Origin of the sequence: Isoptericola sp. NPDC058082 (genome assembly GCF_042885055.1) — a bacterium.
Taxonomy (GTDB): domain Bacteria; phylum Actinomycetota; class Actinomycetes; order Actinomycetales; family Cellulomonadaceae; genus Isoptericola.
Genome location: NZ_JBHVSQ010000005.1, coordinates 150,649 through 207,409, shown reverse-complemented (window position 1 = coordinate 207,409; position 56,761 = coordinate 150,649). Strand labels below are relative to the sequence as shown.

The following is a 56,761-nucleotide window of genomic DNA, read 5'->3' as shown; positions in this document are numbered from 1 at the left end:
CCCCGCCCGTCGCCCCGCCGACGGCCCCGACCCCCGAGGCCCCGGACGCGGGCGGCGAGACGGTCTCGGCGCGGGTCGTGATCCGCAACCCGCTGGGCCTGCACGCCCGCCCGGCGGCGGTGGTGGCACGCGCCGCGGCGGCGTTCGGCGGGCCGGTCACCCTGCAGGGCGTGGACGCGACGAGCGTGCTGCAGCTCATGGCGCTGGGCACGGCCGCCGGCACCGAGGTCGAGGTGGCCGCGCACGGGGCGGACGCGCGCGACGCGGTGGCCACCGTCGTCGGGCTGATCGAGGGCGGCTTCGGCGAGGTGTGACCACGCTCACAGGAAATTGCACTTGGTGCAATATTGCAGTGGGTGCATGATTGTCCGGTGACTCCTCCCGCCGGCGACCTCGGACTGCGTGAGCGCAAGAAGCGCGCGCGCACGGACGCGATCGTCGACGCCGCCCAGCGCCTCGTGCTCGAGCGCGGCCTGGACGCCGTGACCGTGGAGGAGATCGCCGAGGCGGCCCAGATCTCTCCCCGCACGTTCTTCAACTACTTCGAGTCGAAGGACGACGCGGTGCTCGGCCAGGGCTCGTTCGAGCTGAGCGCCGAGATCCGCGAGGCGTTCGCGGCCGGCGGGCCCCACGGACGCCTCGTGGCCGACCTCGAGGTGCTCGTCCGGTCCCTGCTCGAGGCCTTCGCGGGCCCGGGGCAGCACCACGGCGAGCAGGTGATGGAGATCCTGCAGCTGGAGCCACGGCTGCTCGGCCGGCACTTCGCCTGGTTCGAGCGGCACAAGACCCAGGTCGTCGCCCTGTTCGAGCGGCGGCACGAGGCGGCCCCGTTGCCCGCCGACCCCGAGATGTGCGCCATGGTCGTCTTCGTCGTCACGCGAGCCGCGATGGACGACTGGGCCCGCGCCGGTCACGAGGGCGACGTCGGCGACCACGTGCCGCACGTCGTCGGCCAGCTCGCCGCCATCCTCACGTCGTGACCCCCGGGTGCCCGCCGGCACCCGCGCACGTCGTCACCCGAAGCATCCCCGCCCCCGTCACTACCCCGGCGCCCCGTGCGCCGCCGATCCGAGGTGTTCCATGAGCCATGCCGCTCCCGCCGCGCCGGACAAGCCGCTCGTCGTCCTGACGCAGCGCACCGTCTGGCTGATCTTCGGCGCCCTGATGGCGTCGATGTTCCTGTCCTCCCTCGACCAGACGATCGTCGGCACCGCGATGCCCACGATCGTCGGCGAGCTGAACGGCGTCGAGCACCAGGGGTGGGTCATCACGGCCTACATCCTGGCCGTCGCCATCGGCATGCCCCTGTACGGCAAGTTCGGCGACCTCATGGGCCGGCGCTGGCCGTTCCTCGTCGCGATCGGGCTGTTCACCCTCGCCTCCGTGGGCGCCGCGCTCTCGCAGAACATGATCGAGCTCGTCCTGTGGCGCGGGGTCCAGGGCCTCGGCGGCGGCGGCCTGATGATCCTGTCGCAGTCGATCATCGCCGACATCGTGCCGGCGTCCGAGCGCGGCAAGTACATGGGCCCGCTCGGTGCGCTGTTCGGCATCTCCGCCGTCCTCGGGCCGCTCCTCGGCGGGTGGCTCACCGAGGGCCCGGGCTGGCGCTGGACGTTCTGGATCAACCTCCCCGTCGGCGTCGCCGCGTTCGTCATCGCGTGGTTCGCGCTCAAGCTGCCCTCCCACCGCTCCTCCCGTCCGATCGACTGGGCCGGGATCGTCACGATGGCGGTGGCCACCACCGGCATCGTGCTCGTCACGAGCTGGGAGTCGCTCTCCTCGAGCGGCTACGACTGGACCGACTGGCGCCTGTCCGGGCTGGTCGTGCTGACGCTGGCCGCCGTGGCCGGGTTCATCGTGGCCGAGACGCGCGTCGCCGAGCCGCTGATCCCGCTGCGCCTGTTCAAGAACCGGACCTTCACGATCACCACGCTCATCGGCCTGGTGCTCGGCATGGGCATGTTCTCGGCGATGGCGATGATCCCGACGTTCCTGCAGATGTCGACCGGCGCCGGCGTGACCGAGTCCGGCTGGCTGATGCTCCCGATGATGGCCGGCATGATGCTGACCTCGATCGTGTCGGGCATCGCGATCTCCAAGACGGGGAAGTACAAGGCGTACCCCGTGGTCGGGCTGATCGTCGTCGCGCTGGCGATGGTGTGGCTGACGACCCTGTCGGGCGACATGTCCATGTGGACGTTCGGCGCGATGATCTTCACGCTCGGCGCCGGCATGGGCCTCGTGATGCAGACCGTCGTGCTCGCGGTGCAGAACGCCGTCGACCCGCACGAGCTGGGCACCGCCACGAGCTCCAACAACTTCTTCCGCGAGATCGGCGCCGCCACGGGCACGGCCCTGTTCACGACGATCTTCACCACGCGGCTCACCGACAACCTGCAGGGCGTGTTCGCCGGCGTGCCGGGCGGCGCGGCCGGTGCGGGGGAGTCCAGCCTCACCCCCGCCCTCGTGCAGCAGCTGCCCGAGCCGCTGAAGACCGGCGTCATCGACGCCTACGCCGACGCCCTGGCGCCGTCGTTCTGGTACCTGCTGCCTCTGATCGTGCTGGGCCTGGTGCTCGCCCTCTTCCTGCCCGTGATCAAGCTCTCCGACGTCGCCGGCATGGTGGCGCGCGGCGAGGCGGTCGCCGACCCGGCCAGGGCGGGGGCGCTCGACGAGCTGCCGGTCGCCGACGGCGCGTCCGAGGCCACCTCCGACGAGGACGGTCCCGGCACCCGCGAGCGCGCGGATATCGTGGGGTCGTGAGCAAGAAGGACGACCGTCCCCGCCCGGGGGACCGCATCAAGCCCCGCAAGCCCGCCAAGGTGCAGTTCACGTCGATGATGCTGCAGCTGGAGGCGTTCGTGGTGCTGTTCGCCGGCGTCGCCCTCTACGGGCTGCGGAACACCGGCTACGAGCGCGGCCCCCTGGTGATCGAGTCGCCGCTCGCCCTGTGGCTCGTGATCGGCGTGCTGTTCGTGGTGCTGCTGGTGATGTCCCGCATGGTCGGGACGCCGCTGGGGTACTACGCGGGGACGGTCGTGCAGGTGCCCGTGCTGGCGATGGGCCTGTTGCTGCCGATGATGTTCGTGGTCGGTGTGGTGTTCGTCGCGATGTGGGTCGTCTCGATGCGCCTGGGCGGACGCATCGACCGCGAGCGCGCGGAGTACGACGCGCAGCACCCGGAGACGGCGCCGAACCTCTGACCGGCCGCGCCGGGGTCGTCGGGCGGTCGGGCGTACGGGGCACGGCACGGGCGCCGATAGGCTCTCCGCCATGACCGACGTCGCAGACACCACCCTGCCCGCCGAGCCCGCCATCGAGCGCACCCTGGTGCTCGTCAAGCCCGACGGCGTGCGCCGCGGCCTGTCCGGCGAGGTGCTGCGGCGCATCGAGGCGAAGGGCTACTCGCTCGTCGCCGTCGAGCTGAAGCAGGCCACGACCGAGCTCCTCGCCGCGCACTACGCCGAGCACGAGGGCAAGCCGTTCTACCAGCCGCTCGTGGACTTCATGCTCTCGGGCCCGACGCTCGCCGTCGTCGCCGAGGGCCAGGGCGTCATCCCGGGCTTCCGTTCGCTGGCGGGGGCGACCAACCCCACCGAGGCGGCCCCCGGCACCATCCGCGGCGACCTCGGTCGTGACTGGGGCCTCAAGGTGCAGCAGAACCTGGTGCACGGCTCCGACTCGCCCCAGTCCGCGGCCCGCGAGATCGGACTCTGGTTCCCGAACCTCTGAGCGCTCGCACGTCTCGCACGACTCACGCACGACGTCGCACGGCCGGGCCCGCACGGGCCCGGCCGTCGGCGTGTCCGGACGTCTCCGGGCGGGACCGGCGTAGTTCCGCGGATCGGCGGGATCCGGCGGTTAGGCTCGCCGGGTGCACCTCAAGACGCTCACGCTCCGCGGCTTCAAGTCGTTCGCCTCGGCGACGACGCTGAGCCTCGAGCCGGGCATCACGTGCGTCGTCGGGCCGAACGGCTCGGGCAAGTCGAACGTGGTCGACGCGCTCTCCTGGGTGATGGGGGAGCAGGGCGCCAAGTCGCTGCGCGGCGGCAAGATGGAGGACGTCATCTTCGCCGGCACCGCCGGCCGTCCGCCGCTCGGCCGGGCCGAGGTGTCCCTCACGATCGACAACACCGACGGCGCCCTGCCGATCGACTACACCGAGGTGACGATCACCCGCACGCTGTTCCGCAGCGGCGGGTCGGAGTACGCGATCAACGGCAGCTCCTGCCGGCTGCTCGACATCCAGGAGCTGCTGAGCGACTCCGGCATCGGCCGCGAGATGCACGTCGTGGTGGGTCAGGGGCAGCTCGACGCCGTGCTGCGCGCCACCCCCGACGACCGGCGCGGCTTCGTCGAGGAGGCGGCCGGCGTCCTCAAGCACCGCAAGCGCAAGGAGAAGGCGCTGCGCAAGCTCGAGGCGATGCAGGGCAACCTCGCCCGCCTCACGGACCTCACCGCGGAGCTGCGCCGTCAGCTCGGGCCGCTCGGACGGCAGGCGGAGGCGGCGCGCAGGGCCCGCACCGTCCAGGCCGACCTGCGCGACGCGAAGGCTCGCCTGCTCGCGGACGACCTGGCCCAGCTCACCGCCCAGATGGCCCAGGAGCGGGCCGACGAGGCGGCGCTGCGCGAGCGGCAGCAGGAGACGGAGCAGGGCCTGGAGCGGGCGCGGGAGCACCTGGCGCGGCTCGAGGTCGCGGCGTCCGCCGCGGTCGCGGACGCCGGTCGCGCGGCCGACGCGTTCCACGCGCTGAGCGCGCTGCGCGAGCGGCTGCGGGGCCTCGCCACGCTCGCCGACGAGCGGGTGCGGCTGCTGGGTGCCGCCGAGCCGGAGCACCGGGGGCAGGACCCGGCCGACCTGGAGGCCCAGGCCGAGCGCGCGCGGGCCACGGAGGCGGAGCTGACCCGCGAGGTCGAGCTCGCGCGCGCCGCGCTCGAGTCCGCCGTCGCCGCCCGCACCGACGCCGAGAAGGCCGCGGACGCCGCGGAGCGCGAGCTCGCGACCCTGCACCGCGGCGCGGCCGACCGCCGCGAGGGCCTCGCCCGGCTCTCGGGGCAGGTGGCCGCGCGCCGCAGCCGCGTCGAGGCCGGCGACGCCGAGCTGGAGCGCGTGCGCGAGGTCGTGGCCGAGGCGGAGCGCCGGGCCGAGGCGGCGGCGCGCGAGTTCGGCGCGCTCGAGGTGCAGGTCGTGGGTGCCGAGGAGGGCGAGGAGGACCTCGACGCCCGGCACGAGGAGGCGACGACGGCGCTGGCCGAGGCGCAGGAGGCGGTGGGAGACCTCGAGGCCCGCGCGGCCGAGGCCGAGCGCGACCGCGCCACCTGGAGCGCGCGCGTCGAGGCCCTCGAGCTCAGCCTGGACCGCAAGGACGGCGCGGGGGCCCTGCTCGCGGACGCCGCGCCCGGCGTGCTCGGCTCGGTCGCCGCGCTGCTCGGCGTCGAGCCCGGCTACGAGGACGCGGTGACGGCCGCGCTCGGCCCGGTCGCGGACGCCGTGGCCGTGCGCGACCTCGGCGCGGCGGTCGACGCGCTGCGCCGCCTGCGCGACGACGACGCCGGCCGCGCCGGGCTCGTCGTGGGCGGCGCGGACGACGGCCCGTCGGGGCCGACCGCCGTCCCCGCCGACCTGCCCGACGGCGCACGCCGCGCGGCCGACGTCGTCACCGTGGCGGGGCCCGCGGCCGCGCCGTTGCGCACGCTGTTGCGCGACGTGGTCGTCGTGGACGACCTGGCCCAGGCGCGCGCCCTGGTCCAGGCGGCGCCCGCCGTCGTCGCCGTGACGCGGGCGGGCGACCTGCTGGGCGCCACGCGGGCCTGGGGCGGCTCCGCGGCCGCGCCGAGCGTGCTGCACCTGACGTCCGCGCTGGACGAGGCCAAGGAGGGGCTCGACGACGCGGCGGCCCGTGCCGAGCGGTGCCGCTTCGAGCTGGTCGGGACGCGCGAACGGCTCGAGGCGGCGCAGGCCGCCCACGACGACACCTTGGCGCGGCTGCACGAGTCGGACGCGGCGCTCGCCGCCGTCGCGGAGCAGCTCGGCACGCTGGGCTCGGCGCACCGGTCCGCGCTCGCGGAGGCGGAGCGGCACCGCGCGACGCTGGCACAGGCGGTGGAGCGCCGGGAGGCCGACGAGGCGGAGCTGGCCGAGCTGGCCCGTCGCCTGGAGGTCGCGGAGGCCGAGCCGGCGCAGACCCAGGAGCAGGTCGCCGAGGCGCAGGCGGCCCGCGAGACGACGCAGGCGGCCGCCACCGAGGCGCGCGCCGCCGAGACGGAGGCGCGCCTCGAGCTGCGCACCGGCGAGGAGCGGGCGCGCGCCGTCGCCGGCCGTGCGCAGGGCCTCGCGCGTGCCGCGGCGCAGGAGCGGGCCGCCCGCGAGAAGGCGGAGCGACGCGCGGTGCAGCGCGCGGCCGAGGCGCGGACGGCGGCCGGCGTGCGCGACGACGCGGGCACGGCCCTCGCCGTGCTCGCCCGTTCGATCGAGCGCGCCCAGGCCGAGCGCGCCGCCGCCGACGAGGAGCGCGCCGCACGGCAGCAGGAGCTCGAGGCGGTCCGCGTCGACGCCGACCGGCTCGCGGGCGAGCTGCGCGACCTCACCGACGTCGCGCACCGCGACGAGGTGGCGCGCGCCCAGCAGGTGGCGCGGCTCGAGCAGCTGCGGGCCCGGGCGGTGGACGAGCTCGGCAGCGACCCCGACGTCCTGGTCGAGGAGCTCGGCCCCCACCACGACGTGCCCGTGGCGCGCCCCGCCGACGCCGCCGAGGAGGACCCGGACCCGGAGCCCGTGCCCTACGTGCGGGCGGAGCAGGAGAAGCGGCTCGCGACGGCGGAGCGTGCGCTCGCCCGCATCGGCGCGGTCAACCCGCTGGCCCTGGAGGAGTTCGCGGCGCTGGAGGAGCGGCACCAGTTCCTCACGGAGCAGCTCGCGGACCTCAAGAAGTCGCGCCAGGACCTGCTGCACATCGTCGAGGAGATCGACGAGCGGGTGCAGCAGGTCTTCGCGGAGGCGTTCCGCGACACCGCGGAGCAGTTCGAGCGGGTCTTCGGCCGGCTCTTCCCGGGCGGCGAGGGGCGCCTGGTGCTCACCGACCCGGGCGACCTGCTCACCACGGGCATCGAGGTCGAGGCGCGCCCGGCGGGCAAGAAGGTCAAGCGGCTGTCGCTGCTGTCCGGAGGGGAGCGGTCGCTGACAGCGGTCGCGTTCCTCGTGTCGATCTTCAAGGCGCGCCCCAGCCCGTTCTACGTGATGGACGAGGTCGAGGCGGCGCTCGACGACGTGAACCTGGGCCGCCTGCTGGAGATCTTCCGCGAGCTGCAGGAGGACTCCCAGCTCATCGTCATCACCCACCAGAAGCGCACGATGGAGGTCGCGGACGCGCTGTACGGCGTGACGATGCGCGGCGACGGTGTGACGACCGTCATCTCCCAGCGGATGCGCGAGACCGTCGATGCGCGGGGAGAATAGCGCCATGCTCACGTTCGTCCTCTGGGTCCTCGGGTCCCTCGTTCTCGCCGCGGTGGTGTTCCTCGTGGCCAACGTCATGGAGCGTCGTGGGGGTCAGGACGACGAGGCACCCGGCCTCGGTCGCTTCCTGCGCGACTTCCGGTCCGGGCTGCGGCGCAAGCGCGTCGCGCCCCCTGCCCCGGTCGAGACCGGGATGGACGAGTTCTTCGCCGCGACGATCGAGGACGCACCGGGCTACGTCGACCCGGAGGAGCTCACCGACGCGCTGCACCGGGCACGCCTGCAGGCCCGCAGCTCGTGGCACGTGGGGACGGTCCGCAAGCCGGAGTGACCCCCCGCCCGTGGGTCCGGCGGTGAACCCGGCGGCGACCCGGGTCGCGCGGCGCGGTCGTGCGCTTCTGGGAGACTGTGCGCGTGACTGATCTGCTCTGGCTCTGGATCCTTCTTGGCGTCGTCGTCGTGGTCGGCGGCGGCACCGCCCTGCTCGTCCCGCGGTCGCGCCGCCGTCGCCTCGACGAGCAGGTCGACCGGCGCGACGAGGGCATGACGACGGTCGCGCCCGCGCCGGGACGGCCCGCCGCCGAGCCCGCCCCCGAGGCGGCCGCCGCGGAGCCCGAGGTGGCGGAGCCGGCGGCCCCCGCGCTCGAGACGCCGGAGCCGGTGGCCGGCCGCCTGGTGCGCCTGCGCGACCGGCTCGCCCGGTCCGGGTCGCCGCTCGGTGCGCGGCTGCTCAGCGTCCTGTCGCGCGACCACCTCACCGAGGACGACTGGGACGAGCTCGAGGAGACGCTGCTGCTGGCCGACATCGGCGCCGGCCCGGCGGAGGAGCTCCTCGAGGCCCTGCGCACCCGCGTGCGCGTGCTCGGCGTGCGCGACCCGAAGACCGTGCGCGACCTGCTGCGCGAGGAGCTGCTCAAGGTCGTCGACCCGGCGCTGGACCGCGAGGTCGCCACCACCGGCCCGGTCGGCGAGGACGGCACGCGGCTGCCCGCCGTCGTGCTCGTCGTGGGCGTCAACGGCACCGGCAAGACGACGACCGTCGGCAAGCTCGCCCGCGTGCTCGTCGCGGAGGACCGGTCGGTGGTGCTCGGCGCGGCCGACACGTTCCGCGCGGCGGCCGCCGACCAGCTGCAGACGTGGGGCGCCCGCGTGGGCGTGGAGACCGTCCGTTCGGACCGGGACGGCGCCGACCCCGCCGCCGTCGCGTTCGACGCGGTGCGGCGCGGCAAGACCGAGGGCACGGACGTCGTCCTCGTCGACACCGCCGGCCGCCTGCAGAACAAGGCGGGCCTCATGGACGAGCTCGGCAAGATCACCCGCGTCATCACGCGGGAGGCGCCGCTCGCCGAGGTGCTGCTCGTGCTCGACGCCACCACCGGGCAGAACGGCCTCAACCAGGCGCGCGTGTTCGGCGAGGTCGCGGGCGTGACCGGCATCGTGCTCACCAAGCTCGACGGCACCGCCCGCGGCGGCATCGTCGTGGCCGTGCAGCGCGAGCTCGGCGTGCCGGTCAAGCTCGTGGGCCTGGGGGAGGGGCCGGACGACCTGGCGCCGTTCGACCCCGAGCAGTTCGTCGACGGCCTGCTCGGCTGACTGGGATCGGCTGACCGGGATCGGCTGACCGGGATCGGCCGACCGGGGCGACGGCTCCGCCCGCCGACGCGGCTCACGGGGCCCCGTTAACGCAAAGTTGACGCGTGGCGAGGCCTTGTCACACCCGCGAAACACCAGGAGAGTCCAGGCGAAACCCCGCCCGACCACGGTAGTGCCCGACCCGGCCGCCCGGCTGGTGAGGGAGGAACAACTCATGGAGCTGGACACCGGAGCAACCGCGTGGATGCTGATGTCGGCATCTCTCGTGCTCCTGATGACCCCTGGACTCGCGCTCTTCTACGGTGGGATGGTGCGCGGCAAGTCCGTGCTGAACATGATGATGATGTCGTTCGGCGCGATCGCCGTCGTCGGCGTCGTCTACGTGCTGTGGGGCTGGTCGATGTCCTACGGCGCCGACCTCGGCGGGATCGTCGGCAACCCGTTCGACCAGTTCGGGCTGTCGGGCGCGATCTACGACGCCGCCGGTGAGTTCGTGATCGACGACTTCGGCGTCCCGGGCATCGTGGGCGTCGGCTTCCAGGCCACGTTCGCCATCATCACCGTCGCGCTGATCTCCGGCGCGATCGCGGACCGCGCCAAGTTCGGCACCTGGATGGTCTTCGTGGCCGTGTGGGTGACCCTCTGCTACTTCCCGATGGCGCACATGGTCTGGGGCGGCGGCCTGCTGTCCGGCGACGGGCCGTTCGCGTCCATCGCGACGCCGATCGACTTCGCCGGCGGCACCGTGGTGCACATCAACGCCGGTGTGGCCGCGCTGGTCCTCGCCCTGGTGGTGGGCAAGCGCAAGGGCTTCGGCTCCGAGCCGATGCGCCCGCACAGCCTCCCGCTCGTCATGCTGGGCGCCGCCCTCCTGTGGTTCGGCTGGTTCGGCTTCAACGGCGGTTCCGCCTTCACGGCCGACGGCTTCGCGGGTCTCGCGTGGGTCAACACGACGGTCGCGACCGCGGCCGCGGTGCTCGGCTGGCTCCTGGTGGAGCGGCTGCGCGACGGCTCGGCGACGTCGCTCGGCGCGGCGTCGGGCGTCGTGGCGGGCCTCGTCGCGATCACCCCGGCCGCCGGATCCGTCAGCCCCGTGGGCTCGATCGCGGTCGGTGCGATCGCGGGCGTGCTCTCCGCCTTCGCGGTGGGCCTCAAGTACAAGCTGGGCTACGACGACTCGCTCGACGTCGTGGGCGTGCACCTCGTCTCCGGCCTCTGGGGCACGGTCTCGATCGGCTTCCTCGCCACCGAGACGGGGCTGTTCTACGGTGGCGGCCTGAACCAGCTCGCCGTCCAGGCGATCATCGCCGTCGTCGCGATCGTCTTCTCCGGCATCATCACGTACCTCATCGCGATCGCGCTCAAGGCGGTCATGGGCTGGCGGGTCTCCGAGGAGGCCGAGGTCGGGGGCATCGACCTCGCGGTGCACAGCGAGTCCGCCTACGAGACCGTCCCGCAGGGTTCCGCCAGCGGCCAGATCAAGAGGGAGATCCGCGCATGAAGCTCGTCACCGGAGTCGTCCAGCCCCACCGCCTGGACGACGTGAAGTCCGCCCTCGAGGCCGCGGGCATCCGCGGCATGACGGTCAGCGAGGCCAGCGGCTACGGCCGCCAGAAGGGGCACACCGAGGTGTACCGGGGCGCCGAGTACACGGTCGACCTGGTGCCGAAGGTCCGCGTGGAGGTCCTCGTCGCGGACGAGGACGCGCCCACCGTCGTGGACGTCGTCGTCAAGGCCGCCCAGACCGGCCGGATCGGGGACGGCAAGGTGTGGACCACGACGCTCGACGACGTGGTGCGCGTGCGCACCGGCGAGCACGGCGACGCGGCCCTCTGACCGTGCTCCCGGACGACCAGCCGGGCGCGACCGAGCCCCGCACCCCGGACGCCGGGGTGCGGGGCTCGCGCGTCGACGACGGCGCCGGCGCCGCGGTGGGCCCGCTGCGCGCGGACCTGCTCGCCACCGCCGACGGCCTGACCGGCCCCGGCCGGTCGGGCGTGGCGCGCCGCACGGCCCTGCAGCAGCTCGTCACCGACCGGCTCACCCCCCTGTTCGAGGCGGCCACGGCCGACGTCGACCCGTCGGGCCTCGCGCTCGCCGCCGTCGGCAGCCTGGGCCGCGGCGAGCTCGGTCCGTTGTCGGACCTCGACCTCGTGCTCGTGCACGACGGGCGCACGCACAAGCCCGACGAGCTCGCCCGCGTCGCCGACGCGCTGTGGTACCCGCTGTGGGACTCCGGCGTGGACGTCGACCACGCCGTGCGCTCGCTGAGCCAGACCCGCCGCCTCGCCTCCACCGACCTGCCGGCCGCCGTCGGCTGGCTCGACGTGCGGCCCGTGGCGGGGGACGCCGTCGTCGTGCACCGCGCGGCGTCCGCCATCCTCACGGACTGGCGCTCGGCGTCGCGCCGCCGCCTGCCCGAGCTGCTGCACAGCGCCCGCGACCGGGCCGAGCGCGCGGGGGAGCTGGCGTACCTCATCGAGCCGGACCTCAAGGAGTCGCGCGGGGGCATCCGTGACGCCGTCCTGCTGTCGGCGCTCGCGGCCACGTGGCTCACCGACCGCCCGCACGGCAGGGTCGACCGGGCGTACGCGCACCTGCTGGACGTGCGGGACGCGGTGCACGTCGTGACGCGCCGCCGGTCCACGAAGCTCCTGCTCGCCGACCTGGACGAGGTGGCCGCCCGCTGCGGGCACGACGACCCGGACGAGCTGCTGGCCAGCCTCGCCGAGGCGGGGCGCGAGATCTCCTACGCGCTGGACTCCACGGTGCGCCGCGCACGCCAGGCGCTGCAGCGGCCCGCGGTCCGCCGGCCGGTCATGGTCCGGGGTCGCCGGTCCGCGCCGCGGCTGCGATCGGTGGGCGACGGCCTCGTGGAGCACGACGGCGAGCTGGTGCTGGCCGTGGGCGCGCAGCCGGCCGACGACCCGCTGCTGCCCCTGCGCGCGGCAGCCACCGCGGCGCGCACCGGCCTCGTGCTCTCGCCCGTGACCGTCCAGTCCCTGGCGGAGTCGCCGCCCCCGCCCGAGCCGTGGCCGTCCGCCGCGCGGGCCTCGCTGCTCACCCTGCTGGGCGCGGGCCCGGCGCAGGTGCCGGTCTGGGAGGCGCTCGACCTGGCGGGCGTGGTCACGACCTGGGTCCCCGAGTGGGCCGGGGTGCGCAACCGCCCCCAACGGGCGGCGATCCACCGGCACACGGTGGACCGGCACCTGGTGGAGACCGCGGCACGCGCCGCCAAGCTGCGCCGCCAGGTCGCCGCCGACGGGGGCGTCCCGCCGGCGCCGACCGAGGTGCTCCTGCTGGGCGCCCTCCTGCACGACATCGGCAAGCGGCGGGGCGCCGTCGAGCCCGACCACTCCGTGGAGGGGGCGCGCATCGCCCCCGGCATCGTGCGCCGGACGGGGTTCGGCGACGCCGTGGCGCGCGACGTCGGGATCGTCGTGCGGCACCACCTCACCCTCGCGCGGCTGGCGACGACCGCAGACCTGGAGGACCCCGCCACGGTGGCGGAGCTCCTCGACGCGCTCGAGCACCGTGGGGACCTGCTGGAGGTCGTGCGCGTCGTCACGGAGGCGGACTCGTCGTCGCTGGGCCCGGCGGGGTGGACGGCCTGGCGCGCGAGCCTGGTGGACGACCTCACCGGGCGGGCGCGCCGGGAACTCGCCGGTGACCGGTAGCAGACCGGTAGGGTAGGTGGCTGCAACGACCGAATCTCTGTGAGGACCTGCCTGGTGTTCAACTCCCTGTCGGACCGGCTCACCGCGACGTTCAAGAACCTGCGCGGGCGGGGCCGGCTCTCCGAGGCGGACATCGACGCGACCGTGCGCGAGATCCGCCGGGCGCTCCTCGACGCCGACGTCGCCGTGCCCGTCGTGCGCGAGTTCACCGCCGCCGTGCGCGAGCGCTCCCTGTCGGCCGAGGTGTCGGGCGCGCTGAACCCGGCGCAGCAGGTCGTGAAGATCGTCAACGACGAGCTCGTGGCGATCCTCGGCGGCCAGACCCGGCCGCTCCAGTTCGCCAAGACGCCGCCGACGGTCATCATGCTCGCGGGTCTCCAGGGTGCCGGTAAGACCACCCTCGCCGGGAAGCTGGCGCTGGCGCTCAGGGAGCAGGGCCACACCCCGCTGCTGGTCGCCGCCGACCTGCAGCGTCCGAACGCGGTGACCCAGCTCTCCGTCGTCGCGGAGCGGGCCGGGGTGCCGGTCTACGCGCCGCACCCGGGCAACCAGGGCGCCGAGACGGACGTCGTCATCGGCGACCCGGTGGGCGTGGCCCGCGACGGCGTCGCCGAGGCGAAGGTCAAGCAGCACGACGTCGTCATCGTCGACACCGCCGGCCGCCTGGGCGTCGACCAGGTGCTCATGCAGCAGGCCTCGGACATCCGCGACGCCGTGCAGCCCGACGAGGTCCTGTTCGTCATCGACGCGATGATCGGCCAGGACGCCGTCGCCACGGCGAAGGCCTTCGAGGAGGGTGTCGACTTCACCGGCGTCGTCCTGTCCAAGCTCGACGGCGACGCGCGCGGCGGTGCCGCCCTCTCGGTGGCGACGGTGACGGGCCGCCCCATCATGTTCGCCTCGACCGGTGAGAAGCTCACCGACTTCGAGGTCTTCCACCCCGACCGCATGGCGTCGCGCATCCTCGACATGGGTGACGTGCTCACTCTCATCGAGCAGGCCGAGAAGGCCTTCGACGCCGAGGAGGCCGCCAAGATGGCGGCCAAGGTGGAGAAGGGCGAGGACTTCACCCTGTCCGACTTCCTGGTGCAGATGCAGCAGATGAAGAAGCTCGGCTCGATGAAGAAGATGCTCGGGATGATGCCGGGCATGGGGCAGATGCGCGAGCAGCTCGAGAACTTCGACGAGCGCGAGGTCGACCGCGTCCAGGCGCTCATCCAGTCGATGACGCCCGCCGAGCGCGACAACCCCAAGCTCATCAACGGCTCGCGGCGCGCGCGCATCGCCCGCGGCTCCGGCCAGACGACGACGGCCGTCAACCAGCTGCTCGAGCGGTTCGGTCAGGCGCAGAAGATGATGCGCCAGATGAGCAAGGGCGGCGGGATGCCGGGCATGGCCGGCGGCGTCCCCGGGATGCCGGGCATGCCCGGCGGCGGCAAGAAGGCGCGCGGCAAGCAGGCGCCGGCGAAGAAGGTCAAGGGCAAGTCGGGCAACCCCGCGAAGCGGGCGCAGCAGGAGCGCGAGGCCATGCAGCGCGCGCTCGGCGGTCCCGCCGCGAAGCCGTCCTCGCCGGGCTCCGCGTTCGGCATGGGCGGCGACGAGCCCGCCGAGCAGGACCTCTCGAAGCTCCAGCTGCCGGACGGCCTCGACAAGCTGCTCGGCGGACGCTGAGGCGTACGGACCGGCGTCCACGGCTCGGCCTCCCGACTCGGTAACCTTCGACCATGTCTGCCCCGCACGTCCCGCTGCACGTCACCGGCCACGTCCTGCTCGGCCACGATCGCGACGTCGGCGAGATGTGGGTGCGCGACGGGCGCGTGAGCCTCACCCGGCCGTCGCCGCAGGGCAGCGCCACCCGCGAGCTCGAGGGCTGGGTGCTGCCCGGCCTGGTGGACGTGCACTGCCACGTGGGCCTCGGCCCGGACGGCGCGGTCGACCACGAGACGGCGGAGGCCCAGGCGGTCGCCGACCGGGACTCCGGTGTCCTGCTCGTGCGGGACGCCGGCTCGCCCGTGGACACGTCCTGGGTCCAGGAGCGCCCCGACCTGCCGCGGCTCGTGCGCGCCGGCCGGCACCTGGCCCGCCCCAAGCGCTACCTGCGGCACTTCGGGCTCGAGCTCGACGACGTGGGAGCGCTCCCCGACGCGGTGCGCGCCCAGGCGCGCGGCGCGGACGGCTGGGTCAAGCTGGTCGGGGACTGGATCGACCGCGAGGCGGGCGACCTGGGCCCGCTGTGGCCCCGGGACGTGCTCATCGAGGCGGTCGCCGCCGCGCACGCGGAGGCCGCGCGCGTCACGGTGCACGCCTTCTCCGAGGAGGTCGTGCCCGACCTGCTCGCCGCGGGCGTGGACGGCATCGAGCACGGCACCGGCGTCGTGGGCCCGCTCGTGGACGAGGTCGCGGCGCGGCGCATCCCCGTGACCCCCACGCTGCTCCAGGTGGCCCGCTTCGAGGAGATCGCCCGGCAGGCGGAGGGGAAGTACCCCGAGTACGCGGCGCGGATGCGGCGCATGCACGCCCGCCGGTACGAGCACGTGCGTGCGCTGCACGAGGCGGGCGTGCCCCTGCTCGTCGGGACGGACGCCGGCGGCACGCTCGGGCACGGGCGCGTCGTGGACGAGTGCGCCGAGCTGGTCGCGGCCGGCATCCCGGCCGCGGACGTCGTCGCGATGGCGACCTGGCGGGCGCGCGAGCTGTTGGGCTTCGGCGCGCTCGTCGAGGGGTCCAGCGCCGACCTGGTGGTGTACCCCGCCGACCCGCGCGAGGACATCGAGGTGCTCCGCCACCCGACCGCCGTCGTGCTGCGCGGGCAGGTCGTGCGGGGCTGACCCGCCACGGCGGGCGGGCGAGAGGTGCGTCACCGAGGTTGGAGCGGGCGTGCCGGGTCTGGCACAATGTCCGGGTACTCGGCGTGCCCAGGCCCCTCTCTCCTGCGCAGGTCGCGTCCAGACCTCCGGACACCGCCAGGACCCCACCCGGCGGCGCGTGAGGTCGCCCCACCAGAACCAGGAGACACCACCACAGTGGCCGTCAAGATTCGTCTGAAGCGCCTCGGCAAGATCCGGGCCCCGTACTACCGCGTCGTCGTGGCCGACTCGCGCTCCAAGCGCGACGGTCGTGTCATCGAGGAGATCGGGAAGTACCACCCGACCGAGGAGCCGTCGTTCATCGAGATCAAGTCCGAGCGCGCGCAGTACTGGCTCGGCGTCGGCGCGCAGCCGACCGAGCAGGTCGCCGCGCTGCTCAAGATCACCGGTGACTGGCAGAAGTTCAAGGGTCTTCCGGGCGCCGAGGGCACCCTCAAGACCAAGACCGTGAAGGCCGACAGCGCCGCCGCGGTCGAGGCCGTCGCCGCCGAGGCCGAGAAGGCCAAGGCGAAGGCCGCCGAGAAGAAGGCCGACGAGCCGGCGGCCGAGGCCACCGAGGCTGAGGCCGAGGCCTGATGCTCGCCGAGGCCCTCGAGCACCTGGTGCGCGGCATCGTGGACAACCCGGACGACGTCCGGGTGGCTTCGCGGACGCAGCGCCGGGGCGACCTGCTCGAGGTGCGGGTGCACCCCGACGACCTCGGCCGCGTGATCGGCCGGGGCGGACGGACGGCGAAGGCGCTGCGCACGGTGGTCGGCGCGCTCGCGACGGACGGCCCCGTGCGGGTCGACGTCGTCGACGTCGACCGGCGCTGACGCGTGCCGCACCCGCTGCCGTAGCTCTGACGAGGCCCGGTCCCACTGCACGGTGGGGCCGGGCCTCGTCGTGTGCCGCGAGGCATGCTGGGACCGGTGGTCACCGGGCCGACGAGAACAGATCGAGACAGGAGTGGTCATGCAGCTGGTGGTGGCGCGCGTCGGGCGGGCGCACGGGCTCCGTGGCGAGGTCGGGCTCGACCTGCGCACGGACAACCCCGAGGAGCGGCTCGCGGTGGGGCTCACCCTCGCGACGGAGCCGGCCGATGCCGGACCCCTGACGGTGACGGCCGCGCGGGTGCACCAGGGCCGCTGGCTCGTGTCCTTCGCCGAGGTGGCGGACCGCACCGCGGCCGAGGCGCTGCGGGGCGTCGAGCTGGTCGTCGAGGCCGACGTCTCCGACGAGGACGACGCCTGGTACCCGCACGAGCTCCAGGGGCTGCGCGCCGAGCTCGAGGACGGGACCGTGGTCGGCGAGGTGACCGGTCTCGAGCACCTGCCCGCGCACGACGCGCTCGTCGTGCGGGAGGCCGGCGGCGAGCGCACGCTCGTGCCGTTCGTGCACGCCATCGTGCCGGTGGTCGACGTCGCGGGCGGCCGCGTGGTCCTGACGCCCCCCGGCGGGCTGCTCGCCCGGGACGCCGACGCGGTCGTCGTCGACCGGGCGGACGGCGAGACCGAGCAGGGCGAGGCCTGACGTGCGCGTCGACGTCGTCTCGATCTTCCCCGACTACCTGGCCGCGCTCGACCTCTCGCTGGTCGGCAAGGCGCGCAGGGCGGGGCTGCTCGACCTGCGGGTGCACGACCTGCGGGACTGGACCACCGACCGGCACCGCACGGTCGACGACACCCCGTTCGGCGGGGGAGCGGGCATGGTCATGCGTCCGGACGTCTGGGGCCGCGCGCTCGACGACGTCCTGCCGGCGGACGGCGGCGGGCACCTGGTGGTGCCCACGCCGTCGGGCGACGTCTTCACGCAGCGGCACGCGGAGGCGCTCGCGACCGAGGAGCACGTGGTCTTCGCGTGCGGGCGGTACGAGGGCATCGACGCGCGCGTCGCCGAACGCACCCGCGCCGCCGGCCACCGGGTCAGCGAGCTGTCCATCGGCGACTACGTGCTCAACGGCGGGGAGGTGGCCGCGCTCGTGATGATCGAGGCGTTCGGCCGGCTGCTGCCGGGTGTCGTGGGGAACCCGCACTCGCTGGTCGAGGAGTCGCACGGCGCGGCCGGGCTGCTGGAGTACCCGGTGTACACGAAGCCGCCGGAGTGGGAGGAGCTCGAGGTGCCCGAGGTGCTCCTGTCCGGCCACCACGCCCGGATCGAGCGCTGGCGCCGCGACCGGGCGCTGGAGCGGACGGCCGCGCGGCGGCCCGACATGGTGGCCGCGCTCGACCCCACGGCGCTCGACAAGGCCGACCTGGCCGTCCTGTCCGGCCTGGGCTGGGACGTGCGTGACGGACACCTCCGCCCCGCGGCGGGGCCCGGGCCGGGAGCCGTGCCGGGACGTATGGCAGAATAGGGCGCTGGTGTGTTCGCCGACCCGGCCTCTGCCACAGGGGAGGTCATGACGGGCTGCTGGTCAGCCCGCCGGTCGAGGAGCCGACGCACCCACCGATACGTCAGACATCGCGCGCCCGCGGGCGCGCCACGATCTTGCTCCTGACCTGTGGCAGAGCGGGGAGAACATCATGCACACGCTCGACTCCGTCGACGCAGCCTCGCTGCGCTCCGACGTCCCGGACTTCCGCGCCGGCGACACCGTCAAGGTCAACGTCAAGGTCGTCGAGGGCAACCGCTCGCGCGTCCAGGCGTTCCAGGGCATCGTCATCGCGCGCCAGGGCGGCGGCGTCCGCGAGACGTTCACCGTCCGCAAGATCAGCTTCGGCGTCGGCGTGGAGCGCACGTTCCCCCTGCACGCCCCGACCATCGACTCGATCGAGGTCGTCTCCCGCGGCGTCGTCCGCCGGGCGAAGCTGTACTACCTGCGCAACCTGCGCGGCAAGAAGGCGAAGATCCGCGAGAAGCGCGAGACCGCGCCGACCTCGAAGTGAGGCCGTGCGTCGTGACGCACCGCGTCGCGACGCCTTGACGCGAACCCCGGACGGGCGGTCCTGCCGATGGCAGGGCCGCCCGTCCGTCGTCTCCGAGCCGGGGACGTCGTGCGCGCACGGGCGTCCTCCGGGGCGTCTGGCGGCCCCGCCGCGGGTTTCGCCGTGGACGGTGACGAGTGAAAGAGTGAGTCCGTGGCAGACTCCGATCCCGTGACCGACCGGCCCAGCGCGCGCGAGCCCCGTCCCCACGACCCCGCGGGCAGCGGCTCCGGCGACGGGGTCGAGGGCTTCGACGCCGTGGTCGGGGCGGGACGCCCCGCGACCGCCGCGGGCGGCGCCCCGAGCCGTGGGCTCGGGGTCCTGCGCGAGACCGCGATCATCGTGGTCAGCGCGCTGGTGCTGTCGTGGCTGATCAAGACGTTCCTGGTGCAGGCGTTCTTCATCCCCAGCGGCTCGATGGAGGACACGTTGGAGATCGGGGACCGGGTGATGGTCTCGCGCATGGTGCCGGACGTGTTCGACGTGAACCGGGGCGACATCGTGGTGTTCAAGGACCCGGGTGGCTGGTTGCCGCCGTACGAGCCGCCCGAGAGGACCCCGGTGGGGCAGGCGGTGACGAACGTGCTGACGTTCGTGGGGCTGCTGCCGCAGGAGACGGGCGACCACCTGATCAAGCGGGTCGTCGGGACGCCCGGGGACCACGTGACGTGCTGCGACGACCAGGGTCGCGTGAGCGTCAACGGGGAGCCGATCGACGAGGAGTCATACATCAAGCCGGGCTCGGTGCCGAGCCAGGACCCGTTCGACACGGTGGTGCCCGACGACATGCTGTTCGTCATGGGGGACAACCGGCAGAACTCGCAGGACTCCCGCTACAACACGGGCAAGCCCGGCGGCGGGTTCGTGCCGATGGAGAACGTCGTCGGGTCGGCGTTCGCCACCGTGTGGCCGCTGGGTGACGCGACGCTCCTGCGCAACCCGGGCGACGTCTTCGCGAAGGTCCCGGAGCCGTGACGTCGCTCGTCGAGCCGGGCGTCGAGGAGGACGCCGTCCAGCCCGGGCGGGCGACGTCCGGTCCGGAGACGGTGCGACGGCCCACGCCGCCCCGCCGCCGCACGGCCAGCGGCGGCGCCAAGCAGCGCCGGAGCCCGACCCTGCGCCAGGAGCGCGCGCTGCTCACGGGCGGCGCGCGGCTGGTCGCGGGCATGGACGAGGTCGGGCGCGGCTCCCTCGCCGGGCCCGTGAGCGTCGGGGTCGTCGTCGTGGACGCGGCGACGCGGACGGCGCCCCAGGGGCTGACCGACTCGAAGCTGCTCACCCCGGCGGCACGGGTCGCGATGGTGCCGCAGCTGCAGCGCTGGGGTGTCGCGTGGGCCGTCGGGCACGCGGGGCCGGCGGAGATCGACGCCCACGGCATCGTGGCCGCGCTGCGGCTCGCCGGGCGGCGGGCGCTGGCCCAGGTCCGCCGGACGTGCGGCGACGTGGACGTGGTGCTCCTCGACGGTTCGCACGACTGGCTGAGCCGGGGCGACGTCGACCTGTTCGAGGCCGCGGCCCTCGACCCGCTCGGGCCCGAGGCGCCCGAGCCGGGGGTGCGCACCCTCGTCAAGGCGGACCTGCAGTGCTCCTCGGTCGCGGCCGCGAGCGTGCTCGCCAAGGTGGAGCGCGACGGGCTGCTCGTGCGCCTGGCGCGCCAGTACCCGGCGTACGCGTGGGACCAGAACAAGGGCTACTCGGCGCCCGCCCACCTGGACGCGCTGCGGCGGCTCGGCCCGACGCCGCAGCACCGCCGGTCGTGGAACCTGCGGGCGCTGGCCGACGACGGCGCGGACGACGTGCTGCCGGGCACGACCGTGGGCACGCTCGACGTCGGTCTCGCCGATGTGGCACCCGATGGGAGGATGGCCCCGTGAGCGCCGAAGACCTCGAGAACTACGAGACCGAGATGGAGCTCGCGCTGTACCGCGAGTACCGCGACGTGGTGGGCCTGTTCTCGTACGTCGTGGAGACGGAACGACGGTTCTACCTCGCCAACCAGGTGGACCTGCAGGTGCGGTCCGCCGCCGGCGAGGTCTACTTCGAGCTCCGACTGGCCGACGCCTGGGTCTGGGACGTCTACCGCTCCGCGCGGTTCGTGAAGTCGGTGCGCGTCGTGACGTTCAAGGACGTCAACGTGGAGGAGCTCGCGAAGGCCGAGCTCGCCCTCTAGCTTCCTCGCCGTCCCGGGACGCCACGAGGCGTCCCGAGGCACGGACCCTGCCCCCAGGTCGCACCGGCCGCTCCCCGTCCACAGCCGACGGTCCGCGCGCGCGTCGTTCTCCGCGGCGACGCGAGGCTTCCCCGCGGAGGTGGTTCGATGCGGGCGAAGGACGCCGTCGGGCGGTACGGGGAACGGGTGGCGGCGCGCCACGTCGAGGCGCAGGGCCTGGAGGTGCTCGAGCGCAACTGGCGCGGCACGGGAGGCGAGCTCGACCTCGTCGCGCGCGACGGCGACGTGCTGGTCGCGATCGAGGTGAAGACGCGGCGCGGCACCGCGTTCGGGCACCCGGCGGAGGCGGTGACGGCCGCCAAGCTGTCCCGGATCCGCAGGCTCACGGGGCAGTGGCTGGCCGAGCACCGGGAGGTGCGCTGCCGCGAGATCCGGGTCGACGTGGTGGCGGTGGTGCTCCCGAGAGCGGGCGCCGCGCAGCTCGAGCACCTCGTGGGGGTGCTCTGATGGGGCTCGGGACGACGGCGGCCGTCGCCCTCACCGGGCTGACCGGGCACGTCGTGGAGGTGCAGGCGCAGCTCGCGGCGTCCGTCCCCGGCTTCACGCTGGTGGGGCTGCCGGACACGGCGCTGAACGAGTCGCGCGAGCGCGTGCGGGCCGCGGTGCTCTCCACCGGCATCAAGTGGCCGCACCGCAAGATCACCGTCAACCTGTCGCCCGCCTCGCTCCGCAAGTCCGGTTCGTCGTTCGACGTCGCCATCGCCGTCGCGGTCCTCGCCGGGGACGGCGTGGTGCCCGGGTCCGGGCTGGACCGGGTGGTGCACCTGGCGGAGCTGGGGCTCGACGGTCGCCTCCAGCCCGTGCGCGGGGTGCTCCCCGCGGTCGCCGCGGCCGTCGAGGCGGGCTGCCCCGACGTCGTCGTCGCGACCGGGGACGCGGACGAGGCACGACTGGTCCCCGGGGCACGCGTCCACGCGGCGTCGAGCCTCGCCGAGGTGGTGCTGCTGCACGGCGGCGAGCTCGCGGAGCCGCCGGTCCTGGAGCCTGTCCGGGCGGCGCGGCAGACCGTGCAGCGCCGGACACCAGGGGACCTCGCGGAGGTGGTGGGGCAGGTGCAGGCGCGGATGGCGCTGGAGGTCGCCGCGGCAGGGGGGCACCACCTGCTCCTGGTCGGGCCGCCGGGCGCGGGCAAGACCATGCTCGCCGCCCGCCTGCCGGGCATCCTGCCGGACCTCACGCCGTCGGAGGCCGTCGAGGTGACGGCGGTGCACTCGGTGGCCGGGACGTTCGACCCCGGGAACGGGCTCCTGACCCGGCCGCCGTTCGAGGACCCGCACCACACGGCCACCCCGGCGGCGATCGTCGGCGGAGGCAGCGGCCTCGCCCGGCCCGGGGCGGTGTCCCGAGCGCACCGGGGGGTGCTGCTCCTCGACGAGGCGCCCGAGTTCCCGTCCCGCGTGCTGGAGACGCTGCGCCAGCCGCTCGAGCAGGGAGAGCTGGTGCTGCACCGCTCCGGCGGCGCCGCCCGCTACCCCGCCCGCTTCCAGCTGGTGCTGGCGGCGAACCCCTGCCCGTGCGGGATGGCGTCGGTGAACAAGGGGCTGGACTGCTCCTGCACCCCGACGGCGAAGCGGCGGTACTTCGGTCGCCTGTCGGGGCCGCTGCTCGACCGGGTCGACCTGCAGGTGGAGGTCCTGCCCGTGACGCGGGCGGAACGGACGGCCCGGTCGGAAGGGGAAGCGTCGGCCGTGGTCGCGGCGCGGGTCGCCGAGGCCCGGGCCGCGGCGCGCGAGCGACTGTCGGGGACGCCCTGGACGACGAACGCCGAGGTGGCCGGGCGGTGGCTCCGGGAACGGTCGGGGGCGCCGGGCGTGCTGCGTCCGATCGAGCAGATGGTGGACCGGGGCGTGCTGAGCCTGCGTGGGGCCGACCGTGTGCTGCGGATCGCGTGGACCCACGCCGACCTGGCGGGGCGCGTCGCGCCGACGGCCGACGACGTCTCCACGGCCGTGACGATGCGCACGAGGGGGAGCCATGCGTGAGCTCGAGGCGCCCCCGGGCGTGGCGCAGGACGCGGCGCCGGCCATGGGCGCGTCGCGGTCCCGCGGCGCCGGAGGGCTGCCCTTCGCGACGGACGACCCGACGCTCGCCCGCGCCGCGTGGAGCCGGTTGGCGGAGCCGGCCGACGCGGTGGCGGGCACGCTCGTCGCGCACCTCGGCGCCCCGGCGGCGCTGGAGTGGGTCGTCGACGCGGTCCGCGACCCGGCGCGCGCCCTGCGGGGGTCGGCGGTCGAGCCGCTGGGCAGCGCGGTCGCGGCCGACCGGCTGATGGAGGGAGTCGCCCGGTGGGCGCCGCGGCTCGAGCGGCTGGACCCGCGGCGGGAGCTGCGGGTCCTCGAGAGGCTCGGCGGCACGCTGCTGCTGCCGGGGGACGGCCGATGGCCGGCCGGCCTCGCCGCGCTGGGTCCGGAGGAGCCGTTCGCGCTCTGGGTGCGGGGGGATCCGGACCTGGCGGCCGCGACGGCCCGATCGGTCGCGCTCGTCGGTGCGCGGGCGTCCAGCGCCTACGGGGACCACGTGGCGGCCGACCTCGCGGCCGGGGTGGCGGACCGCGGCTTCGCCGTCGTGTCCGGAGGGGCGTACGGGATCGACGCCGCCGCCCACCGCGGCGCGGTCGCGGGAGGCGCCCTGACCGTCGCGGTGCTCGCCGGGGGCGTCGACCGCTTCTACCCGCCGGGCAACCAGGACCTGCTGCGCCGGCTCGCGGACGGCGCGGGGGCGGTCGTGAGCGAGGTGCCGCCCGGGTCGGCGCCGTTCAAGCAACGCTTCCTGGCCCGCAACCGGATCATCGCCGCGGTGTCGTGCGCGACCGTCGTGGTGGAGGCCGCCTGGCGTTCGGGGGCGCTGTCGACGGCACGCCACGCGACGCGGCTGCTGCGCCCGCTCGGCGTCGTGCCCGGCCCGGTGACGTCGGGCACCTCGACCGGGTGTCACGCCCTTCTGCGGGACGGGGCGGCGGTCTGCGTGACGGACGCCGCCGAGGTGGCCGAGCTCGCCGGTCCGTACGACGCCGACGCGACCCCTGCGCAGGCTCCGCCCGAGGGGACGTCCGCGTCCGGGCGCGCCGGCGGCGAACGTTCGCGCCGCCGGCGGATCCCCGCGGAGGTCGAGGCGCTCGGCGAGCACGCCCGTCTGGTGTGGGACGCGCTGCCCGCGCGGGGCGCCGCCGCGACGGACGCGTTGGCGCGCACGGCCGGGCTCGCCCCGGGCGAGCTGCTCGCCGGGCTCGGCGCCCTGGAGCTGCACGGCCTCGCCGGCCAGGAGGGCGGCCGGTGGCGCAGGGTCCGCCGCGACGGCGGCGAGGCGGACAGGGGGAGACCGGCGAGCTGAGGCGGCGGCGCCGGGAGCACGTCGCGGTCCGGCCGGGTGGCGGGTCACGTGAGGGCCGCCCGGTCCGTGGACGACCTCGACACGCGCGCCGCCTCACCCGTCCCGGGACGGCTCAGGGGCACACTGACCTGGATGGACACCGATCCGGACCTCCCGCCGCTGCCGGCGCCGCTGGCGGAGGCGCTGGCGCGTTTCGACGAGTACCTCGAGGTCCAGCGGGGGCACTCGGCGCACACGCGACGCGCGTACCGTGCCGATGTCGGGTCGCTCCTGCGGTACGCGGTGCGGCACGGGGTCGACGCTCTGCCGGGGGTGGACGTGGGCGTGCTCCGTGGCTGGCTCGCCACCCAGGCCGAGCGTGGCCTGGCCAGGGCGACCATCGCCCGTCGCGGCGCCGCGGCGCGGACCTTCCTGCGGTGGGCCTACCGCGTGGGCCTGGTGCAGGCGGACCCGACGGCACGGCTGGCGAGCCCGAAGGTGTCGCGGACCCTGCCGACGGTGCTGAGCGCGGACGCGGCCGCGACGCTGCTCGACAGCGCCCGCGAGGCGGCGCACACCGCGGAGCCGGAGGACCGGCCGGCGGCCCTGCGCGCCTGGGCGGCGGCGGAGCTCCTCTACGGCAGCGGCATCCGCGTCGGCGAGCTGGTGCAGGTGGACGTTCCCGCCGTCGACCTCACGGAGCGGCTCGTGCGGGTGCTCGGCAAGGGCGGCAAGGAGCGGGTGGTGCCGTTCGGCGTCCCGGCGGCGCGCGCGGTGTCCGAGTGGTTGGCGCGCGGCAGGCCGGCACTGGTGCAGCCGACCTCGGGCGCCGCGCTCCTCCTGGGCGCGCGCGGGGGCCGCTGGGGTCAGCGACAGGTCCGCGACGCGGTGCACCAGCTCGCGGCCCGGGCGGGCGTGGAGGACGTCGCCCCGCACGCGCTGCGGCACTCCGCGGCGACGCACCTGCTGCAGGGCGGCTCGGACCTCCGGTCCGTCCAGGAGGTGCTGGGGCACTCCGACCTGGGCACCACCCAGCGGTACACCCACGTGGACGACGAGCGGCTGCGCAAGGTGTTCGTCCAGGCGTTCCCGCGCGCCTGACCGCCCCGGGCACTCGCTCGAGGTCGCCCGTCCCGTTCGCCCGTCCCGTTCGCCCGTCCCGTTCGCCCGTACCGTTCGTCGGCACGGGCTCGTGAGAGTCGGCCCGACCGGCGCGCCCGCCTCCGCTCAGGGACCGCCGGGCAGCAGCACGATCGGTGGCGCCTGGCCGAGCAGGGCGAGCGGGTCGAGGTAGACCTCCCCGCGCAGCACGCCCCAGTGCACGCACCCGGCGGGCGCGCAGTGTCCCGGCCCGGCGGCGAGCGTGCCCACGACGTCGCCCTCGGCCACCGGGTCGCCGAGGCCCACCGAGGCTGTGACGGGTTCGAACGTGGACCGCAGGCCGCCGGGGTGCGCCACCACCACGACGGGCTTGCCCGCGACCTCCCCGGCGAACGACACCGTTCCCGCGGCCGGTGACCGCACCCGCTCACCCGTCGCGGCGGCGAGGTCCACCCCGCGGTGGCCCGCGGCCCACTCCTCGGCCGGCGGATCGAACGTCCGCACGACGTCGCCGGGCACGGGGCGTGCCCACCCGTCGCTCCCCGACGACGGGACCCGTGCCGACGGTGCCGCCCCGGCGAGCGGTGCCGCGACCAGGAGGACCGCGGCGCCGAGCACGACGAGAGCCGTGAGGAGTCCCCTGAGCGGTCTCGTGACCGTCGGGGCGGTAGAGGTGCGAAGCGTCATGGGGCGAGGATGGCGAAGCCGGCAGACCGCCGGACGCGTCGGCCGAGGCGCTGTGGATCGCCCGTGGCACCCGACTCCTGGGGGCAGGCTGGGGACGTTCGTGCCGCGCGCCACGTCGTCCGCCGAGGGCGGTTCCGGCCGCGCTGGGCGGGGCGCCAGGTGGGCGATCGCCGGTGGGCCAAGAGGCCCGGAACCGTCGGGTAGACTGGCTGCCGCGATCGGCTTGTGCCTCGCCTCCCCGAACCATCCCGGTGGATCCCGTGGACCGTCCTCGACGTCCTGCGGGCCCGCCGGCCGGGGGAGCGGACGCGAACCGGTCGACATCGCGCGTCACGTACGCGCCCCGCGACCCGGCCCGCCGGGTGCAGGGCGCGGCCGCGTCGGCAGCGGTCCGCCCCCGGTCCCCGGGAGCGGTGCCGGCCCGGCGTGACGCCAGGGGTGCCGGGCCCGATGCCCGTCACCGACGAACCGAGTACCGCGACCGGAGACCTGCAGCAGCAGCCCGGTCGCCCGACGCGCGTGCAGCCCGGAGGATCCGGCGCACGCGGCGAAAGGACGTGTCATGGCCGTCGTGACCATGCGCCAGCTCCTCGAGAGCGGTGTCCACTTCGGGCACCAGACCCGCCGTTGGAACCCGAAGATGAAGCGGTTCATCTTCACGGAGCGCAACGGCATCTACATCGTCGACCTCCAGCAGTCGCTGTCGTATATCGACCGCGCCTACGAGTTCGTCAAGGAGACCGTCGCCCACGGCGGCAGCATCCTGTTCGTCGGCACCAAGAAGCAGGCGCAGGAGCCCGTGGCCGAGCAGGCCGCCCGCGTCGGCATGCCGTACGTGAACCACCGCTGGCTCGGTGGCATGCTCACCAACTTCACCACGGTGCACAAGCGCCTCCAGCGCCTCAAGGAGCTCGAGGAGATCGACTTCGACGACGTCGCCGGCTCCGCGCTGACGAAGAAGGAGCTCCTCGTCCTGCGTCGCGAGAAGGACAAGCTCGCGCGCACGCTCGGCGGCATCCGTGACATGGCCAAGACGCCGTCCGCGGTCTGGATCGTCGACACCAACAAGGAGCACCTGGCCGTCAACGAGGCGAAGAAGCTGGGCATCCCGGTCGTCGCCATCCTCGACACCAACTGCGACCCCGACGACGTCGACTACGCCATCCCGGGCAACGACGACGCGATCCGCTCCGTCACGCTGCTCACCCGCGTGATCGCGGACGCGGCCGCCGAGGGCCTGCTGCAGCGTCACTCCGGCAAGAAGGGCGAGGCCGCGGAGACCGCCGAGGCCGAGCCGCTGGCCGAGTGGGAGCGCGAGCTCCTGGCCGGCGCCGAGGCCGCCCAGGCCGAGGCCCCCGCCGCCGAGGCCACCGAGGCGCCCGCCGCCGAGGAGGCCCCGGCCGCCGAGGTCGCGACCGAGGAGGCCCCCGCCGCCGAGGAGACGCCGGCCGCCGAGGCCGAGAAGTCCGAGTGAGTCCTCGCGGGCCGGTCACCCCCCCGTGGCCCGCCCCCCGAACCCCCCCCAACCCCCCCCCCCCCCCTCCCCCCCAGGGGCGGGGGGGACCCCAACCCGCACGGAGGACATCCATGGCGAACTACACCGCCGCTGACATCAAGGCGCTGCGCGAGCGCACCGGTGCCGGCATGCTCGACGTCAAGAAGGCGCTCGACGAGGCCGACGGCAACACCGACCAGGCGATCGAGATCATCCGCAAGAAGGGTCTGGCCCGCGCCGCCAAGCGCGAGGGCAACGCGACCACCGAGGGCCTCGTGGCCGTCAAGGTCGCCGACTCCGCGGCCGGCCAGGTCGCCACGATGATCGAGCTCGACGCCGAGACGGACTTCGTCGTCAAGAACGAGAAGTTCATCGCCCTCGCCGACGCGGTCCTCGAGGCCGTCGCCGCCGCGGGTGCCACGGACGCCGAGTCCGGCCTCGCCGCCCCGGCCGCCGAGGGCACCGTGGCCGACACCATCGCCGCCCAGGGCGCCACGATGGGGGAGAAGGTCGTGCTGCGCCGCGTGGCCCGCCTCGAGGCCCCCAAGGTGACGACCTACCTGCACAAGACGGCCAAGGACCTGCCGCCGTCGATCGGTGTGCTCGTCGCCACCGACGACGCGGCCGAGCCCGTCGCCAAGGACGTCGCGCAGCACATCGCCGCGCTCGCCCCGAAGTACCTGTCCCGCGAGGACGTCCCGGCGGACGTCGTCGAGAAGGAGCGCGAGATCGCGCGCGAGGTCTCGATCGCCGAGGGCAAGCCCGAGGCCGCGCTGCCGAAGATCGTCGAGGGTCGCCTCAACGGCTTCTTCAAGGACGCCGTGCTCGTGGACCAGCCGCTGGCCAAGGACACGAAGACGACCGTCGCCAAGCACGTCGCCACCACCGGCGGCAACCTGCTCGGCTTCGTCCGCTTCCGCGTCGGCAGCTGACGCCTCCCCGCGCTCAGGCCCGACCGCACCGTGCGCGGTGCGGTCGGGCCTTCGCGTACCCGCCCGCGCCCGCCCCCTGACGGGGCGGGAGCCGCCGTCCGGTGCCAGGATGCGCGGAGGGCGACCACGTACCACCGAACACGAACCACCGGGCGAGCGCGCCCGACCTGCCGGGCCCGTCGACGGCGGTGCACGGCGGACGCGGACATGCCGCAGGACATGCGGAACAGACCGGCATGCGGAACAGACCAGAGAGCGACGGTGACCCACGTGACCGAGACCAACCAGACCGAGCGGACCAGCACGACGGGCGAGGCGACCGGTGAGGCCGCGCCCGCGCGCCGGGTGCTCCTCAAGCTCTCCGGCGAGACCTTCGGGGGCGGCAGCGTGGGCCTCGCGACCGACGTCGTGCGGCGGATCGCGCAGGAGATCGGCGACGCCGTCCGGCAGGGCGTGCAGGTCGCGATCGTCTCCGGCGGCGGCAACTTCTTCCGGGGCGCCGAGCTCTCCCGCGCCGGCCTGGACCGCGCGCGCGCCGACTACATGGGCATGCTCGGCACGGTGATGAACTGCCTCGCGCTGCAGGACTTCCTCGAGCAGGACGGCGTCAAGACGCGCGTGCAGACCGCGATCACCATGGGCCAGGTCGCCGAGCCGTACATCCCGCTGCGCGCGATCCGGCACCTGGAGAAGGGGCGGGTCGTGATCTTCGGCGCGGGCGCCGGCATGCCGTACTTCTCCACCGACACCGTGTCGGTCCAGCGTGCCCTGGAGACGCACTGCGACGAGGTCCTCATGGGCAAGAACGGCGTGGACGCCGTCTACTCGGCCGACCCGCGCACGGACCCGGACGCCGAGCGCCTCGAGCACCTGACCTACACCGACGCCCTGGTTCGCGGTCTGAACGTGATGGACGCCACCGCGCTGTCCCTGTGCCGGGACAACGACGTGCGCATGCGTGTCTTCGGCCTCGAGGAGCCGGGTAACGTGACCCGCGCGCTGCTGGGCGAGAAGATGGGCACGCTGGTCACCACCCACTGACGCCGCACCAGCCGTACGACCCACGCAGCACGACGACGAGCACGACGACGAGAATGGAGCACCGGTGATCGACGACACCCTCCTCGAGGCCGAGGAGAAGATGGACAGGGCGATCGAGGTCGCCAAGGAGGAGTTCGCGGGGATCCGCACGGGCCGCGCCAGCTCGGGCATGTTCTCGAAGATCACCGTGGACTACTACGGCGCCCCGACGCCCCTGCAGCAGCTCGCGTCGTTCAACATCCCGGACGCCCGCACGGTGCTCATCTCCCCGTTCGACAAGGGCTCGATGACGACCATCGAGAAGGCGCTGCGCGAGTCCGACCTGGGCGTCAACCCGTCCAACGACGGCAACGCGATCCGCATCATCATGCCCGCCCTCACGGAGGAGCGCCGTCGCGACTACGTGAAGCTCGCGAAGACGAAGGCGGAGGACGCCCGCATCTCGGTGCGCAACGTCCGCCGCAAGGCCAAGGAGGAGCTGGACCGCATCGTCAAGGACGGCGAGGCCGGCGAGGACGAGGTCACGCGGGCCGAGAAGGAGCTGGAGTCGCTGACGAAGAAGCACGTCGACGCGATCGACCAGCTGCTCGCCGGCAAGGAGAGCGAGCTGCTCGAGGTCTGATGGTGGCCCATCCCCTCGAACCGGGCGAGGACGCGTCCCCGCTCGACCCGGCCACCGCCGGGGCGGCGGACCCGACGTCGTCGCGCGCCGGCCGCAACCTCCCCGTGGCGATCGCGGTCGGCGTCCTGCTGCTCGTCGGCGTCGCGGCGTCCCTGTGGTTCCGGCCCGAGCCGTTCGTCGCGGTCGCGGCGGTCGCGGTCGGTGCCGCGCTGTGGGAGCTGCGGCAGGCCTTCGCCCGCCGGGACATCCACCTGCCGATGCTGCCGCTGCTCGTGGGCGGCGCGGGCATGGTGGTCTCGGCGTACACCGCGGGACCCGAGGCGCTGCTCGTCGCGTACGTGCTGACCGTCGGCGCCGTCGTCGTCTGGCGGGTGCTGGACGGCCCCGGGCCGCAGGCGCTGCGCGACTGCGCGGCCGCGGTCTTCGCGGCCACCTACGTGCCGTTCCTGGCGGGCTTCGTCCTGCTGCTGCTCGCGCAGCCCGACGGCGAGCTGCGGGTGGCCCTGTTCATCCTCCTGGCCGTGGCGAACGACACCGGCGGGTACATCGCCGGGGTGACGATGGGCCGCCACCCGCTGGCACCCACCGTGAGCCCGAAGAAGACCTGGGAGGGCCTGGGTGGCTCGCTCGTGCTGGCCACGGCCGTGGGTGTCGCGGGCGCGGTGCTCGCCCTCGACGCGAGCCCGGTGCTCGGCATCGTGCTCGGCGTGCTCACCGCGATCACGGCCACCGTGGGCGACCTCGCCGAGTCCCTCATCAAGCGGGACCTAGAATTGAAGGACATGGGTTCGCTGCTCCCGGGTCACGGGGGTGTGCTGGACCGCCTCGACTCGCTGGTCGTCACCGCCCCGTTCGTGTACCTCGTGCTCACGATGGCGCCCACGACCGCCCTGTAAGGACACGTCATGCCCCCCACCACCGCCCGTCCCGCGACGTCCGGCGCCGACCTCGGGTTCCCCGCGGTCCGGCCGGGCGACGAGACCGCGCCGATGCCCCTGCAGATGGCGCCGCGCCGCCGGGGCAAGCCGCCGAGGCACTTCGCCGACCTCACGCCCGCCGAGCGCGTCGCGTCGATCCAGGAGATGGGGGAGAAGCCGTTCCGGGCCAAGCAGCTCGCGACGCACTACTTCCAGCACTACACGTCCGACCCGGAGCAGATGACCGACCTGCCGGCGAAGACGCGCGAGGCCATCGCGACGACGATGTTCCCGCAGCTCATCCGCCCGACCCGGCGTCTCGAGGCCGATGGCGGCACCACCGTCAAGACGCTGTGGCACCTGTTCGACGACGCCAAGGTCGAGTCGGTGCTCATGCGCTACCCGCACCGCACCACGCTGTGCGTGTCGTCGCAGGCGGGGTGCGGCATGGCGTGCCCGTTCTGCGCGACGGGCCAGCTGGGCCTCACGCGCAACCTGTCGACGGCGGAGATCCTCGAGCAGGTGCGCGCGGCGAACCGGTCGCTCGCGGCGGGAGAGATCCCCGGGGGGCCCACGCGGCTCAACAACCTCGTGTTCATGGGTATGGGCGAGCCGCTGGCGAACCCGAAGGCCGTCTTCGAGACGGTCCGCGCCCTGGTCGCGCCGCAGCCCGAGGGCTTCGGCATGTCGGCGCGCAACATCACCGTCTCGACCGTGGGGCTGGTGCCCGCGATCGAGAAGCTCACGAAGCTCGAGATCCCGGTGACGCTCGCCCTCAGCCTGCACGCGCCCGACGACGACCTGCGCAGCGAGCTCGTGCCGATCAACACCCGGTGGAGCGTGGACGAGGCCCTCGACGCCGCACGGCGCTACTTCGAGGTCACCGGGCGGCGCGTGTCGATCGAGTACGCGCTCATCAAGGACATGAACGACCACGGCTGGCGCGCCGACCTGCTGGGGGAGAAGCTCAACGCGCGCGGGCGCGGCTGGGTGCACGTCAACCCCATCCCGCTCAACCCCACGCCCGGGTCCATCTGGACCGCGAGCGAGCGTGATGTCGAGGACGAGTTTGTGGCACGCTTGCGCGGGCACGGCATCCCCACCACGATCCGTGACACCCGCGGGAGCGACATCGACGGCGCCTGCGGGCAGCTGGCTGCCGAGGAGGACGAGTGAGCGCACTGTTCAGCACGGTGTCCGCGATGCGCACCGGGTACGACCGCGACGAGGTCGAGGACTTCTTCGACCACGCCCGGCAGGCGTACGAGGGTCGCACTGCGGAGCCCCTGTCGCACGCCGACATCCAGGTGTCGACGTTCGACCTGGTGCGCGGCGGCTACGACACTCACGAGGTCGACGCGGCGCTGGACCGTCTCGAGTCGGCGTTCATCGCGCGGCAGCGCGCCGAGTACGTGGCGGCGCACGGGCAGGAGGCGTGGATGGCCGCGCTGGCCGACCGCGCCCGCACGATGTACGGGCGCCTGGGGCGGCCCGACGGCGACAAGTTCGCCCCGGCCGACCGCGGCGAGCAGGGCTACGACCCGGACGACGTCGACGCGCTGTGCGACCGGCTCGTCGCCTACTTCGACCGGCAGGAGCCGCTGAGCTCCGGCGAGATCCGCTCGGCCACCTTCGGCCGGGCCAAGGGGTCGGACGCCTACGCCGAGGGGCCGGTCGACCGGTTCTTCGCCCGCGCGATCGAGGTGCTGCTCGGGGTCGAGTGACCTCCCGGGGCACGACCGCGAGACCTGACGAGGGCCGCCGACGACACGTCGGCGGCCCTCGTCGTTCACCGGCCGGAGGTCGTGGCGACGCCCGCCGCGGCCTCCGACAGGACGGCGGCCTGCTCGGTGCGGGTGAGGACGTCACGGATCGTGTCCCGGCTGCGGGTGAGGCAGGCGATCTTGTCCTCGATGCCCACGAGCTCCGTGGCGAGCATCTCCGCGACCGTGCGTGGGCAGGTCGGCGCCTCGGACCGGCTCGTCGTCTCCATGTCGAGCAGCACCTTGATCAGGCGTGTGGGGATCCCGGCACGCACCATCCCGGCCACCCTGGACACGCGCTCGACGTCGTCCTCGGAGTAGGTGCGGTACCCGTTCGCCGCGCGGTCGGCCACGAGCAGGCCCTGCTGCTCGTAGTACCGCACGAGGCGCGGCGCGACGCCCGCGCGCCGGGCGAGCTCGCCGATCTTCATCTCGCACCTCCAGGAGTGACCGGGGTCACACTTGACATTGACATCAATGTCAAACTCTAGCGTCGGACACATGACGACACCAGGATCTCCCCCCGCCCCGTCCGACGGGCTCCCGTGGCCCTCCCTGCTGGTCCTCGGCACGGCGACCTTCACGATGGTCACCGCCGAGATGCTGCCGACCGCCGTGCTGCCGCAGATGAGCGCGGGGCTCGGCGTCTCCGAGGCGCGCACCGGGTTGCTCGTGTCCGTGTGGGCCGCCGCGGTGGTGGTGGCGAGCTTCCCGCTCGTGCGCCTCGTCGCCGGCAGGGACCGGCGCGCCGTGGTCGCGGTCGCGCTCGGCGTCCTGGCCGCCTCGTCCCTCGCCACCGCGCTGGCGCCGACGTACGGCGTCGCCGTGGGGGCGCGACTGGTGGGTGCGGCTGCCGTCGGGCTCCTGTGGGCGTCCGCGAACGCGCATGTCGCCGACCTGGTGCCCGACCGGCTGCTCGCCCGCTCGATCGCCGTGGTGCTGGGTGGCGCCACCCTCGGCATGGTGCTCGGCACGCCGCTCGCCAGTCTCGTCACCCGGGTGGTCGGCTGGCGGGCCGCGTTCGCCGGCCTCGCGCTGCTGACGCTGGTGGTCGCCGTCCTGGTGCGACTCGTCGTCGCGCGTGCGGCCGCGCCCGCCACGGAGCGGCCCGGTGAGGGGGCGACGCCGGGCGCCGCGGGACCCGCGCCGGCCGGGGGGCCCGGTCCGATGATCACGGTCACGGCGATCGTCGGCGTGCTGCTGGTGGGGCACTATGGCGCGTACACGTACGTGACGCGCATCGTCGAGGTGCCGGCCGACGCGCTGCCGGGCGGCGTGAGCGGGCTGCTCCTGGTGTTCGGCCTCGCGTCCGCGCTGGGCGTGGTCCTGGCCGGCCGGTTCGGGGCGCGGACCGCCCCCGTGCTCGCGCTCGCTGCCGGCGGGACCGCGCTCGCCCTGCTCGGGCTGGCGGTGGTGGACGTGCATCCGACCCTCGGTGTGGCCGTCGTCGTGCTGTGGGGCGTGTCGTCGGGCGCGCTGCCTCCCCTGGCGCAGACGCTGATCCTGCGCCTCGGCGGGCCGCAGCGGCGGGCGACGTCGTCGGCGCTGATCCCGGTGGTGTTCAACGGCGGCATCGCCGTCGGGGCCGCGCTGGCGTCGTGGGTCGTGGCGGGCGGCGGTGTCGGGGCGCTGCCGGTCCCTGCGGCCGTCGTGGTCGCGGTGACCGCCGTCGCGCTCGGCGCCGGGGCGCGGGCCTGGTCGACGCCGACGGTCGTGGAGAGCGGTGGTGACCGCGCCGGTCGCGCGGTGGCCGAGAGTCCTGCCGGGGTCTGACCCCGCCCGTCAGCAGGCGGGGGCGAGGGCGGAGCCGCTGCCCGTGTTGAGGTAGGCGTCGGACACCCAGTTGCTCGGGCCGATGCGGTACCAGAGGTTCGTGGTGCCGCGGGTGCCCGTGACCGTCTGGCCGCGCGCGTGGCAGAGCAGCGGCACGCGCGCGGTGTCGGCGGCGACGCCGGTCCAGCGGTATCCGGTGCCCGGGCCGGTGCGGACGTTGAGGGTGCCGCCGTCGGCGGAGACGATCCCGGTCCGGGCGGAGCCCTGCCACAGGTAGGTCACGTCGATCCAGGCGTTGGAGCGCAGGCCCAGGCCGTCCCAGTAGGTGCCGTCCGCCAGGTCGATGCCCGCGGGGTTGGTGACCTTGCGGCCGAAGAGGTCCTTGCCGCCGTGGTGGCCGAGCCGGTAGGCGGCGGACGCCTGCGGGGTCCCCTTCGGGAGGTCGCGCGCGGCGTGCCGGGTGGAGCTCCAGTAGTCGTCGGTGGTGTTCCACGGCCCGACGTCCCACACCGGCGCGTACTCGCACCGCGCGCTGTCGGCGCGGCAGACCCGGACGGAGTACGCGCCGTCGCCGTCGGCGGACAGGGCGCGCCGGGAAGGCAGGGCGACGAAGTGGTCCCGCTTCTCGATCGTGTGGCCGTTCGCGGTGCGCTTGCCCACCAGGCCCTCGCGGGTCGCGAAGATGCGGTGGGTCTCGCCGTCGCCGTCCGCGGCGGCGGGTGCCGCCACGCCGACGACCGCCCCGGTGACGAGGGCGGCGATCCCGGCGAGGGTGGACATGGCGCGCTTGCCGACTATCACGCGATAAGGACGCATGTATGCGAACGTAACCGGCGTCACACCCTGCCGCGACCGGGCGAGGGAGGTCCTCGTCCGGAAGTCAAGCACCGGAGCGGGTGAATTCCGCGCCATTCCGCGGCGAGTCGCCGGGTGGGACGACGGGGTGGGACGACGCGGCCGAACGAGCGTGGGGGCCTGGGATGATGGGCGCCATGCCCGACCTCGCGACCCCCCGCACCGTCACGCTCCTCGGTTCCACCGGCTCGATCGGCACGCAGGCGATCGACGTCGTGCGGGCCCACCCCGGGCGGTTCCGAGTGGAGGCGCTGAGCGCGGGCGGGTCCGACGTCGCCCTGCTCGCGGAGCAGGTCGCGACCGTGGGGGCGCGCACGGTGGCCGTCGCGGACGGCGCCCGCGCGGACGACCTGCGTGCCGCGCTGACCGCGCGCCTGGGCGCCCGGGCCGACGGCGTCGAGATGCTGGCGGGACCGGAGGCGGCGACCGAGCTCGCGGGCCGCGGCAGCGACGTCGTCCTCAACGGCATCACCGGGTCGGTGGGCCTGCGGCCCACGCTCGCGGCGCTCGAGGGCGGCTCGACGCTGGCGCTGGCGAACAAGGAGTCGCTCGTGGTGGGCGGCTCGCTGGTCAAGGCCGCGGCCGCGCCCGGGCAGATCGTGCCGGTGGACTCCGAGCACTCGGCGATCGCCCAGGCGTTGCGCGCCGGCGCGCACGCACCCGATCACAGCGAGGTGCGGCGCCTCGTGCTCACGGCCTCCGGCGGGCCGTTCCGCGGTCGCAGCCGCGACGACATCAAGAAGGTCACGGTCGACGAGGCGCTCGCCCACCCCACCTGGGCGATGGGTCCGGTGGTGACGGTGAACTCGGCGTCGCTGATGAACAAGGGCCTCGAGCTCATCGAGGCGCACCTGCTCTTCGACGTGCCGGTCGACGACATCACGGTGGTGGTGCATCCCCAGTCGGTGGTGCACTCCATGGTCGAGTTCCACGACGGGTCGACGATCGCGCAGGCGTCCCCGCCGGACATGCGGCTGCCCATCGCGCTCGGGCTGTCCTGGCCGGAGCGGCTCGACGTCGTCTCCCTGCCCTGCGACTGGACGCGCGCCGCGTCGTGGACGTTCGAGCCGCTCGACGAGGACACGTTCCCGGCGGTCGGGCTGGCGCGCGCCGCCGCCGCGGCGTCGGCCACCCACCCCGCCGTCTACAACGCGGCGAACGAGCAGGGGGTGGCCGCGTTCCTCGCCGGGCGCATCGGCTTCCTCGACATCGTCGAGACGGTGGAGCGGGTGCTGGCCGAGCACGACGGCGTCGCGGCCGCCGGCGTCACGCTCGACGCCGTCGAGGGCGCCGAGCGCTGGGCGCGGGCCCGCGCGGACGAGATCCTCGCGCGGTCCTGACGAACCCTCCACGCCCGCGCGACCGGGGCGCGCGGCGGGTCGCCGCAGGTGTCCTAGGCTCGACGCCGTGGACGTTCTCTCCTGGGTGGTCGGCATCGCCGTGATGGTCGTGGGCCTCGCCCTCTCCATCGGCCTGCACGAGGTGGGCCACATGGTGCCCGCGAAGAAGTTCGGCGTGCGCGTGAGCCAGTACATGGTCGGCTTCGGCCCCACGCTGTGGTCGCGCACCAAGGGGGAGACCGAGTACGGGGTCAAGGCGATCCCGCTGGGCGGCTACGTGCGGATGGTCGGCATGATGCCGCCCGCACCCGAGGGCACCCGCCGTCGCGGCGGCTTCTTCGGGCAGGCGATCGCCGACGCGCGCGACGCGTCCGTGAGCGAGATCCGCCCCGGCGAGGAGCACCGCGCCTTCTACCACCTGTCCACGCCCAAGAAGCTCGTCGTGATGCTCGGCGGCCCGGTGATGAACCTCCTCATCGCGGTCGTGCTCACGTTCGTCGTCCTCGTGGGCATCGGGGCGCCGACGGTGACCACGACCGTCGGCGCGGTGAGCGAGTGCACGCCCACGTCGACGACGGCGGAGGGGGCGCCCGTGTGCGGCGACGACGCCGCGCCGTCCCCGGCGGCCGCGGCGGGTCTGCGTCCGGGCGACGAGATCGTCGAGTGGGACGGCACGGCCGTGACGTCGTGGGAGCAGCTCTCCGGCGCGATCGCGGACGCCCCCGACCAGCAGGTCCCGGTGGTCGTGCTGCGCGACGGCGCGGAGGTCCCGCTGACGGTCACGACGTCGGACCGGCAGGTCCCGGTGGTCGAGGCCGACGGCACCGCGAAGGTCGGCGCCGACGGGCAGCCGGTCACGGAGACCGCGGGGTTCCTGGGCGTCACGCCGACGCAGGAGTACGAGCCGCTGCCGGTCTCGACCGTCCCGGAGGCGGTCTGGCAGCAGGTCTCCGGCACGGCGGGCATGATCGTCACGCTCCCGGTGCGCATCGGCGACGCCGCGGTGCAGGCGTTCACCGACGAGCCGCGGTCGCAGGACTCCGTGGTGTCCGTGGTCGGTGTCGGCCGGATGGCCGTGGACGCCGTCGCCGCGGACGCCCCCGTGATCAGCACGCTGCAGTTCCTGCTGAGCCTGCTGGCCGCGCTCAACGTGGCACTCTTCGTCTTCAACCTCATCCCGCTGCTGCCGCTGGACGGCGGGCACGTCGTCAACGCCCTGTACGAGGGCGCCAAGCGCACGCTCGCGCGGCTGCGCGGGCTCCCGCGGCCCGGTCCGGCCGACGTCGCGCGGATGATGCCGGTGGCCTACGTGATGTTCGTCGTGCTCGTCGGCACCGGGGCGATCCTCATCGTCGCGGACCTGGTCGACCCGGTACGCCTGGGCTGAGGGCCCTCGCCGCCGGCCCGGTCCGGTGAAGGTCGTGCGTGACGACGCGCGGGGATTCCGTGCCGGTGCGGTGCCCGCGTGCGTAGCACCCGCCCGCAGGCGCGATACTGGCACCGTGACTGCGATCAATCTCGGCATGCCTACTCCGCCCGCGCCCACGCTGGCCCCGCGCCGCAAGTCCCGCAAGATCCAGGTGGGCAAGGTGGCCGTCGGCGGTGACGCGCCGATCAGCATCCAGTCCATGACGACGACCCCGACCACGGACATCAACGCGACGCTGCAGCAGATCGCGGAGCTGACGGCGTCGGGCTGCGACATCGTGCGCGTCGCGGTGCCGACCATCGACGACGCGGAGGCGCTGCCCGCCATCGCGAAGAAGTCGCAGATCCCGGTCATCGCGGACATCCACTTCCAGCCCAAGTACGTGTTCGCCGCGATCGACGCCGGCTGCGCCGCCGTGCGCGTGAACCCGGGCAACATCCGCAAGTTCGACGACCAGGTCAAGGAGATCGCGAAGGCGGCCTCCGACGCCGGGGTCTCGCTGCGGATCGGCGTCAACGCCGGCTCCCTCGACAAGCGCCTGCTGGAGAAGTACGGCAAGCCGACCGCGGAGGCGCTGGTCGAGTCCGCCGTGTGGGAGGCGAGCCTGTTCGAGGAGCACGGCTTCCACGACTTCAAGATCTCCGTGAAGCACAACGACCCGGTGGTCATGGTGCGCGCCTACGAGCTGCTCGCGCAGCGCGGCGACTGGCCGCTGCACCTCGGCGTCACCGAGGCGGGCCCGGCGTTCCAGGGCACGATCAAGTCGGCCACCGCGTTCGGGGCCCTGCTCAGCCAGGGCATCGGCGACACGATCCGGGTGTCGCTGTCCGCGCCGCCGGTCGAGGAGGTCAAGGTCGGCACGCAGATCCTGCAGGCGCTCAACCTGCGCCCGCGCAAGCTCGAGATCGTCTCCTGCCCGTCGTGCGGCCGCGCCCAGGTGGACGTCTACACGCTCGCCGAGAAGGTCACCGCGGGCCTCGAGGGGATGACGGTCCCGCTGCGCGTCGCGGTCATGGGTTGCGTCGTCAACGGCCCGGGCGAGGCGCGCGAGGCAGACCTCGGCGTCGCGTCGGGCAACGGCAAGGGCCAGATCTTCGTCAAGGGCGAGGTCATCAAGACCGTCCCGGAGGCGATGATCGTCGAGACCCTCATCGAGGAGGCGATGCGCATCGCCGAGACGATGCCCGCCCCCGAGAACGAGGCGCAGGCCGGGGCCCCGGAGGTCACGGTCGGCTGACGGTCCGGCCGACAGGTCGACCTGTGGCGGCCGCATCGGGGACGATGGCGGGAGGGCCCACGGCGGCGAAGGGGGCGTGATGGGCGGCTGGCGACCGGCGGTGCGGGCGCGCGGGGACGCGCGCGGCCTCGACGTGCGCCGCCCGCGGGCCCGCGTCCTCGGCCAGGAGGACCTCGCCGAGGCCCGCGCCCTGTGCGCCCTCGACCCGGTGACGTCGGTGCTCGCGGCGGCGCGGCTCGAGGTGGCGGCGGTGGCGGGCTTCGCCGCCGCCGGCGGGCAGGCCTGGGGCTTCCCGGCGACGGGCCCGCTGGTCGCGGTCTGCTGGTCCGGCGCGAACCTCGTCCCTGTGCTGGCCCCGGACCTCGCGGGCCGCGACGCGGACGACGCCGTCGCCGCGTTCGCCGCGACGGCCCGCGCCCAGGGGCGGCGCTCCTCGTCGATCGTGGGGGAGCGGACGGCGGCGCTCGCGCTCTGGGACCTGCTCGCGCCCCGCTGGCCGCCGGCGCGCGAGGTGCGCGCCGACCAGCCGTCCCTCGCGATCGCGCGCGACCCCGACGTGGAGCCCGACCCGGAGGTGCGGCGCTCGACCCTCGGTGAGGTGGACGCCGTGCTGCCCGCCTGCGTGCGGATGTTCGCGGAGGAGGTCGGCTACGCCCCGGCCGCGTCGCCGGGCAGCGCGTACGCCCTGCGCGTGCGCTCCCTCGTGGCCGAGGGGCGGTCGTTCGTGCGCATGGAGGCAGCCGGTTCGACCTCGGGCGCGGGCACCGGACCCGGGCCCTTCGTCGCCTTCAAGGCCGAGCTGGGCGCGGTCGCGGGCGGGGTGGCGCAGGTGCAGGGCGTGTGGGTCGACCCGCTGCGGCGCGGGCGCGGCCTGGCCGCGCCCGGCATGGCCGCCGTCGTCGTCGCGACGCGGCGCGAGGTGGCGCCCGTGGTCTCGCTGTACGTCAACGCCTTCAACGCGCCCGCGCTCGCCACCTACCGGCGCGTGGGCTTCGAGCAGGTCGGCACGTTCACGACGGTGCTGTTCTGACCGGTGCCCTGCGGTTCCCGGATCTGTCCGGATCGTGAGATGGTACGGCGCGTGACGACGCGAGCGACGGCGGCAGCCGGGGTGAGGTCCGTGAGGGGTCGACGGGCGGGACGACGATGAGGGCGCTGTACAAGCCGGGGCCGGGCCCGGGGCTGGAGCTGGTGGAGCGGCCCGAGCCGGAGGCCGGCATCGGCGACGTGAAGATCCGGGTGCTGCGCACCGGCATCTGCGGCACCGACCTGCACATCGACCGCTGGGACGACTGGGCCGCGTCCACGATCGCGGCGCCGCTGGTGCCCGGCCACGAGTTCGTCGGCGAGGTCGTCGAGGTCGGGGAGACGGTGCACGACGTCGCCGTGGGCGACCTCGTCTCGGGCGAGGGGCACATCGTCTGCGGCACCTGCCGCAACTGCCGCGCCGGGCGCCGCCAGATGTGCATCCGCACCCAGGGCCTCGGCCTGCACCGCGACGGCGCGTTCGCCGAGTACGTCGTGCTGCCCGCCACCAACGTGTGGGTGCACCACGCCGAGGTCGACCTGGACGTCGCGGCGATCTTCGACCCGCTCGGCAACGCGGTCCACACGGCGCTCGCGTTCCCGGTGATCGGCGAGGACGTGCTCGTGTCCGGCTGCGGGCCCATCGGGCTCATGGCGATCGCCGTCGCCCGGCACGCGGGCGCCCACCTCGTGGTGGGCACGGACGTCAGCCCGGCCCGGCTCGAGATGGCCAAGGCCATGGGCGCGGACGCCGCCCTCGACGTGCGCACGGCCCGGGTCGCCGACGCGCAGCGCGAGCTCGGCCTGCGCGAGGGGTTCGACGTCGGCTTCGAGATGAGCGGGGCACCGAGCGCGCTGCCCGAGATGATCGAGAACATGAACCACGGCGGGCGGATCGCGATGCTCGGCCTGCCGTCCGGGCCGATCGCCGTCGACTGGGGCACGGTCGTGACGCACATGCTCACGCTCAAGGGCATCTACGGCCGGGAGATGTTCGAGACGTGGCAGGCGATGGACGCGATGCTGCGCACCAGCGCGACCCTGCGGACGGCGATCGCGTCGGTCGTGACCGACCGGCTCCCCGCGAGCCGCTGGCGCGAGGGGTTCGAGGCCGCGGCCTCCGCGCACGGCGGCAAGGTCGTGCTCGACTGGACGGACTGGGGCGACGGGCAGGACGACGCGCAGGACGACGCGCAGGACGACGCGCAGGACGACGAGGGGAAGGCGTAGCGATGTACGGGACGTTCCGGGAGCACCTGGCGGGCCAGCTCGCCGAGATCGAGAGCGCGGGTCTCACCAAGCACGAGCGCGGCATCGCCGGCCCGCAGGGCGCGCGCATCCGCGCCGACGGCGCCGAGCTGCTCAACTTCTGCGCCAACAACTACCTCGGGCTGGCCGACGACCCGCGCATCGTCGCGGCGGCGCGGCACGCCCTCGACACGTGGGGCTACGGGCTGGCGAGCGTGCGGTTCATCTGCGGCACGCAGGACCAGCACCGCGACCTGGAGCAGCGCCTGGCGGGCTTCCTGGGGACGGACGACTCGATCCTGTTCTCGTCGTGCTTCGACGCCAACGGCGGGGTCTTCGAGACGCTGTTCGGCGCCGACGACGCGATCGTGTCGGACGCGCTCAACCACGCCTCGCTCATCGACGGCATCCGCCTGTCGAAGGCCGCCCGGTTCCGCTACCGGAACCGGGACATGGCCGACCTCGAGGACCAGCTCCGCGCGGCGCGCGACGGCGGCGCCCGCCACGTCGTGGTCGTCACGGACGGCGTGTTCTCGATGGACGGCTACCTCGCGCCGCTGCGCGAGATCTGCGACCTCGCCGACCGGTACTCCGCGCTCGTCCTCGTGGACGACTCGCACGCGGTGGGGTTCATGGGCGACCACGGCCGTGGGACGCCGGAGCTGCTCGGCGTCGCGGACCGCGTGGACATCCTCACGGGCACGTTCGGCAAGGCCCTGGGCGGCGCGTCCGGCGGCTACGTCGCGGCGCACCAGGAGATCGTCGACCTGCTGCGGCAGCGCGCCCGCCCCTACCTGTTCTCGAACACGCTGGCGCCGACGATCGTGGCGGGCACCCTCACGGCGCTCGACCTCGTGGAGGGCTCCGCGGACCTGCGCGCCAGGCTGACCGAGAACGCCGCCCTGTTCCGTCGTCTCATGACCGAGGCGGGCTTCGACCTGCTGCCCGGCGAGCACCCGATCGTGCCGGTGATGTTCGGCGACGCCGTGCTCGCGGCGAAGGTGGCGGCGGCGATGGGGGAGCGCGGCGTGTACGTCACGGCCTTCTCGTTCCCGGTCGTGCCGCGCGGCGAGGCGCGCATCCGCGTCCAGCTCTCCGCCGCCCACACACCGGAGCAGGTCCGCGCGTGCGTCGACGCCTTCGTGGCGTCGCGCGACGCGGTCGCGGCAGGCTGACCAGCCGGCCTGCTACTTCAGCAGCCTCGACATCCGCCGGTCGGCGAGCACCTGCCCGCCGGTCTGGCAGGTGGCGCAGTACTGCAGCGAGCGGTCGGCGAAGCTGACCTCGCGCACGACGTCGCCGCAGACCGGGCACGCCTCGCCCGTGCGGCCGTGCACGCGCATCCCCGCGCGCTTGGCGTCCTTGAGCTCCTTGGCGGGCTTGCCCGACGACGCCGCGACGGCGTCGCGCAGGGTGGTGACGACGGCGTCGTGCAGCGCCGCGACCTCGTCCGGGGTGAATGACCGGGTGAGCTTGAACGGCGAGACCCGCGCGACGTGCAGGATCTCGTCGGAGTAGGCGTTGCCGATCCCGGCGATCGCCCGCTGGTCGCGCAGCAGGCCCTTGACCTGCTGGTTCCTGTCCTGCATCAGCGCGGCGAGCGCGTCCGGGGTGAAGGCGTCCGAGAGCGGGTCGACGCCGAGCGTGGCGACCTGCTCCACCTCCTGCGGGTCGCGCACCACGTGCACCGCCAGGCGCTTGCGGGTGCCCGCCTCGGTGAGGTCGAAGCCTGCGCCGTCGTCGAGCCGCACCCGCAGCGCCAGCGCCGCCCCGCGCGACGAGCCGCCCATGCGCGGGCGTACCGGCGTGGTCGGCGCCTGGTCCGACCAGCGCACCCAGCCGCCGCGCGACAGGTGGAACAGCAGGTGCGTCTCGTCGCCGTCGGGACCGGCCGTGAGATCGAGCCACTTGCCGTGGCGTGTGACGCCGCGGACCTCCTGGCCGACGAGCGCGGTCACGGGCGGGTCGAACGTCTTGAGCGCGGCGATGGCCGCGACGTCGGCGGCGACGACGCGGTGACCGGTCGTACGAGCGTCGAGGAACTCCGCCAGCGCCTGCACCTCGGGAAGCTCGGGCATGCCGCCATGCTGCCAGCACGGTGCGACGGCGACCAGTGATGCGACGGCGTCACCGGCCGGGGGAGGCCCGCCGCGCCGCTAGGCTTGCCCCCATGTCGATCGCGTCCGCCCGTCAGCCCCAGGGCGACCTGCTCCGCCTGTCCCACCTCTTCGTCCGTACCCTGCGCGAGGACCCGGCCGACGCCGAGGTCGCGAGCCACCGGCTGCTGGTGCGCGCCGGCTACATCCGCCGCGCGGCCCCCGGCATCTACTCCTGGCTGCCGCTCGGCCTGCGCGTGCTGGCGAAGATCGAGGCCGTCGTCCGCGAGGAGATGGAGGCGATCGGTGCGCAGGAGGTGCACTTCCCGGCGCTGCTGCCGCGCGAGCCCTACGAGGCCACCGGCCGCTGGACCGAGTACGGCCCCAACCTCTTCCGGCTGCAGGACCGCAAGGAGGCCGACTACCTCCTGGCGCCCACGCACGAGGAGCTGTTCACGCTGCTGGTGAAGGACCTGTACTCGTCGTACAAGGACCTGCCCCTCGCGCTGTACCAGATCCAGACGAAGTACCGCGACGAGGCCCGGCCCCGCGCCGGCCTCATCCGCGGGCGCGAGTTCATCATGAAGGACGCCTACTCCTTCGACATCGACGACGAGGGTCTCGCGGCGGCGTACGAGCGCCAGCGCGGCGCGTACCAGCGGATCTTCGACCGCCTCGGCCTCGACTACGTCATCGTCTCCGCGACCTCCGGCGCGATGGGCGGCTCCCGCTCGGAGGAGTTCCTGTCCCCGTCGCCCATCGGCGAGGACACGTTCGTGCGCTCGGCGGGCGGGTACGCCGCGAACGTCGAGGCCGTGGTCACGCCCGTGCCGGACGCGCTCCCGTACGACGACGCCCCGTCCGCGCACGTCGAGGACACCCCCGACACCCCGACCATCGAGTCGCTGGTGGCGTGCGCGAACGAGAAGCACGCCCGCCCCGACCGTCCCTGGACCGCCGCGGACACGCTGAAGAACGTGGTGCTCGCCGTCACGCACCCGGACGGTCGGCGCGAGCTGCTCGTCGTGGGGCTGCCGGGCGACCGCGAGGTCGACGTCAAGCGTCTCGAGGCCTCCCTCACCCCGGCCGAGGCCGAGCCCGCCACCGAGGCGGACTTCGCCGCGCACCCGGAGCTCGTCAAGGGGTACATCGGCCCCGGCGTGCTGGGGCCGCAGGGTGCGCAGGTCGAGGCCGAGGACGGTTCGACGAGCTCCGCGATCCGGTACCTGCTCGACCCGCGCGTGGTGCCCGGCACCCGGTGGATCACCGGCGCCGACGCCCCGGGCCGGCACGTCTTCGACCTGGTGGCGGGCCGCGACTTCGCCGCCGACGGCACCATCGAGGCGGCCGAGGTGCGCGCCGGCGACCCCGCGCCCGACGGCTCCGGGCCCCTCGAGCTCGCGCGGGGCATCGAGATCGGCCACATCTTCCAGCTCGGCCGCAAGTACGCCGAGGCGCTCGACCTCAAGGTGCTCGACGTGAACGGCAAGGCCGTGACCGTCACCATGGGCTCGTACGGGATCGGCGTGACGCGGGCCCTCGCGGCGCTCGCGGAGGTCAACCACGACGACAAGGGCCTCGCGTGGCCGGCGCACGTCGCCCCCGCGCACGTGCACGTCGTCGCGACCGGCAAGGGCACGGAGGTGTTCGACGCCGCCGAGAAGCTCGCCACCGAGCTGGTCGACGCGGGCGTCGAGGTGATCTACGACGACCGCCCCAAGGTGTCGCCCGGCGTGAAGTTCGCCGACGCGGAGCTCTTCGGCGTGCCGCTGATCGTCGTCGTCGGCCGCGGTCTCGCGGACGGCCTGGTGGAGGTGCGCCCGCGCGCCGGAGCGTCGGAGCAGGTCCCCGTGGCCGACGCGGCGCGGGTCGTGACCGAGCGCGTCGCGGCCCTGCTGGCGGACTGACACCACCGCGCGGGACGTCCCGCGGTGGTCAGGCGGACGCGTCGTCCCCGGCCTGCTCCGGCAGGCCGGGGAACGGCTCGGGCTCGGCGCCCCAGTCGTCGAGGGCCACGGCGGAGTCGACCAGCAGGTCGACGAGCACCCCGCGGGTGCCGGCCGCCGTCGTGCCGACGAGGGACGCGTAGTCCGTGGCGAGGTCGTTCTCCAGGTCGATCACCAGCGCGTCGTCGCCCTGGTCCGCGAGCCGCGGCACGGCGTAGGCGGCGCGACGCGGGTCGTCCGCCGTGGCCTGCGTGCCCGCCACGGCGGCCCACCCGTCGGCCCGCTGCGCGTGCACCTCGACCCGCTCGAGCAGCCGTTCGCGCGTCGTGCCCGAGCCGATCGCCGCGCGCAGCTGCAGCGCGTAGCGGGTCGCGTCCTCGGACACGACGAGCGTGCTCAGGTCGTGGGGCGTCAGCCCTTCGGGCACCGGTCCGTCGTCCGCCGCTCCCTCGTCCGCCTGCCCGTCCGCCTCGCCGTCGTCCTGCCCGGCGGCGGAGGCGTCGTCGGAGGGAACGTCGGGGGAGGGCACCTCCTGCTCGGCCTCCTCGGCGTCCTCCTCGGTGTCCGCGTCGTCCTGGTCGGCCTCCACCGGCACGGGCACGCGAGGTTCGACGACGTCGGGCCCGGCGACGTCGACCAGCGCCGCGAGGCGCTCGCCCGAGACGGTCTGGGCCGCGCCGACCGACGCCAGCAGCCGGGCCAGCGGCCCGTCGCCGGTGGTCCCGGCGGCCGTCCGCGACCGGGCGGCCGCGTCGTCGAGCGCCTGGACGACGTCGGCCGGGGTCGCCCTGTCCCAGGCCGAGGACTGCGTGTCGGTGGGCGCGCCGGTGGCGAGGCCGGAGTCGTACTCGCCGCCGAGCGCCTCGGCCTGCTCGCGCGAGGACGCGGCGATGCGCGTGAGCTCGGCGACGACACGCTTGCGGGACGTGGGCACCTCCTCGAGCGCGGCCTCGGCGCCGTCGGCCACGAGGAGGGCGTCCGCGACGGCGGTGCGGCGCACCACCTCGAGGCTGTCGGGCACCGGCTCGCCCGCGGGAGGGGCCTCCAGCCGTACCCCGCACCCGGCGAGGAGCCCGACGGCGAGCAGCGCCCCCGCGGCGGCCAGGGGGCGGCGCCGGGCGGCGGTCGGGGCCGCGCCGGTCACGTCGTCGTCGGCGGACCGGTCGGGGGCGGGCTGAGGTTCCATCGAGGCCGATGATGCCACGCGCGCGGCCCGGCCCGTGTGACGTTCCTCCGCCCGTCGGGGGCGGCGGACGGCGCGGGACCGGCCCGTCGTTCGTTACGCTGGTCGCTGCACACAACGACACACCGGCCGCGGGACGTCCCGGCGCGGGAGCACACGGCAGTCCACGACGTGACCCACGGGAGGCAGGGATGGCAGCGCAGCACGGCCGCACGACGGCGGGCGGGGCGAAGGCCGAGGCGGTGCGGCGGGTCGTCACCCCGGCGGTCGACGCCGCGGACCTGTTCCTCGAGGACGTCGTCGTCACGCAGGCCGGCGCGAAGTCGGTCGTGCGCGTCACGGTGGACCTCCCCGAGGACGTGCCGGGCAGCCTCGACTCCGACACCCTCGGCGACGTCTCGCGCGCGATCTCCGCCGCGCTGGACGCCGACGACGTCGTCCCCGGCGCGTACACGCTCGAGATCTCGACGCCCGGCACCTCCCGGCCGCTGACCGAGGTGCGCCACTTTCGGCGCGCCCGCGGCCGCCTGGTGGTGCTGCGGCTGCGCACGGGGGGCACGACGTCCGGGCGCCTGGTGGAGGTCGAGGCCGGGGCGGGCGACGACGCGGAGCTCGTGCTGGAGGACGGCACCCGGGTGCCCCTCGCCGATGTGCGCCAGGGCAAGATCGAGGTCGAGCTGAAGCGCCTGGACGAGGCGCCCCTCGACACGGACACGGACACGGACACGGGCGCCGCCCGGGACCACACCACGGGCTCTGCCCGTCACGAGGAGGGCTGACGATGGACATCGACATGAGCACGCTTCGGCTGCTGGAGCGGGAGCGGGACATCAGCCTCGACGTCCTCGTGGAAGCGATCGAGCAGGCGCTGCTGTCGGCCTACCACCGCACGCCCGACGCCTACCCGCGCGCCCGCGTCGAGGTGGACCGCAAGTCCGGCCACGTCGCCGTGTGGGCGCGCGAGGAGATCCGCACGCCGGACCCCGAGGACCCCGAGGCGCGGCCCACGATCGAGCTGGGGCCCGAGTTCGACCACACGCCCGCGGACTTCGGCCGCATCGCCACGGCGACGGCGCGGCAGGTCATCGTGCAGCGGCTGCGCGACGCCGAGGACGACCAGGTGCTCGGCATGTTCCGGGGCAAGGAGGGCGAGGTCCTCGCCGGCGTCATCCAGCAGGGCCGCGACCCGCGGGTCGTCCTCGTGGACGTGGGCGGCACCGAGGCCGTCCTGCCGCCGCACGAGCAGGTGCCCACCGAGGAGTACGTGCACGGCGAGCGGCTGCGCGCCTACGTGGTCGAGGTGTCGCGGGGGATGAAGGGCGCCCAGGTGGTGCTGAGCCGCACGCACCCGGGCCTGGTGCGCAAGCTCTTCGAGCTCGAGGTCCCGGAGATCGCGGACGGTGCCGTCGAGATCACGGCCATCGCCCGCGAGGCGGGTCACCGGTCCAAGGTCGCCGTCCGGTCCAAGGTGGCCGGGCTGAACGCCAAGGGCGCCTGCATCGGCCCGATGGGAGCGCGCGTGCGTGCCGTCATGGCGGAGCTGCACGGGGAGAAGATCGACATCGTCGACCACAGCGACGACCCCGCCCGCTTCGTGGCCAACGCGCTCTCGCCGGCACGTGTGACCTCCGTCACCGTGGTCGACGCCGACGCCAAGGCCGCGCGGGCGGTCGTGCCGGACTACCAGCTGTCGCTCGCGATCGGCAAGGAGGGGCAGAACGCCCGTCTCGCCGCGAAGCTGACGGGCTGGCGCATCGACATCCGGTCGGACGAGGCGGCGCCCGCCGGCGGCGGTGTGGAGGGCGACGACGCAGGTGGCCCCGCGGCGAGCCGCGGGGCCGAGGGCTGAGGCCGGTCACGGCACGTGGGTCGTCGCGCTAGACTGTCGGGGACCGGGCCACGCGCCCAGCCCTCGACCTCCCCACGTACCCCTCCGGAAACCTCCGGCCCGGTACGGACGTGCGTCGGGTGCAGGGAGCGTGACCAGCGGTCCGCTCTTCTGCGGCTGGTGCTCGAGCCGTCGGGACGCGAGGGAGTCCTCGTGGTCGACGTGCGAGGGTGCCTGCCGGGGCGTGGCGCCTGGATCCATCCGACGCCCGCCTGCCTGGCGCTCGCCGAGCGTCGTCGGGCCGTGCCGCGCGCCCTGCGCGTCACGGGGCCCCTCGACCTCTCCGGCGTCCGGGAACACCTGGAGCGGCGAGACCGTTGAGTCCCTCCGGTCCGCACCGCCACCCGGCGGCCGGACCATCGCGACCGAGCATGCTCGGCCGCACCCACTGAAGTCGACAAGGAAGCGGGTCAGAAGCCGATGGGCACCCGATGAGTTCCGTGCGATGAGTACTCGGTACTAACGACGGTCCTCCCTGTCTCGCAGGAGGGCCGAGACAGGAGAGTTGTGGCGAAGATCCGCGTTCACGAGCTGGCCAAGCAGCTCGGGGTGGAGAGCAAGACCCTGCTCGCCGACCTGAAGTCGGCGGGCGAGTTCGTCCGTTCGGCGTCCTCGACGCTCGAGGCACCGGTCGAGCGAGCCATGCGCGACAAGTACAAGGGCGCGGCCCCCGCGTCCTCGGGCGCCCCGGCGAGCAAGCCCGCCGAGCCGAAGGCTGCGGCGCCCCGCGCCGAGCAGAAGCCCGCTCTGGCGAAGCCTGCCCCCAAGCCCGCCGCGCAGAAGCCGGCGCCCGCGCCCGAGGCCGAGGTGCCCGCCGCCCCGGCGGCCGCGACGCCCGCCGCGGCAGCGCCGGAGTCCCCGGCCAGGCCCGCCAACCGTCCCGGCGCGCCGACCCCCGGTCCGCGTCCCGCGGCGCCGAAGCCGGCACCGGCCGCGCGCGAGCAGCGCGACGGCGGGCGTGACGGTGGTCGCGACGGCGGCAAGGGCGGCCGCTCCCCGCGTCCGGGCAACAACCCGTTCGCGTCGAGCCAGGGCATGCCGCGCCAGGGGCAGCGCCCCGGCGGCGCCGGCGGCCCGCGCCCGGGCAACAACCCGTTCGCGTCCAGCCAGGGCATGCCGCGCCCCGGTCAGCGCCCGGACCGCGGCGAGGCCGCGCCCGAGCGTTCCGGCGAGCGTCCGGGCGGTCCCCGTCCGGGTGGCCCCCGTCCCGGTGGCCCGCGTCCCGCGGCGCCCCGTCCCGGCGGGCCGCGCCCCAACCCCGGCATGATGCCGGGCAAGACCTCGATGCCGCGCCCCGGCGAGCGTCCGGCGCCCTCGGGCGGCGGTCGTGGCGGCCGCGGTGGCGGTCCCGGTGGCGGCCCCGGCGGTGGCGGTGGCTTCCGTCCCGGCGGTGGAGGCGGCTTCGGCGGCCGTCCCGGCGGCCGTGGTGGCGCCGGTCGCGGCTCCACGCAGGGTGCGTTCGGCCGCGCAGGCGGCCGTCCGGTCCGCGGGCGGAAGTCGAAGCGCGCGAAGCGCCAGGAGTTCGAGCAGATGCAGGCGCCGTCGCTCGGCGGCGTGCAGGTGCCCCGCGGCAACGGTTCGACCGTCGTCCGCCTGCGCCACGGCTCGTCGCTGAACGACTTCGCGGACAAGATCGACGCGAACCCCGCCAGCCTGGTCACGGTGCTGTTCCACCTCGGTGAGATGGCGACCGCGACGCAGTCGCTGGACGAGGACACGTTCGGCACGCTCGCGAACGAGCTCGGGTACGTCATCGAGATGGTCTCGGCCGAGGAGGAGGACCGGGAGCTGCTCGGGGCCTTCGACATCGACCTCGACGCCGAGCTCGAGGGCGAGTCCGACGAGGACCTCGCGGCGCGTCCTCCGGTCGTCACCGTCATGGGCCACGTCGACCACGGCAAGACGCGTCTTCTCGACGCGATCCGCCAGACCGACGTCGTCTCCGGCGAGGCCGGCGGCATCACCCAGCACATCGGTGCCTACCAGGTGCGCCGGGAGCACGAGGGCGTCGAGCGTCCGATCACGTTCATCGACACCCCGGGTCACGAGGCGTTCACCGCCATGCGTGCCCGTGGTGCCCAGGTGACCGACATCGCGATCCTCGTGGTCGCCGCCGACGACGGCGTCATGCCGCAGACGGTGGAGGCGCTCAACCACGCCCAGGCGGCCAACGTGCCGATCGTGGTCGCGGTGAACAAGGTGGACAAGGAGGGGGCCAACCCCGACAAGATCCGCCAGCAGCTCACCGAGTACAACCTGGTGGCCGAGGAGTACGGCGGCGACACGATGTTCGTCGACGTGTCCGCGAAGCAGAACCAGGGCATCGACCAGCTCCTCGAGGCCGTGCTGCTCACGGCGGACGCCTCGCTGGACCTCCGGGCGAACCCGGACAAGGACGCGCGAGGCGTGGCCATCGAGGCCAACCTCGACAAGGGCCGCGGCGCCGTCGCGACCGTCCTGGTCCAGTCGGGCACGCTGCACGTCGGCGACGCGATCGTCGCGGGCACGGCCCACGGCCGCGTGCGCGCCATGTTCGACGAGCACGGCACCGCGCTGACCGAGGCGGGCCCGGCCCGACCGGTCCTGGTGCTCGGCCTGGCGTCCGTGCCGAGCGCCGGCGACACCTTCCTGGTGGCGCCGGACGAGCGCACCGCCCGGCAGATCGCCGAGAAGCGCGAGGCAGCCGAGCGCGCCGCCCTCCTGGCCAAGCGCCGCAAGCGCATCAGCCTCGAGGACTTCACCAAGGCGCTCGAGCAGGGCAAGGTCGAGACCCTCAACCTGGTCCTCAAGGGCGACGTCTCCGGTGCCGTCGAGGCCCTGGAGGACGCGCTGCTCAAGATCGACGTGGGCGACGAGGTCGAGCTGCGGGTCATCCACCGCGGTGTCGGTGCGATCACGCAGAACGACGTCAACCTGGCCACGGTCGACAACGCGATCATCATCGGCTTCAACGTGAAGTTCGGTGAGCGTGTCGAGGACCTCGCGGACCGCGAGGGCGTCGAGGTCAAGTTCTACTCGGTCATCTACCAGGCGATCGACGACGTCGAGGCAGCCCTCAAGGGGATGCTCAAGCCGGAGTACGAGGAGGCCCAGCTGGGCACCGCGGAGATCCGCCAGGTCTTCCGCTCCTCGAAGTTCGGCAACATCGCGGGTTCGATCGTCCGGTCGGGCACCATCCGCCGCAACACCAAGGCGCGCGTCCTGCGCAACGGCAAGATCGTCGGGGACGACCTCACGATCGAGTCGCTGCGCCGCGAGAAGGACGACGTCACCGAGGTCCGCGAGGGCTTCGAGTGCGGTATCGGACTCGGGTCGTTCAACGACGTCACCGAGGGTGACATCATCGAGACCTTCGAGATGCGCGAGAAGCCGCGCGCCTGACGGTCGCGCCGCACGGTACAGCCCGACGGCGTCCCGCACCGGCCCCGCTCCGACAGGAGCAGGGCCGGGCGGGGCGCCGTCGGCGTCGAGAGAGGGAGACACACTATGCCCGGCCCCCAGGGCAACAACCGGCCCGAGAACCCGCGCGCCCGCAAGCTGGCGGACCGCATCAAGGAGATCGTCGCGCAGCTGCTCGACACGCGGATCAAGGACCCGCGTCTCGGCTTCGTCACGGTGACCGACGTCCGCGTGACCGGCGACCTGCAGAACGCCTCGATCTTCTACACCGTGCTCGGCACGGACGAGGAGCGGGCGGGCACGGCCGCGGCGCTGGAGAGCGCCAAGGGCATGATCCGCTCGGAGGTCGGCAAGCAGACCGGCGTGCGGCTCACCCCGACCATCGAGTTCTTCCTGGACTCGATGCCGGAGAACGCCGCGCACCTGGACGCCGCGCTCCTGGAGGCCCAGCGCCGGGACGCCGAGCTCGCCGCGCTGCGCGAGGGCAAGGGGTTCGCCGGCGACGAGGACCCGTACCGCAAGGCGCGCGAGGACGACGAGGACGAGTGAGCGGCCCCGGGGAGCGTCCGCCCCGCCGCCCGACCGCGCCCGACGGGTTCCTGGTGGTCGACAAGCCCGCCGGCTGGACCAGCCACGACGTCGTCGGCCGGTGCCGGCGGCTGGCGGGCACCCGCAAGGTCGGCCACGCGGGCACGCTCGACCCGATGGCGACGGGCGTGCTCGTCGTCGGGGTCGGCCGGGCCACGAAGCTGCTCACGTACGTGGTCGGGGCGGACAAGGCGTACGACGCGACGATCCGCCTGGGCGCCACCACCAGCACCGACGACGCGGAGGGTGAGATCGTCGAGGCGCGCGGCGTCGGCGAGGGCGTCGACGACGCCGCCCTGGCGCGCGAGGTGGCCGTCCTGACGGGGGAGATCCGGCAGGTGCCCACCACGGTGAGCGCGATCAAGGTCGACGGCAAGCGTGCCTACGCGCGCGCCCGGGCGGGGGAGGACGTGGTCCTGGAGGCCCGGCCGGTCACCGTGAGCCGCTTCGACGTGCACGCCACGCGGCCCGCGACGACGGGCGACGGCGTGGCCGCGCTCGACGTCGACGTGACCGTCGTCGTGTCCTCGGGGACGTACGTCCGGGCGCTGGCCCGCGACCTGGGCGCCGCGCTCGGGACGGGCGGCCACCTCACGGCGCTGCGCCGTACGCGGGTGGGTGGCTACGACCTCGGCACGGCCCGCACGCTCGAGGAGCTCGAGGCCCAGGCCGACGCCGACGGCGTGCTCGCGACGGTGCCGCTCGCGGACGCCGCCCGGGCGACGTTCCCCGTGCGCGAGCTCACGCCGGACGAGGCGCGCGCCCTCGGCTACGGCCAGTGGGTGCCCGCGAGCGGCGAGCGGGGCACGGTCGCCGCGATCGGGCCGGACGGCGCGCTGGTCGCGCTGCTGGAGGACACCCGGCGGCGGGGCGAGGCGCTGGCGAAGCCCGTGCTCGTCCTCGCCCCGGCGGGCGGCTGACCCGGGCCGCTCGAGGCGGCCCGGGCGCAGCGCGCGGTGCGCGTCAGCCCTGCGGGGCCGGCTCGGCGTGCCGGGCGGCGCGCTCCAGCGCCTCGTCGCGGGCGGCCTCGGCGTCGGGCTCGACGCCGCCCGCGGTGCGCAGGTGCCCCACGAGCGACATCACGACGCCCGCGCCCGCCCAGAGCCCGAGGGCGAGCCAGGCGCGCCCCGCGTCGGCGGCCGGGAAGTAGGACAGGTCGCGCAGCAGGGTGGCGCCCGCGCCCGGCGGGAACCACTGGCCGATCGCGCCCCAGTGCCACGGGAGGAACTCGGGCGGCACGGTGGCGCCGGAGATCGGGTTGGCGACCAGCATCATCGTGACGGCTCCGAGAGCGATGCCGGCCCGCCCGAGCAGTGCCACGAACCCGGTGATGGGCGCGGCGACGGCCGCCAGGGCGAGGGCGGCGGCACCGGCGTTCGTCCACCAGTCGCCCTGCAGCGCCCCGAACCAGGACTGCAGCACCGCCACCAGGACGACGCCGCCCGCGGCCGCATAGACCGACACGGCGAGCACCCGGCGCGCGGCGCCCACCACGAGCAGCGAGATCGCGATCCCGCCGATCATCCCGCCGAGCAGCAGAGGGAACATGGCCGCCGTCAGCCCGGCGCCCCGCGGGTCGTCGGCGGACAGGGGCACGACATCGGTCACGGCGACGGTGGGAGCGGCGGACGCGTCCGCCCCCGAGGCGAGCGCCTGCTGGACGAGCCCGTCCTGCAGCTGGCCCGCCGCCGCGGTGAGGAGCTGGCTCGTCACCGTGCTCGCGGCCGAGGCCGTGAGCACCTCGGGCGTCTCGCCCAGCACGATCGCGCCGTAGACGTCGCGGGACTCGACCGCGGCGACGGCGGCGTCGCGGTCGGCGACAGGCACGAGGTCGAGCGTTCCGGGCTGTGCCTCGTCGAGGGTGGCACCGAGGCCCGCGACGGCCTGCTCCGGGCCGGCGACGGCCACCGGGAGGTCCTTCGGCTCGGCGGTGACGGCGGGCCAGGAGAAGGCGAGCACGAGCACGCCGACGACGGCGGCGACGCCGAGCGCCACGGCTACGACCCGGCCCCACGGGGTGCGGGGGACCGGGCGCGGCGGGGAGGTGGGCGGTGCGGCGGGGGCGACGGTCGTCGACGACATGGTGGTCTCCGGTGCTGAGGACTGGGTCGAGAAATCAAAAAACGAATGTTCGTTCTTTATGGCAAGCCTGCGCGGGTGTCCCTAGACTTGTCAACCGTCCGCCAGCGCCCTCGGGAAGGGGTCCGATGCCACGAGTGACCGAGGCGCACCGCGAGGCGCGGCGCGCGCAGATCCGGGCCGCGGCCCTGCGGGCGTTCACCGCCAAGGGCTACCAGCGAGCCTCCATCTCCGACGTCGTCGCCGAGTCGGGGCTGTCGGCGGGCGCGATCTACGGCCACTACGACGGCAAGCAGGCGCTCTTCGCCGCGGTCGCCGAGGAGGTGCTCTCCCGGCGCAGCACGGAGATCGACGCCGCCGGCGACGACGGCGTCCCGCCCTCGCCGATCGAGGTGCTCACGATCCTCACGGGCGGCATGGCCCGGGACCTCGAGGACGGGAAGGTGCTCGTCCAGCTCTGGTCGGAGTCCACCGTGGACCCGGTGATCCACGATGTCGTCCAGCACGTCGTCGTCGACCTGCGGAACGTCCTGACCGCCGCGCTGCAGGCGTGGTTCGGGGCGCGGCCCGACCTGGCGCCCGACGGGCCCGACGCCGCGGCGCGGCTGCTGCTCCCCGTGATGATGGGGCTGGGCCAGGGGTTTCTCATGCAGCGCGCGCTGCTCGACGACTTCGACCCGGAGCGCTATCTCACGGCCGCCGCGGCGGTGCTCCCGGGGTGAGGCGGTCCGCGGCCCCGGCGTCGGTCTATCCTTGACGGTCGGCACCCGGCGCGGGTGCCGACGGCCGGCCATCGACGAGACGGAGCGCGACGCGTGCAGGTGTTCACGGACCTGGACCAGGTCCCCGACGGGTTCGGTCCGTCGGTCGTCACGATCGGTAACTTCGACGGCGTCCACCGCGGTCACCAGGCCGTGCTGGGGCGCCTCGTGGGCCTGGCCCGCGCCGACGAACGGCTCGCGGTGGCGCTCACCTTCGACCCGCACCCGGCCCAGGTGCACCGCCCGGAGACGGCGCCGGAGCTGCTGACGGGGCTGCGCGACCGGCTCGACCTCATGGGCCGTGCGGGCCTCGACGCCGTGCTGGTCGTGCCGTACACGCTCGACCTCGCCGCGCTGACGCCGGAGGAGTTCGTCACCCGCTACCTCACGGGCGGCCTGGGCGCACGCACCGTCGTCGTCGGGCACGACGTGCGGTTCGGCAAGGGCAACGCTGGCACGCTCGCCACGATGGTGGAGCTCGGCGGCACGCACGGCTTCGAGGTCGTGGCCGTGGACGACGTGGGCGAGTGCGCGCCGGGCAGCGCCGGGGCCCGCGAGCGCTGGTCGTCGTCGGCGGCCCGCGCGCTGCTCGCCGAGGGCGACGTGGCGCAGGCGGCCGAGGTGCTCGGCCGCCCCCACCGGGTGCGCGGCACCGTGGTGCACGGGGACGCGCGCGGGCGCGAGCTCGGCTTCCCGACGGCGAACCTCGGCCACGTCGAGGGCATGGTCCCCGCCGACGGCGTGTACGCCGGTCGGCTGCTGCGGCCGGCGCTCGCCCAGGAGGACCCCGGGAACCCCGACGCGGACCTGCCCGCCGCCATCTCCGTGGGCACCAACCCGACCTTCGACGGCGTGGAGCGGCGCGTGGAGGCCTACGTGCTCGACCGTGACGACCTGGACCTCTACGGGGAGACGGTCGTGCTGGAGCTGGTCGAGCGGCTGCGCCCGACCCTGCGCTTCGACGGCATCGATCCGCTCATCGAGCAGATGCACGCGGACGTCGCGCGGGCGCGCGACATCCTGCGCTGACCCGCGCGAGCGGGTGAAAGTCCCCGCGGCCGGTCACGGCCGCGGGGGAGGTCCCTCCTTCCTGGCGTGACGGACCGGGCGTGCCCGGTCCGTGGGCCGCGGTGACACCGCGGGCCCGTCGCGGCGCGCCACCGCCCTCCCTGATCCACGGCGGTGGCCGCGTCGCAGCGCGCAGTCCCGGGGGGCCCCCCCCTCCCCCCCCCCGCGGCGGGCCCGGAACCCCCCCCCCCCCCCGCAGGGACCCACCCCCCCCCCCCCCCCCCCCGCAGAAAAAACGGTAGCCCCGCA

Annotated in this window: 54 protein-coding genes (1 of these 54 cut by a window edge); 48 read left to right on the top strand and 6 right to left on the bottom strand. The window is 74.6% G+C overall.

Annotated elements, in window-relative coordinates:
• The 25 genes from dhaM to ACFVS0_RS09525 form a co-directional block, all read left to right on the top strand.
• Positions 1-314 carry the 3' portion of a dihydroxyacetone kinase phosphoryl donor subunit DhaM gene (dhaM, locus tag ACFVS0_RS09645; protein ID WP_430587811.1) on the top strand. Its footprint begins 397 nt before the window's first position, so only the last 314 of its 711 coding nucleotides appear in the window; its start codon lies beyond the left edge, outside the window; its stop codon occupies positions 312-314.
• Positions 315-371: 57 nt separating this feature from the next.
• Positions 372-980 carry a TetR/AcrR family transcriptional regulator gene (locus tag ACFVS0_RS09640; RefSeq protein WP_430549871.1) on the top strand — a complete coding sequence of 203 codons (609 nt, stop codon included), beginning with the start codon at positions 372-374 and terminating at the stop codon, positions 978-980.
• Between the two features lie 100 nt (positions 981-1,080).
• Positions 1,081-2,763, top strand: coding sequence for an MDR family MFS transporter (locus tag ACFVS0_RS09635; protein WP_430587810.1), 1,683 nt, complete (start codon positions 1,081-1,083; stop codon positions 2,761-2,763).
• Complete coding sequence (locus ACFVS0_RS09630) at positions 2,760-3,203, top strand: DUF4233 domain-containing protein (protein ID WP_430549873.1); 444 nt, start codon at positions 2,760-2,762, stop codon at positions 3,201-3,203. Before ACFVS0_RS09635 ends, ACFVS0_RS09630 begins: the two co-directional genes overlap by 4 nt.
• Before the next feature lie 70 nt (positions 3,204-3,273).
• Positions 3,274-3,732, top strand: a complete 459-nt coding sequence (gene ndk / locus ACFVS0_RS09625) for a nucleoside-diphosphate kinase (RefSeq protein ID WP_430587809.1) — start codon at positions 3,274-3,276, stop codon at positions 3,730-3,732.
• Positions 3,733-3,874: 142 nt separating this feature from the next.
• Positions 3,875-7,456 carry a chromosome segregation protein SMC gene (smc, locus tag ACFVS0_RS09620; protein ID WP_430587808.1) on the top strand — a complete coding sequence of 1,194 codons (3,582 nt, stop codon included), beginning with the start codon at positions 3,875-3,877 and terminating at the stop codon, positions 7,454-7,456.
• A 4-nt stretch (positions 7,457-7,460) separates the two neighbouring features.
• Entirely contained in the window at positions 7,461-7,787 is a 327-nt protein-coding gene (locus ACFVS0_RS09615) for a hypothetical protein (protein ID WP_430549876.1), read from the top strand.
• A gap of 83 nt (positions 7,788-7,870) precedes the next feature.
• Positions 7,871-9,049 carry a signal recognition particle-docking protein FtsY gene (gene ftsY, locus ACFVS0_RS09610; RefSeq protein WP_430587807.1) on the top strand — a complete coding sequence of 393 codons (1,179 nt, stop codon included), beginning with the start codon at positions 7,871-7,873 and terminating at the stop codon, positions 9,047-9,049.
• Positions 9,050-9,263: 214 nt separating this feature from the next.
• The gene (locus ACFVS0_RS09605) at positions 9,264-10,550 is read left to right on the top strand and encodes an ammonium transporter (protein WP_430549878.1); all 1,287 of its coding nucleotides are present in this window, start codon (positions 9,264-9,266) and stop codon (positions 10,548-10,550) included.
• Positions 10,547-10,885: a P-II family nitrogen regulator gene (locus ACFVS0_RS09600; protein WP_430549879.1), complete on the top strand. Its 339-nt coding sequence runs from the start codon at positions 10,547-10,549 to the stop codon at positions 10,883-10,885. The genes ACFVS0_RS09605 and ACFVS0_RS09600 overlap by 4 nt, the downstream gene beginning before the upstream one ends.
• Positions 10,886-10,887: 2 nt before the next feature.
• Positions 10,888-12,726: an HD domain-containing protein gene (locus ACFVS0_RS09595; protein ID WP_430563322.1), complete on the top strand. Its 1,839-nt coding sequence runs from the start codon at positions 10,888-10,890 to the stop codon at positions 12,724-12,726.
• A gap of 54 nt (positions 12,727-12,780) precedes the next feature.
• Positions 12,781-14,397: a signal recognition particle protein gene (gene ffh / locus ACFVS0_RS09590; protein WP_430587806.1), complete on the top strand. Its 1,617-nt coding sequence runs from the start codon at positions 12,781-12,783 to the stop codon at positions 14,395-14,397.
• Between the two features lie 53 nt (positions 14,398-14,450).
• Positions 14,451-15,554 carry an amidohydrolase family protein gene (locus tag ACFVS0_RS09585; RefSeq protein ID WP_430549882.1) on the top strand — a complete coding sequence of 368 codons (1,104 nt, stop codon included), beginning with the start codon at positions 14,451-14,453 and terminating at the stop codon, positions 15,552-15,554.
• Positions 15,555-15,749: 195 nt separating this feature from the next.
• Positions 15,750-16,169 carry a 30S ribosomal protein S16 gene (gene rpsP / locus ACFVS0_RS09580; RefSeq protein WP_430563324.1) on the top strand — a complete coding sequence of 140 codons (420 nt, stop codon included), beginning with the start codon at positions 15,750-15,752 and terminating at the stop codon, positions 16,167-16,169.
• Positions 16,169-16,408, top strand: a complete 240-nt coding sequence (locus tag ACFVS0_RS09575; protein ID WP_429728397.1) for an RNA-binding protein — start codon at positions 16,169-16,171, stop codon at positions 16,406-16,408. The genes rpsP and ACFVS0_RS09575 overlap by 1 nt, the downstream gene beginning before the upstream one ends.
• Positions 16,409-16,547: 139 nt before the next feature.
• Complete coding sequence (rimM, locus tag ACFVS0_RS09570; RefSeq protein ID WP_430563325.1) at positions 16,548-17,105, top strand: ribosome maturation factor RimM; 558 nt, start codon at positions 16,548-16,550, stop codon at positions 17,103-17,105.
• Between the two features lies 1 nt (position 17,106).
• Complete coding sequence (gene trmD, locus ACFVS0_RS09565; protein ID WP_430563326.1) at positions 17,107-17,928, top strand: tRNA (guanosine(37)-N1)-methyltransferase TrmD; 822 nt, start codon at positions 17,107-17,109, stop codon at positions 17,926-17,928.
• Positions 17,929-18,097: 169 nt separating this feature from the next.
• On the top strand, positions 18,098-18,460 hold the full coding sequence (gene rplS, locus ACFVS0_RS09560; protein ID WP_429762293.1) for a 50S ribosomal protein L19: 363 nt from the start codon (positions 18,098-18,100) through the stop codon (positions 18,458-18,460).
• A gap of 192 nt (positions 18,461-18,652) precedes the next feature.
• Complete coding sequence (lepB, locus tag ACFVS0_RS09555; protein ID WP_430587805.1) at positions 18,653-19,474, top strand: signal peptidase I; 822 nt, start codon at positions 18,653-18,655, stop codon at positions 19,472-19,474.
• A 71-nt stretch (positions 19,475-19,545) separates the two neighbouring features.
• The gene (locus ACFVS0_RS09550) at positions 19,546-20,373 is read left to right on the top strand and encodes a ribonuclease HII (protein ID WP_430587851.1); all 828 of its coding nucleotides are present in this window, start codon (positions 19,546-19,548) and stop codon (positions 20,371-20,373) included.
• Positions 20,370-20,669: a DUF2469 domain-containing protein gene (locus ACFVS0_RS09545; protein WP_013838354.1), complete on the top strand. Its 300-nt coding sequence runs from the start codon at positions 20,370-20,372 to the stop codon at positions 20,667-20,669. The genes ACFVS0_RS09550 and ACFVS0_RS09545 overlap by 4 nt, the downstream gene beginning before the upstream one ends.
• 147 nt (positions 20,670-20,816) lie before the next feature.
• Complete coding sequence (locus ACFVS0_RS09540; RefSeq protein WP_430587804.1) at positions 20,817-21,176, top strand: YraN family protein; 360 nt, start codon at positions 20,817-20,819, stop codon at positions 21,174-21,176.
• Entirely contained in the window at positions 21,176-22,711 is a 1,536-nt protein-coding gene (locus ACFVS0_RS09535) for a YifB family Mg chelatase-like AAA ATPase (RefSeq protein WP_430587803.1), read from the top strand. The genes ACFVS0_RS09540 and ACFVS0_RS09535 overlap by 1 nt, the downstream gene beginning before the upstream one ends.
• Positions 22,704-24,059, top strand: coding sequence for a DNA-processing protein DprA (gene dprA, locus ACFVS0_RS09530; RefSeq protein WP_430587802.1), 1,356 nt, complete (start codon positions 22,704-22,706; stop codon positions 24,057-24,059). The genes ACFVS0_RS09535 and dprA overlap by 8 nt, the downstream gene beginning before the upstream one ends.
• Positions 24,060-24,191: 132 nt before the next feature.
• Complete coding sequence (locus tag ACFVS0_RS09525) at positions 24,192-25,139, top strand: tyrosine recombinase XerC (protein ID WP_430549890.1); 948 nt, start codon at positions 24,192-24,194, stop codon at positions 25,137-25,139.
• Positions 25,140-25,265: 126 nt separating this feature from the next.
• Here the strand turns inward: ACFVS0_RS09525 and ACFVS0_RS09520 are convergent, their stop codons facing one another.
• Positions 25,266-25,826, bottom strand: coding sequence for a murein hydrolase activator EnvC family protein (locus ACFVS0_RS09520; RefSeq protein ID WP_430587801.1), 561 nt, complete (start codon positions 25,824-25,826; stop codon positions 25,266-25,268).
• A 562-nt stretch (positions 25,827-26,388) separates the two neighbouring features.
• Here ACFVS0_RS09520 and rpsB point away from each other — a divergent pair.
• The 7 genes from rpsB (at position 26,389) to ACFVS0_RS09485 (ending at position 32,557) form a co-directional block, all read left to right on the top strand.
• The gene (rpsB, locus tag ACFVS0_RS09515) at positions 26,389-27,300 is read left to right on the top strand and encodes a 30S ribosomal protein S2 (RefSeq protein ID WP_430549892.1); all 912 of its coding nucleotides are present in this window, start codon (positions 26,389-26,391) and stop codon (positions 27,298-27,300) included.
• Between the two features lie 113 nt (positions 27,301-27,413).
• Positions 27,414-28,253 carry a translation elongation factor Ts gene (gene tsf, locus ACFVS0_RS09510; protein ID WP_430549893.1) on the top strand — a complete coding sequence of 280 codons (840 nt, stop codon included), beginning with the start codon at positions 27,414-27,416 and terminating at the stop codon, positions 28,251-28,253.
• A gap of 261 nt (positions 28,254-28,514) precedes the next feature.
• Complete coding sequence (gene pyrH / locus ACFVS0_RS09505) at positions 28,515-29,294, top strand: UMP kinase (RefSeq protein ID WP_430549894.1); 780 nt, start codon at positions 28,515-28,517, stop codon at positions 29,292-29,294.
• 64 nt (positions 29,295-29,358) lie between these two features.
• Positions 29,359-29,916: a ribosome recycling factor gene (gene frr, locus ACFVS0_RS09500; RefSeq protein WP_430549895.1), complete on the top strand. Its 558-nt coding sequence runs from the start codon at positions 29,359-29,361 to the stop codon at positions 29,914-29,916.
• Positions 29,916-30,812: a phosphatidate cytidylyltransferase gene (locus ACFVS0_RS09495; RefSeq protein ID WP_430549896.1), complete on the top strand. Its 897-nt coding sequence runs from the start codon at positions 29,916-29,918 to the stop codon at positions 30,810-30,812. Before frr ends, ACFVS0_RS09495 begins: the two co-directional genes overlap by 1 nt.
• Positions 30,813-30,917: 105 nt before the next feature.
• Entirely contained in the window at positions 30,918-32,009 is a 1,092-nt protein-coding gene (gene rlmN / locus ACFVS0_RS09490; RefSeq protein WP_430549950.1) for a 23S rRNA (adenine(2503)-C(2))-methyltransferase RlmN, read from the top strand.
• Positions 32,006-32,557 carry a DivIVA domain-containing protein gene (locus tag ACFVS0_RS09485; RefSeq protein WP_430549897.1) on the top strand — a complete coding sequence of 184 codons (552 nt, stop codon included), beginning with the start codon at positions 32,006-32,008 and terminating at the stop codon, positions 32,555-32,557. The genes rlmN and ACFVS0_RS09485 overlap by 4 nt, the downstream gene beginning before the upstream one ends.
• A 65-nt stretch (positions 32,558-32,622) precedes the next feature.
• Here the strand turns inward: ACFVS0_RS09485 and ACFVS0_RS09480 are convergent, their stop codons facing one another.
• Positions 32,623-33,027 carry a MerR family transcriptional regulator gene (locus ACFVS0_RS09480; protein WP_430587800.1) on the bottom strand — a complete coding sequence of 135 codons (405 nt, stop codon included), beginning with the start codon at positions 33,025-33,027 and terminating at the stop codon, positions 32,623-32,625.
• Positions 33,028-33,097: 70 nt separating this feature from the next.
• Between ACFVS0_RS09480 and ACFVS0_RS09475 the strand changes: the two genes are divergently transcribed.
• Positions 33,098-34,369: an MFS transporter gene (locus tag ACFVS0_RS09475; protein ID WP_430587799.1), complete on the top strand. Its 1,272-nt coding sequence runs from the start codon at positions 33,098-33,100 to the stop codon at positions 34,367-34,369.
• Between the two features lie 9 nt (positions 34,370-34,378).
• Here ACFVS0_RS09475 and ACFVS0_RS09470 read toward each other — a convergent pair whose 3' ends face one another.
• Entirely contained in the window at positions 34,379-35,149 is a 771-nt protein-coding gene (locus tag ACFVS0_RS09470; protein WP_430564606.1) for a hypothetical protein, read from the bottom strand.
• 212 nt (positions 35,150-35,361) lie between these two features.
• Here ACFVS0_RS09470 and dxr point away from each other — a divergent pair, with 212 nt between their 5' ends.
• The 6 genes from dxr to ACFVS0_RS09440 all read left to right on the top strand — a co-directional run bounded on the left by dxr (position 35,362) and on the right by ACFVS0_RS09440 (position 42,679).
• Entirely contained in the window at positions 35,362-36,564 is a 1,203-nt protein-coding gene (gene dxr / locus ACFVS0_RS09465) for a 1-deoxy-D-xylulose-5-phosphate reductoisomerase (protein WP_430587798.1), read from the top strand.
• 67 nt (positions 36,565-36,631) lie between these two features.
• Complete coding sequence (locus ACFVS0_RS09460; protein WP_430585383.1) at positions 36,632-37,951, top strand: M50 family metallopeptidase; 1,320 nt, start codon at positions 36,632-36,634, stop codon at positions 37,949-37,951.
• Positions 37,952-38,087: 136 nt separating this feature from the next.
• Positions 38,088-39,230, top strand: a complete 1,143-nt coding sequence (gene ispG / locus ACFVS0_RS09455) for a flavodoxin-dependent (E)-4-hydroxy-3-methylbut-2-enyl-diphosphate synthase (RefSeq protein ID WP_430549903.1) — start codon at positions 38,088-38,090, stop codon at positions 39,228-39,230.
• A gap of 79 nt (positions 39,231-39,309) precedes the next feature.
• A complete protein-coding gene (locus ACFVS0_RS09450; protein ID WP_430549904.1) occupies positions 39,310-40,260 on the top strand; it encodes a GNAT family N-acetyltransferase in 951 nt (316 codons plus the stop codon).
• A gap of 116 nt (positions 40,261-40,376) precedes the next feature.
• Positions 40,377-41,486, top strand: coding sequence for an L-threonine 3-dehydrogenase (tdh, locus tag ACFVS0_RS09445; protein WP_430587797.1), 1,110 nt, complete (start codon positions 40,377-40,379; stop codon positions 41,484-41,486).
• A gap of 2 nt (positions 41,487-41,488) precedes the next feature.
• Positions 41,489-42,679 carry a glycine C-acetyltransferase gene (locus ACFVS0_RS09440; protein WP_430549906.1) on the top strand — a complete coding sequence of 397 codons (1,191 nt, stop codon included), beginning with the start codon at positions 41,489-41,491 and terminating at the stop codon, positions 42,677-42,679.
• A gap of 12 nt (positions 42,680-42,691) precedes the next feature.
• Here the strand turns inward: ACFVS0_RS09440 and ACFVS0_RS09435 are convergent, their stop codons facing one another.
• On the bottom strand, positions 42,692-43,582 hold the full coding sequence (locus tag ACFVS0_RS09435) for an Fpg/Nei family DNA glycosylase (protein ID WP_430587796.1): 891 nt from the start codon (positions 43,580-43,582) through the stop codon (positions 42,692-42,694).
• Between the two features lie 92 nt (positions 43,583-43,674).
• Here ACFVS0_RS09435 and ACFVS0_RS09430 point away from each other — a divergent pair, with 92 nt between their 5' ends.
• Positions 43,675-45,507, top strand: a complete 1,833-nt coding sequence (locus tag ACFVS0_RS09430) for a proline--tRNA ligase (RefSeq protein WP_430564599.1) — start codon at positions 43,675-43,677, stop codon at positions 45,505-45,507.
• A gap of 28 nt (positions 45,508-45,535) precedes the next feature.
• Here the strand turns inward: ACFVS0_RS09430 and ACFVS0_RS09425 are convergent, their stop codons facing one another.
• Positions 45,536-46,732, bottom strand: a complete 1,197-nt coding sequence (locus tag ACFVS0_RS09425) for a DUF4439 domain-containing protein (protein WP_430587795.1) — start codon at positions 46,730-46,732, stop codon at positions 45,536-45,538.
• A 188-nt stretch (positions 46,733-46,920) separates the two neighbouring features.
• Between ACFVS0_RS09425 and rimP the strand changes: the two genes are divergently transcribed.
• The 6 genes from rimP to truB all read left to right on the top strand — a co-directional run bounded on the left by rimP (position 46,921) and on the right by truB (position 53,524).
• The gene (rimP, locus tag ACFVS0_RS09420; RefSeq protein ID WP_430564598.1) at positions 46,921-47,508 is read left to right on the top strand and encodes a ribosome maturation factor RimP; all 588 of its coding nucleotides are present in this window, start codon (positions 46,921-46,923) and stop codon (positions 47,506-47,508) included.
• Between the two features lie 2 nt (positions 47,509-47,510).
• Positions 47,511-48,578: a transcription termination factor NusA gene (nusA, locus tag ACFVS0_RS09415; RefSeq protein WP_430549911.1), complete on the top strand. Its 1,068-nt coding sequence runs from the start codon at positions 47,511-47,513 to the stop codon at positions 48,576-48,578.
• Between the two features lie 15 nt (positions 48,579-48,593).
• The gene (locus ACFVS0_RS09410; RefSeq protein WP_430549912.1) at positions 48,594-48,938 is read left to right on the top strand and encodes a YlxR family protein; all 345 of its coding nucleotides are present in this window, start codon (positions 48,594-48,596) and stop codon (positions 48,936-48,938) included.
• A gap of 186 nt (positions 48,939-49,124) precedes the next feature.
• Positions 49,125-51,998, top strand: a complete 2,874-nt coding sequence (gene infB, locus ACFVS0_RS09405; protein WP_430587794.1) for a translation initiation factor IF-2 — start codon at positions 49,125-49,127, stop codon at positions 51,996-51,998.
• A 105-nt stretch (positions 51,999-52,103) separates the two neighbouring features.
• A complete protein-coding gene (gene rbfA, locus ACFVS0_RS09400) occupies positions 52,104-52,565 on the top strand; it encodes a 30S ribosome-binding factor RbfA (protein WP_430549914.1) in 462 nt (153 codons plus the stop codon).
• Positions 52,562-53,524 (top strand): tRNA pseudouridine(55) synthase TruB, encoded by a 963-nt coding sequence (truB, locus tag ACFVS0_RS09395; protein ID WP_430587793.1) that lies wholly within the window; start codon positions 52,562-52,564, stop codon positions 53,522-53,524. The genes rbfA and truB overlap by 4 nt, the downstream gene beginning before the upstream one ends.
• A gap of 43 nt (positions 53,525-53,567) precedes the next feature.
• Here truB and ACFVS0_RS09390 read toward each other — a convergent pair whose 3' ends face one another.
• Complete coding sequence (locus ACFVS0_RS09390) at positions 53,568-54,686, bottom strand: hypothetical protein (RefSeq protein WP_430587792.1); 1,119 nt, start codon at positions 54,684-54,686, stop codon at positions 53,568-53,570.
• 125 nt (positions 54,687-54,811) lie between these two features.
• On the opposite strand from ACFVS0_RS09390, the gene ACFVS0_RS09385 reads away from it, so the two are divergent.
• Together ACFVS0_RS09385 and ACFVS0_RS09380 are read left to right on the top strand one after the other, a co-directional pair.
• Complete coding sequence (locus ACFVS0_RS09385) at positions 54,812-55,405, top strand: TetR/AcrR family transcriptional regulator (protein WP_430549917.1); 594 nt, start codon at positions 54,812-54,814, stop codon at positions 55,403-55,405.
• 93 nt (positions 55,406-55,498) lie between these two features.
• On the top strand, positions 55,499-56,473 hold the full coding sequence (locus tag ACFVS0_RS09380; protein ID WP_430549918.1) for a bifunctional riboflavin kinase/FAD synthetase: 975 nt from the start codon (positions 55,499-55,501) through the stop codon (positions 56,471-56,473).
• The last annotated feature ends 288 nt before the right edge of the window (positions 56,474-56,761 follow it).

Coding starts and splice junctions, on each gene's coding strand:
- ACFVS0_RS09435 (WP_430587796.1), bottom strand. CDS start 43,582: ATGCCCGAGCTTCCCGAGGTGCAGGCGCTGGCGGAGTTCCTCGACGCT.
- ACFVS0_RS09495 (WP_430549896.1), top strand. CDS start 29,916: ATGGTGGCCCATCCCCTCGAACCGGGCGAGGACGCGTCCCCGCTCGAC.
- ACFVS0_RS09475 (WP_430587799.1), top strand. CDS start 33,098: ATGACGACACCAGGATCTCCCCCCGCCCCGTCCGACGGGCTCCCGTGG.
- rlmN (WP_430549950.1), top strand. CDS start 30,918: ATGGCGCCGCGCCGCCGGGGCAAGCCGCCGAGGCACTTCGCCGACCTC.
- ACFVS0_RS09385 (WP_430549917.1), top strand. CDS start 54,812: ATGCCACGAGTGACCGAGGCGCACCGCGAGGCGCGGCGCGCGCAGATC.
- rplS (WP_429762293.1), top strand. CDS start 18,098: ATGCACACGCTCGACTCCGTCGACGCAGCCTCGCTGCGCTCCGACGTC.
- rimM (WP_430563325.1), top strand. CDS start 16,548: ATGCAGCTGGTGGTGGCGCGCGTCGGGCGGGCGCACGGGCTCCGTGGC.
- ACFVS0_RS09470 (WP_430564606.1), bottom strand. CDS start 35,149: ATGTCCACCCTCGCCGGGATCGCCGCCCTCGTCACCGGGGCGGTCGTC.
- ACFVS0_RS09390 (WP_430587792.1), bottom strand. CDS start 54,686: ATGTCGTCGACGACCGTCGCCCCCGCCGCACCGCCCACCTCCCCGCCG.
- dxr (WP_430587798.1), top strand. CDS start 35,362: ATGCCCGACCTCGCGACCCCCCGCACCGTCACGCTCCTCGGTTCCACC.
- ACFVS0_RS09600 (WP_430549879.1), top strand. CDS start 10,547: ATGAAGCTCGTCACCGGAGTCGTCCAGCCCCACCGCCTGGACGACGTG.
- ACFVS0_RS09425 (WP_430587795.1), bottom strand. CDS start 46,732: ATGGAACCTCAGCCCGCCCCCGACCGGTCCGCCGACGACGACGTGACC.
- ndk (WP_430587809.1), top strand. CDS start 3,274: ATGACCGACGTCGCAGACACCACCCTGCCCGCCGAGCCCGCCATCGAG.
- ACFVS0_RS09450 (WP_430549904.1), top strand. CDS start 39,310: ATGGGCGGCTGGCGACCGGCGGTGCGGGCGCGCGGGGACGCGCGCGGC.
- ACFVS0_RS09430 (WP_430564599.1), top strand. CDS start 43,675: ATGTCGATCGCGTCCGCCCGTCAGCCCCAGGGCGACCTGCTCCGCCTG.
- tsf (WP_430549893.1), top strand. CDS start 27,414: ATGGCGAACTACACCGCCGCTGACATCAAGGCGCTGCGCGAGCGCACC.
- ACFVS0_RS09525 (WP_430549890.1), top strand. CDS start 24,192: ATGGACACCGATCCGGACCTCCCGCCGCTGCCGGCGCCGCTGGCGGAG.
- rpsB (WP_430549892.1), top strand. CDS start 26,389: ATGGCCGTCGTGACCATGCGCCAGCTCCTCGAGAGCGGTGTCCACTTC.
- ACFVS0_RS09575 (WP_429728397.1), top strand. CDS start 16,169: ATGCTCGCCGAGGCCCTCGAGCACCTGGTGCGCGGCATCGTGGACAAC.
- ACFVS0_RS09605 (WP_430549878.1), top strand. CDS start 9,264: ATGGAGCTGGACACCGGAGCAACCGCGTGGATGCTGATGTCGGCATCT.
- ACFVS0_RS09615 (WP_430549876.1), top strand. CDS start 7,461: ATGCTCACGTTCGTCCTCTGGGTCCTCGGGTCCCTCGTTCTCGCCGCG.
- rimP (WP_430564598.1), top strand. CDS start 46,921: ATGGCAGCGCAGCACGGCCGCACGACGGCGGGCGGGGCGAAGGCCGAG.
- ispG (WP_430549903.1), top strand. CDS start 38,088: ATGCCTACTCCGCCCGCGCCCACGCTGGCCCCGCGCCGCAAGTCCCGC.
- ACFVS0_RS09480 (WP_430587800.1), bottom strand. CDS start 33,027: ATGAAGATCGGCGAGCTCGCCCGGCGCGCGGGCGTCGCGCCGCGCCTC.
- ACFVS0_RS09520 (WP_430587801.1), bottom strand. CDS start 25,826: ATGACGCTTCGCACCTCTACCGCCCCGACGGTCACGAGACCGCTCAGG.
- ACFVS0_RS09440 (WP_430549906.1), top strand. CDS start 41,489: ATGTACGGGACGTTCCGGGAGCACCTGGCGGGCCAGCTCGCCGAGATC.
- dprA (WP_430587802.1), top strand. CDS start 22,704: ATGCGTGAGCTCGAGGCGCCCCCGGGCGTGGCGCAGGACGCGGCGCCG.
- ACFVS0_RS09540 (WP_430587804.1), top strand. CDS start 20,817: ATGCGGGCGAAGGACGCCGTCGGGCGGTACGGGGAACGGGTGGCGGCG.
- rbfA (WP_430549914.1), top strand. CDS start 52,104: ATGCCCGGCCCCCAGGGCAACAACCGGCCCGAGAACCCGCGCGCCCGC.
- ACFVS0_RS09535 (WP_430587803.1), top strand. CDS start 21,176: ATGGGGCTCGGGACGACGGCGGCCGTCGCCCTCACCGGGCTGACCGGG.
- ACFVS0_RS09635 (WP_430587810.1), top strand. CDS start 1,081: ATGAGCCATGCCGCTCCCGCCGCGCCGGACAAGCCGCTCGTCGTCCTG.
- nusA (WP_430549911.1), top strand. CDS start 47,511: ATGGACATCGACATGAGCACGCTTCGGCTGCTGGAGCGGGAGCGGGAC.
- tdh (WP_430587797.1), top strand. CDS start 40,377: ATGAGGGCGCTGTACAAGCCGGGGCCGGGCCCGGGGCTGGAGCTGGTG.
- ACFVS0_RS09585 (WP_430549882.1), top strand. CDS start 14,451: ATGTCTGCCCCGCACGTCCCGCTGCACGTCACCGGCCACGTCCTGCTC.